This is a genomic window from Rhizobium sp. BK176 (assembly GCF_024808055.1).
The window spans coordinates 1-57,671 of record NZ_JANUBV010000027.1; the positions used below are offsets into that span (position 1 = coordinate 1).

46 protein-coding genes and 7 pseudogenes (1 of these 53 running past the window's edge) are annotated in these 57,671 nt (G+C 60.6%); 27 read left to right on the forward strand and 26 right to left on the reverse strand.

Going from position 1 to position 57,671, the window contains the following annotated elements; genetic code table 11:
* The 9 genes from FHT76_RS36370 to FHT76_RS41530 form a co-directional block, all read left to right on the forward strand.
* Positions 1–365, forward strand: a 365-nt coding sequence (locus tag FHT76_RS36370; protein WP_310503304.1) for a hypothetical protein, incomplete at its 5' end; no start/stop codon positions are given.
* A gap of 461 nt (positions 366–826) precedes the next feature.
* Positions 827–1,678, forward strand: a complete 852-nt coding sequence (locus tag FHT76_RS36375; protein ID WP_183758378.1) for an AraC family transcriptional regulator — start codon at positions 827–829, stop codon at positions 1,676–1,678.
* A gap of 153 nt (positions 1,679–1,831) precedes the next feature.
* Complete coding sequence (locus FHT76_RS36380; protein WP_259186464.1) at positions 1,832–3,238, forward strand: MFS transporter; 1,407 nt, start codon at positions 1,832–1,834, stop codon at positions 3,236–3,238.
* Between the two features lie 87 nt (positions 3,239–3,325).
* Positions 3,326–6,310 (forward strand): molybdopterin cofactor-binding domain-containing protein, encoded by a 2,985-nt coding sequence (locus FHT76_RS36385; protein WP_405049529.1) that lies wholly within the window; start codon positions 3,326–3,328, stop codon positions 6,308–6,310.
* Positions 6,307–7,140 carry a xanthine dehydrogenase family protein subunit M gene (locus FHT76_RS36390; protein ID WP_183758382.1) on the forward strand — a complete coding sequence of 278 codons (834 nt, stop codon included), beginning with the start codon at positions 6,307–6,309 and terminating at the stop codon, positions 7,138–7,140. Before FHT76_RS36385 ends, FHT76_RS36390 begins: the two co-directional genes overlap by 4 nt.
* On the forward strand, positions 7,128–7,655 hold the full coding sequence (locus FHT76_RS36395; RefSeq protein WP_183864701.1) for a (2Fe-2S)-binding protein: 528 nt from the start codon (positions 7,128–7,130) through the stop codon (positions 7,653–7,655). The genes FHT76_RS36390 and FHT76_RS36395 overlap by 13 nt, the downstream gene beginning before the upstream one ends.
* On the forward strand, positions 7,648–9,195 hold the full coding sequence (locus FHT76_RS36400) for an AMP-binding protein (protein ID WP_183758386.1): 1,548 nt from the start codon (positions 7,648–7,650) through the stop codon (positions 9,193–9,195). The genes FHT76_RS36395 and FHT76_RS36400 overlap by 8 nt, the downstream gene beginning before the upstream one ends.
* A complete protein-coding gene (locus tag FHT76_RS36405; protein ID WP_183758388.1) occupies positions 9,192–9,977 on the forward strand; it encodes an enoyl-CoA hydratase/isomerase family protein in 786 nt (261 codons plus the stop codon). Before FHT76_RS36400 ends, FHT76_RS36405 begins: the two co-directional genes overlap by 4 nt.
* Before the next feature lie 156 nt (positions 9,978–10,133).
* Entirely contained in the window at positions 10,134–10,832 is a 699-nt protein-coding gene (locus tag FHT76_RS41530) for an alpha/beta fold hydrolase (RefSeq protein WP_405049530.1), read from the forward strand.
* Positions 10,833–11,131: 299 nt separating this feature from the next.
* Here FHT76_RS41530 and FHT76_RS36410 read toward each other — a convergent pair whose 3' ends face one another.
* A complete protein-coding gene (locus FHT76_RS36410) occupies positions 11,132–11,686 on the reverse strand; it encodes an SOS response-associated peptidase family protein (RefSeq protein ID WP_310503305.1) in 555 nt (184 codons plus the stop codon).
* Between the two features lie 457 nt (positions 11,687–12,143).
* Positions 12,144–12,431 (reverse strand): Asp-tRNA(Asn)/Glu-tRNA(Gln) amidotransferase subunit GatC, encoded by a 288-nt coding sequence (gene gatC, locus FHT76_RS36415; protein ID WP_183758393.1) that lies wholly within the window; start codon positions 12,429–12,431, stop codon positions 12,144–12,146.
* A gap of 489 nt (positions 12,432–12,920) precedes the next feature.
* On the opposite strand from gatC, the gene FHT76_RS36420 reads away from it, so the two are divergent.
* The gene (locus FHT76_RS36420; RefSeq protein WP_259186468.1) at positions 12,921–13,094 is read left to right on the forward strand and encodes an SPW repeat protein; all 174 of its coding nucleotides are present in this window, start codon (positions 12,921–12,923) and stop codon (positions 13,092–13,094) included.
* A 313-nt stretch (positions 13,095–13,407) separates the two neighbouring features.
* On the opposite strand, the gene FHT76_RS36425 is transcribed toward FHT76_RS36420, so the two are convergent.
* Positions 13,408–14,349, reverse strand: a complete 942-nt coding sequence (locus tag FHT76_RS36425) for a polyphosphate kinase 2 family protein (RefSeq protein WP_246712782.1) — start codon at positions 14,347–14,349, stop codon at positions 13,408–13,410.
* Positions 14,350–14,832: 483 nt separating this feature from the next.
* On the reverse strand, positions 14,833–15,879 hold the full coding sequence (gene speB, locus FHT76_RS36430) for an agmatinase (RefSeq protein ID WP_183758401.1): 1,047 nt from the start codon (positions 15,877–15,879) through the stop codon (positions 14,833–14,835).
* Positions 15,880–16,085: 206 nt separating this feature from the next.
* Between speB (FHT76_RS36430) and speB (FHT76_RS36435) the strand changes: the two genes are divergently transcribed.
* On the forward strand, positions 16,086–17,057 hold the full coding sequence (speB, locus tag FHT76_RS36435) for an agmatinase (protein ID WP_183758403.1): 972 nt from the start codon (positions 16,086–16,088) through the stop codon (positions 17,055–17,057).
* 57 nt (positions 17,058–17,114) lie between these two features.
* Here the strand turns inward: speB (FHT76_RS36435) and FHT76_RS36440 are convergent, their stop codons facing one another.
* From FHT76_RS36440 to FHT76_RS36460, 5 genes and pseudogenes are all read right to left on the reverse strand, one after another.
* Positions 17,115–18,467: an LLM class flavin-dependent oxidoreductase gene (locus FHT76_RS36440; RefSeq protein WP_259186469.1), complete on the reverse strand. Its 1,353-nt coding sequence runs from the start codon at positions 18,465–18,467 to the stop codon at positions 17,115–17,117.
* A 93-nt stretch (positions 18,468–18,560) separates the two neighbouring features.
* Positions 18,561–18,701, reverse strand: a pseudogene (locus FHT76_RS36445) (LysR family transcriptional regulator); the annotation flags it as partial.
* Positions 18,702–19,122: 421 nt separating this feature from the next.
* Positions 19,123–20,148 (reverse strand): annotated as a pseudogene (locus tag FHT76_RS36450) (IS110 family transposase).
* 91 nt (positions 20,149–20,239) lie between these two features.
* Positions 20,240–20,335, reverse strand: a pseudogene (locus FHT76_RS36455) (LysR family transcriptional regulator); the annotation flags it as partial.
* Positions 20,336–20,341: 6 nt separating this feature from the next.
* The gene (locus FHT76_RS36460; RefSeq protein ID WP_183864728.1) at positions 20,342–21,076 is read right to left on the reverse strand and encodes a UTRA domain-containing protein; all 735 of its coding nucleotides are present in this window, start codon (positions 21,074–21,076) and stop codon (positions 20,342–20,344) included.
* A 224-nt stretch (positions 21,077–21,300) separates the two neighbouring features.
* On the opposite strand from FHT76_RS36460, the gene FHT76_RS36465 reads away from it, so the two are divergent.
* The 5 genes and pseudogenes from FHT76_RS36465 to zwf all read left to right on the forward strand — a co-directional run bounded on the left by FHT76_RS36465 (position 21,301) and on the right by zwf (position 26,116).
* Positions 21,301–22,128 carry a transporter substrate-binding domain-containing protein gene (locus FHT76_RS36465; RefSeq protein WP_183864705.1) on the forward strand — a complete coding sequence of 276 codons (828 nt, stop codon included), beginning with the start codon at positions 21,301–21,303 and terminating at the stop codon, positions 22,126–22,128.
* 89 nt (positions 22,129–22,217) lie between these two features.
* Positions 22,218–22,859: an amino acid ABC transporter permease gene (locus FHT76_RS36470; RefSeq protein WP_183758409.1), complete on the forward strand. Its 642-nt coding sequence runs from the start codon at positions 22,218–22,220 to the stop codon at positions 22,857–22,859.
* Positions 22,856–23,524 carry an amino acid ABC transporter permease gene (locus FHT76_RS36475; protein WP_183758411.1) on the forward strand — a complete coding sequence of 223 codons (669 nt, stop codon included), beginning with the start codon at positions 22,856–22,858 and terminating at the stop codon, positions 23,522–23,524. The genes FHT76_RS36470 and FHT76_RS36475 overlap by 4 nt, the downstream gene beginning before the upstream one ends.
* Positions 23,521–24,312, forward strand: a complete 792-nt coding sequence (locus FHT76_RS36480) for an amino acid ABC transporter ATP-binding protein (RefSeq protein ID WP_183758413.1) — start codon at positions 23,521–23,523, stop codon at positions 24,310–24,312. Before FHT76_RS36475 ends, FHT76_RS36480 begins: the two co-directional genes overlap by 4 nt.
* A gap of 335 nt (positions 24,313–24,647) precedes the next feature.
* Positions 24,648–26,116, forward strand: a pseudogene (gene zwf / locus FHT76_RS36485) (glucose-6-phosphate dehydrogenase).
* Between the two features lie 485 nt (positions 26,117–26,601).
* On the opposite strand, the gene FHT76_RS36490 reads toward zwf, so the two are convergent.
* The 10 genes and pseudogenes from FHT76_RS36490 to FHT76_RS36535 form a co-directional block, all read right to left on the reverse strand.
* Positions 26,602–27,810 (reverse strand): MFS transporter, encoded by a 1,209-nt coding sequence (locus tag FHT76_RS36490; protein WP_259186470.1) that lies wholly within the window; start codon positions 27,808–27,810, stop codon positions 26,602–26,604.
* 58 nt (positions 27,811–27,868) lie between these two features.
* Positions 27,869–28,154 (reverse strand): annotated as a pseudogene (locus FHT76_RS36495) (helix-turn-helix domain-containing protein); the annotation flags it as partial.
* A 712-nt stretch (positions 28,155–28,866) separates the two neighbouring features.
* Positions 28,867–29,091, reverse strand: a pseudogene (locus FHT76_RS36500) (glycosyl transferase); the annotation flags it as partial.
* Between the two features lie 43 nt (positions 29,092–29,134).
* Entirely contained in the window at positions 29,135–29,737 is a 603-nt protein-coding gene (locus FHT76_RS36505; RefSeq protein ID WP_259186471.1) for a hypothetical protein, read from the reverse strand.
* A 147-nt stretch (positions 29,738–29,884) separates the two neighbouring features.
* Entirely contained in the window at positions 29,885–30,004 is a 120-nt protein-coding gene (locus FHT76_RS36510; RefSeq protein WP_183758420.1) for an ABC transporter, read from the reverse strand.
* 347 nt (positions 30,005–30,351) lie between these two features.
* A complete protein-coding gene (locus FHT76_RS36515) occupies positions 30,352–31,422 on the reverse strand; it encodes an LLM class flavin-dependent oxidoreductase (protein WP_183758422.1) in 1,071 nt (356 codons plus the stop codon).
* 51 nt (positions 31,423–31,473) lie between these two features.
* Positions 31,474–32,628 carry an acyl-CoA dehydrogenase family protein gene (locus FHT76_RS36520; RefSeq protein ID WP_183758424.1) on the reverse strand — a complete coding sequence of 385 codons (1,155 nt, stop codon included), beginning with the start codon at positions 32,626–32,628 and terminating at the stop codon, positions 31,474–31,476.
* A gap of 20 nt (positions 32,629–32,648) precedes the next feature.
* Positions 32,649–33,686, reverse strand: coding sequence for an ABC transporter substrate-binding protein (locus FHT76_RS36525; RefSeq protein WP_259186472.1), 1,038 nt, complete (start codon positions 33,684–33,686; stop codon positions 32,649–32,651).
* Positions 33,687–33,697: 11 nt separating this feature from the next.
* Positions 33,698–34,876, reverse strand: a complete 1,179-nt coding sequence (locus FHT76_RS36530) for an LLM class flavin-dependent oxidoreductase (protein ID WP_259186473.1) — start codon at positions 34,874–34,876, stop codon at positions 33,698–33,700.
* 23 nt (positions 34,877–34,899) lie between these two features.
* Positions 34,900–36,507: an ABC transporter substrate-binding protein gene (locus FHT76_RS36535; RefSeq protein ID WP_259186474.1), complete on the reverse strand. Its 1,608-nt coding sequence runs from the start codon at positions 36,505–36,507 to the stop codon at positions 34,900–34,902.
* A gap of 274 nt (positions 36,508–36,781) precedes the next feature.
* Here FHT76_RS36535 and FHT76_RS36540 point away from each other — a divergent pair, with 274 nt between their 5' ends.
* From FHT76_RS36540 to FHT76_RS36575, 8 genes are all read left to right on the forward strand, one after another.
* Positions 36,782–37,771, forward strand: a complete 990-nt coding sequence (locus tag FHT76_RS36540) for an ABC transporter permease (protein ID WP_183758432.1) — start codon at positions 36,782–36,784, stop codon at positions 37,769–37,771.
* A complete protein-coding gene (locus FHT76_RS36545) occupies positions 37,768–38,772 on the forward strand; it encodes an ABC transporter permease (RefSeq protein WP_259186477.1) in 1,005 nt (334 codons plus the stop codon). Before FHT76_RS36540 ends, FHT76_RS36545 begins: the two co-directional genes overlap by 4 nt.
* The gene (locus FHT76_RS36550; RefSeq protein ID WP_259186478.1) at positions 38,772–39,764 is read left to right on the forward strand and encodes an ABC transporter ATP-binding protein; all 993 of its coding nucleotides are present in this window, start codon (positions 38,772–38,774) and stop codon (positions 39,762–39,764) included. Before FHT76_RS36545 ends, FHT76_RS36550 begins: the two co-directional genes overlap by 1 nt.
* Positions 39,745–40,680: an ABC transporter ATP-binding protein gene (locus FHT76_RS36555; protein WP_183758438.1), complete on the forward strand. Its 936-nt coding sequence runs from the start codon at positions 39,745–39,747 to the stop codon at positions 40,678–40,680. Before FHT76_RS36550 ends, FHT76_RS36555 begins: the two co-directional genes overlap by 20 nt.
* Positions 40,681–40,693: 13 nt before the next feature.
* Entirely contained in the window at positions 40,694–41,752 is a 1,059-nt protein-coding gene (locus FHT76_RS36560; RefSeq protein ID WP_183758440.1) for an aldo/keto reductase, read from the forward strand.
* A 69-nt stretch (positions 41,753–41,821) separates the two neighbouring features.
* Positions 41,822–43,069 carry an acyl-CoA dehydrogenase family protein gene (locus FHT76_RS36565; RefSeq protein WP_405049528.1) on the forward strand — a complete coding sequence of 416 codons (1,248 nt, stop codon included), beginning with the start codon at positions 41,822–41,824 and terminating at the stop codon, positions 43,067–43,069.
* A 33-nt stretch (positions 43,070–43,102) separates the two neighbouring features.
* Positions 43,103–44,065: an amidohydrolase family protein gene (locus tag FHT76_RS36570; RefSeq protein WP_259186486.1), complete on the forward strand. Its 963-nt coding sequence runs from the start codon at positions 43,103–43,105 to the stop codon at positions 44,063–44,065.
* A gap of 51 nt (positions 44,066–44,116) precedes the next feature.
* Positions 44,117–45,532, forward strand: coding sequence for an FAD/NAD(P)-binding protein (locus tag FHT76_RS36575; protein WP_259186488.1), 1,416 nt, complete (start codon positions 44,117–44,119; stop codon positions 45,530–45,532).
* A 71-nt stretch (positions 45,533–45,603) separates the two neighbouring features.
* Here the strand turns inward: FHT76_RS36575 and FHT76_RS36580 are convergent, their stop codons facing one another.
* Entirely contained in the window at positions 45,604–47,220 is a 1,617-nt protein-coding gene (locus FHT76_RS36580) for an ABC transporter substrate-binding protein (RefSeq protein ID WP_259186491.1), read from the reverse strand.
* Positions 47,221–47,506: 286 nt separating this feature from the next.
* On the opposite strand from FHT76_RS36580, the gene FHT76_RS36585 reads away from it, so the two are divergent.
* Positions 47,507–48,517, forward strand: coding sequence for a LysR substrate-binding domain-containing protein (locus FHT76_RS36585; protein WP_183758449.1), 1,011 nt, complete (start codon positions 47,507–47,509; stop codon positions 48,515–48,517).
* Between the two features lie 24 nt (positions 48,518–48,541).
* Here FHT76_RS36585 and FHT76_RS36590 read toward each other — a convergent pair.
* The 6 genes and pseudogenes from FHT76_RS36590 to FHT76_RS36615 all read right to left on the reverse strand — a co-directional run bounded on the left by FHT76_RS36590 (position 48,542) and on the right by FHT76_RS36615 (position 54,870).
* Positions 48,542–49,391, reverse strand: a pseudogene (locus tag FHT76_RS36590) (NADPH-dependent oxidoreductase).
* Between the two features lie 22 nt (positions 49,392–49,413).
* The gene (locus FHT76_RS36595; RefSeq protein ID WP_259186495.1) at positions 49,414–50,739 is read right to left on the reverse strand and encodes an LLM class flavin-dependent oxidoreductase; all 1,326 of its coding nucleotides are present in this window, start codon (positions 50,737–50,739) and stop codon (positions 49,414–49,416) included.
* Positions 50,736–51,956 carry an acyl-CoA dehydrogenase family protein gene (locus FHT76_RS36600; protein WP_183758452.1) on the reverse strand — a complete coding sequence of 407 codons (1,221 nt, stop codon included), beginning with the start codon at positions 51,954–51,956 and terminating at the stop codon, positions 50,736–50,738. Before FHT76_RS36600 ends, FHT76_RS36595 begins: the two co-directional genes overlap by 4 nt.
* Positions 51,957–51,969: 13 nt before the next feature.
* Positions 51,970–52,311 (reverse strand): DUF3088 domain-containing protein, encoded by a 342-nt coding sequence (locus FHT76_RS36605; RefSeq protein WP_259186497.1) that lies wholly within the window; start codon positions 52,309–52,311, stop codon positions 51,970–51,972.
* Positions 52,312–52,321: 10 nt separating this feature from the next.
* Positions 52,322–53,680, reverse strand: coding sequence for an LLM class flavin-dependent oxidoreductase (locus FHT76_RS36610; protein ID WP_259186498.1), 1,359 nt, complete (start codon positions 53,678–53,680; stop codon positions 52,322–52,324).
* A gap of 11 nt (positions 53,681–53,691) precedes the next feature.
* Positions 53,692–54,870, reverse strand: a complete 1,179-nt coding sequence (locus FHT76_RS36615; RefSeq protein ID WP_183864720.1) for an acyl-CoA dehydrogenase family protein — start codon at positions 54,868–54,870, stop codon at positions 53,692–53,694.
* Between the two features lie 351 nt (positions 54,871–55,221).
* On the opposite strand from FHT76_RS36615, the gene FHT76_RS36620 reads away from it, so the two are divergent.
* The gene (locus tag FHT76_RS36620) at positions 55,222–56,820 is read left to right on the forward strand and encodes an ABC transporter substrate-binding protein (protein ID WP_183758460.1); all 1,599 of its coding nucleotides are present in this window, start codon (positions 55,222–55,224) and stop codon (positions 56,818–56,820) included.
* A 17-nt stretch (positions 56,821–56,837) separates the two neighbouring features.
* Positions 56,838–57,671 carry the 5' portion of a rhodanese-like domain-containing protein gene (locus FHT76_RS36625; protein WP_259186508.1) on the forward strand. Its footprint extends 255 nt past the window's final position, so the window shows 834 of its 1,089 coding nt (coding positions 1–834); its start codon is at positions 56,838–56,840; the stop codon falls past the right edge of the window.

Below are 57,671 nucleotides of genomic sequence, written 5' to 3' on the forward strand. Positions count from 1 at the left end.
CGCCGCTTCGCCGCTCGCTCGCTACGGCGCGATTGAGAACGCGCTCACGAGCGGCTTCGCTACCGCCGACCTACACCATTCGGCGGGACACGACCGTGCTTCAGCAGATAGCCAACGATGCTGTAACGAAAGGGCCGACTTCTCTGGTGCCGCACCACGTAACTCTTCGACGTCCGATCGATATAGTCAATTCGCGCGTCCTGTCGGCGCATGACAAAAGGACGATCCTTGCTGCGTGGGCCTCGGATTACTACGCAGTGGAGTCCGAGCCAGCCCTGAGAAAAATACCGGGCACGCCCGCGCCGGTAACGATAGATGAGGTTCAGTCGGCTCTCCTGGAACTTGATCGACGATTCAGTTTCTAGCTGCAAGAGATTAATTCATACAGCGGCAACATGAGTTTCGATGCTGCCGCTCTATCGCGATCTCTCTCGAAAGCCTTGCGCTGGCACGCGTTGGACAGCGGTTCTCGGGTGCGCGGGGGAGGTGCGTCTAGCGGCTATATTTCCGACGGATGCACCGAGGCTGTGGTTGCCGCGGAAGCCGTGGTGGCGATCGGCAACAACTCCAGCCGCTCCTTCGCGACGAAGAATGCACGGTGTTACCCAGAGGATGCTGACACGCACTCTCCGCGAGGGATGCGCTGGTCACACCGGAACGTCGCTGCAGGACAGCCGGCTTGGAACGACGACCTTATCCGACGATGCCTCATGATGATATTCTCTCGTCGTTATTGTGCCCGCCAAGATTTGAACCCAGCGCAAATTTGTGTGTTGCCTTGATGATGTGTATAGTCCTCAGCAAGTTGCCGGCCTAGGAGGAAAGAATGTCGGACGCACTTCGGATCGCCTATGGCGATTTCGGCCGGGTTGCGCTTCTGGACATGGACCGTCCTCTGGTGCGCCATGCCCATCCTTACTGTCATGTGCTCATCAAGGTTGAAGGCGCTGACAGTTTCTTTGCCGTCGGCGACAAAATCGTACCACTGACGGAAACCCAAGCGGTCCTGGTCAATGGCTGGGAGCCGCATGCCTATGTTCACGATCCACTACGTCCGAAGACGTTGATCCTGGCACTCTATATCGAGCCCGAATGGCTGAAGATGTTTCGCAGCGGCTGGCAGGCGAGCGGCGCGCCGGGCTTTTTCGCGCAGCCCCAAGGCGAGATTTCGCCGCTCATCCGATCTATCGCCCGGGATCTGGCCGCGGAGATGATGATGCGGCCGGATGCGCGAGCAAGCCATGAGCAACTGCTGGCACGGTTGATGATTGCCGTCATCGAGCGGTTTAGCGCCTGGCGGGAACATAACGGCTCGATCCGCAGCCTCGCCGCGTCACCGCTCGTCGATTTCCGCATTCGGCGCGCCATGCAAGCAATGCGGGAAGACTACCAGCACGGCGAGAACATGAATGCGCTCGCCACCAAGGTCGGGCTGTCGCGTGCCCATTTCTTCCGCCTTTTCGAAGCGCAGGCACATGTCTCCCCCCGCGTCTATTTCAACGTCATCCGCGTGGAGGCCGCCGTCGATGCCAGCGTGAATTCCGACGACAGCTTTTCCCTGATCGGCGAGCATCTCGGCTTTTCCGCTCCCACGCACTTTAATCGCTTCTTCCGTGATCACCTCGGCGTGTCGCCTGGCGAGTTCCGCAAGGTCGCAAGAGCCTCGACCGGCGTGTGAAGCAAGGCGCTTACCGCGCCGCAGCATATTAAATGATACTGCAGGGTCATGCGTGAGACTGCCGCGTATCGCCAACCTCCCGAAAATTTAGAACCCTGAGAGCCTGAACTGCGCCTTGGGATGAGGTGCGTCCGGCCTAACGCCGGAAGCGCCATGGCTTGTGGTTCGGACAAGACCGTCTGCGAGCCGGGGACGTTTCCAAAGCCGGCGGGAGGAAGAGAATTGACCATCAGCGACACCACGGCGGGGATTTATCCGGCCGAACGCAAACAGATCGTTAGCGCCATCGTCTCATCCCTGCTGGGGTGGTCGCTGGATCTCTACGATCTCTTCATTCTTCTTTACGTCGCGCCCGTCGTCGGCGCACTGTTCTTTCCCTCGAGCCATCCGACATGGTCGCTCGCCGCGGTCTACGCATCCTTCGCGGTGACGCTGCTGATGCGACCGATCGGTTCGGCGATCTTCGGCCACTTTGCCGATGCGCGCGGCCGGAAGGGGGCCATGTTGGTCGCTATCGTTGGTGTCGGCATCAGCACTGCTGCCTTTGGCCTTCTGCCGACTATCAACCAGGTCGGCTGGATCGCCCCTGTCCTCTTCCTTCTCCTGCGTCTTGTGCAGGGCGTCTTCGTCGGGGGCGTCGTGGCCTCAACCCATACGATCGGCACGGAATCGGTTCCGGAAAACTGGCGCGGCGCCGTGTCCGGTCTTGTTGGCGGCGGCGGCGCAGGCATCGGTGCGCTGTTCGCCTCTATCGTCTTCCTGATCACCTCCACCATTTTCCCGGGCGACGCCTTTGCCGAGATGGGCTGGCGGGTGATGTTCTTCTCCGGCCTGATCAGCGCACTGCTCGGCTGGTTCATATTTAACAACCTGGAAGAATCGCCGTTCTGGAAGGAGTTACAAAGGAAAAAGGCTGCGAGTAAGACCGCAACTCAGGACACCGTCGTCGCCTCGCCCTTGAAGCGCCTTTTCTCGCCCCAGTATCGGAAGATTCTGCTCCTCAATCTGCTGATCACCACGGGCGGTGGCGCCGGCTACTACCTGACTTCCGGCTACATGCCGACCATGCTCAAAGTGGTCAACGAGATCCCCAACAGCACATCCTCACTGATCCTGATGGGCAGCAGCGTCGCCGCCTTCATCGCCGCGGTGGTGATCGGCATGCTGAGCGACCGCATCGGCCGCAAGCCGACCTTCCTGATTGTCGGCGTGCTTGCCGCCATCCTTTTGCCGGTCTGCTATCTCGGCATGGCATCGGCGACGACCATTCCTACCATTACGCTCTATGCCATGGCGATCGCCTTTATCGGCAATGCCGGGTACGCGCCGGTGCTGATCTTCCTGAATGAGCGGTTTCCAACGGAAATCCGCGCCAGCGGAACGGGCCTGTCCTGGAATATCGGCTTTGCCATCGGCGGTATCCTGCCGACCTTCGTCTCGCTGGTAAGCGCAACGCCGGCGGATATCCCGACCTCGCTGTCGATCTTCGCTGCCTGCGTCTTCGTGCTCTTCCTGATCGGCGCGATCGCCACGCCGGAAACCAAAGGCGCTTTGCGCTGACGCGACCGTTAGCGGCCGGGCCCGCCGGCCGCCCCTCTTTCACAGCCTGAAGGTATCACAGTGAACACCACATCGCAGACATTCGATATCAAGGAGGCACGGGCGATCGCGACAGAGACATGGGTCGGCAAGTCCATCCCCCGCGTCGAGGATGGTGCCATCCTAACCGGGCGTGGCCGCTATATCGATGACCTCGCGATCAAGTCGGGCACCTGTCACGCTGCCATTCTCCGCTCCCCTCACGGCCATGCCCGGATCGAGGCGATCGACACCGAAAAGGCAAGGGCTCTGCCGGGCGTCGTTGCCGTTCTCACCGCCGAAGACATCCAGCGTCGCGGCAGCTCGCTGGTCGTCGGCGTCAAGGCGCCGATCGAATGCTGGCCGATCGCCACCGACAAGGTGCGCTATTTCGGCGAGCCGGTAGCGATCGTCGTTGCCTCCAGCCGCTATGTCGCCGAGGATGCGCTTGATCTGATCGAGATCACCTATGCTTCGCTTGCTGCCGTTACCGACCCCGTCGAGGCACTCGGCGAAGGCGCTCCTATCCTGCATGAGGGCCTGAAGGGCAATCTCGCCAACGAACGCAGCTTCACCTATGGCGAACCGCAGGCCGCTTTCGAGGCTGCGGCGCACACGATCTCCATCGATATCCGCTACCCGCGCAGCGCCTGCACGCCGATCGAGACCTACGGTGTCGTTGCCGAATATGATCCGACCGACGACAGCTACGATATTCTTGCCAATTTCCAGGGGCCATTCAGCATCCATGCGGTGATGGCCCGCGGCCTCAACGTCCCTGGCAATCGCCTGCGGCTGCGCACCCCTGCTGATTCCGGGGGCAGTTTCGGCGTCAAGCAGGCGATCTTCCCCTACGTCGTGCTGATGGGGATCGCCGCCCGCGTCGCTGGCCGGCCGGTCAAATGGATCGAGGACCGACTCGAACATCTGATGGGCTCGGTCACCGCCACCAACCGAGTCACCCGGCTGGATGCGGCGGTCGAGGCCGATGGCCGCATCACAGCGCTGCATTGGGATCAGCTCGAAGATTGCGGAGCCCATCTGCGCGCGCCGGAACCGGCGACTCTCTACCGCATGCACGGCAACATGACCGGCGCCTATGCGATCCCCAATGTATCGATACGCAACCGCATCGTGCTCACCAATAAGATGCCGACCGGCCTCAACCGCGGCTTCGGCGGCCCGCAGGTCTATTTCGCGCTCGAAAGGCTGATGCAGCGAATTGCCGTAGAACTTTCGCTCGATCCGCTCGATGTCATGCGTGTCAACATGATCCCGGCTTCCGCCTTTCCTTACCGGACGGCGACCGGCGCCCTTTATGACAGCGGCAACTACCAGGCGGCCATGGACATCGCCACTCGCGAGGGCGGTCTGGACGAGCTTCTGGCGCTGCGCGACCAAGCCCGGGCCGAAGGACGCATCTTCGGCATCGGCTATGCCGCCGTCGTCGAGCCGAGCGTATCGAACATGGGCTATATCACTGCCGTTCTCAGCCCCGAGCAGCGCATCAAGGCCGGGCCGAAGAATGGCGCCCAGGCCACCGCGACGATCGGCATCGATGCGCTCGGATCGGTCTCCGTCCATGTCGCGTCCGTGCCGCAGGGACAGGGCCATCGCACGGTCCTGTCACAGGTTGTCGCCGACGTCCTTGGCCTGAAACCCGCCGATATCCGCGTCGTTTCGGAACTCGATACGGCGAAGGACGCCTGGTCGATCGCTTCGGGCAATTATTCCAGCCGCTTTGCCGCCGCCGTCGCTGGTGTGGCCGATATCGCCGCCCGGCGCGTGCGCGCGAAACTCGCGGCGATCGCGGCAAAGCAGCTGAAAGCGGATATGGTGGCGATCGTCTTCGAAGGTGGCCGCGTGCACGCAGGCGATCCGACGAAAAGCCTTCCCTTCGCCCGTGTTGCATCATCCAGCCATTGGTCCCCGGGTGACTTGCCGCAGGGGATCGACCAGACAATCCGCGAAACCGCCTTCTGGACGCCGCCGGAACTGACAGCGCCGGACGAGCAGGACCATGTCAATTCGTCCCTCTGTCACGGCTTCATCTTCGATATCTGTGCCGTTGAGATCGACCGCAAGACCGCGGCGCTGACAATCCGCAAATACGTCACCATGCACGATTGCGGCCGCATCCTGCATCCGGGCATGGTCGAGGGGCAGGTGACCGGCGGTTTTGCTCATGCGCTGGGCGCGGCGCTTCTTGAGGAGTCGAGCTATGGCGCCGATGGCAGTCTGCAATCTGGCACGCTTGCTGACTACCTGATCCCGACGATCATGGAGACGCCGGCGCTCACCATCCTGCATTACGAGAGCCCGTCCCCCTTCACGCCGCTCGGCGCCAAGGGGGTCGGCGAGGGCAATTGCATGTCGACGCCGGTCTGCATTGCTAATGCCGTCGCCGACGCACTCGGCATCCGCGATATCGAATTGCCGCTTGCGCCGGCAAGGCTCGCCGAACACGTCTTCGGCGAGGAACCGGCGCCGAAGACGCCCCCCAAGGCCAAGCCGAAGCCGAAGACCGCCAAGGCCGGCGAACGGGCTCTGTCGGGGGAAGGCGAGGCGATCGTCCAGGCGCCGCGCCAGCGCATCTGGGACATGCTCCTCAATCCTGACGAACTTATGTCGATCATTCCCGGCGCCCACGGTGTAAAGAGAGTCTCCGCCACCGAATTCAGCGCCGACGTGACGCTCGGGATCGGCCCTGTCAAGGGACGCTATTCCGCCGTCATCAAGTTGTCGGATCTCAACGAACCGGACTCGGTGACGCTCAGCGGCGGTACCAGCGGCGCGCTCGGCAATGGCGAGGGCACCGGCACCGTGATGCTGACGGAAGATCCGCCCGGCACGACGAAGATCCGATATCAGTACACGGCTGCCGTCGGCGGTAAGGTTGCCTCGATCGGCGGGCGCCTGCTGGACGGCGCTGCGCGGGTCGTCATCGGCCAGTTCTTCGAGGCGCTCGCCGCCAAGGCGGGCGGTAAGCGGCGCGGTTTCAATCCGATTGACACGATCCGACAGTTCGCAACGGCTATGGGGCTGATCCGATGAAACCGGCACCTTTCGACTATCTGCGCGCCGCCGACCTCGCCGAAGCTTTGGACATGCTGGACAAGGAGCAGGGCAATGTCCGTATCCTCGCCGGCGGCCAGTCACTGATCCCGATGATCAACATGCGGCTGGCGCGTCCGGCCGTGCTTGTCGACATCATGGCGGTTGATGCGCTACGCAAGATCGAGGACGACGGGAACAGCATGCGGGTCGGCGCCGCCGTGCGGCAGGCAAAGCTCGAACGCCATGCCGGCCTTCGTGACCGTCAGCCGTTGCTCGCCGCGGCGCTGAAATGGGTTGGGCATGCCCAGACCCGGGCCCGCGGCACCGTCTGCGGATCGGTCGCGCATGCCGACCCGTCCGCGGAACTGCTCACCTCACTGATTGCGCTCGAAGGCACGGTGCACCTGATGTCGCGCAAGGCAAAAAAGGAGCGCATCCTGCCGGCGGAGCAATTCGTCACCGGCATGATGGCGACAGCGAAGGCCGACAACGAAATGATTGTTGCTGTCACCTATCCGACAGCAAAGCCGGGGCATGGCTATTCATTTCGGGAGATTGGACGCCGGCATGGCGATTTCGCAATCACCGCCTGCGCCGCCATCGTCAATGAGCAGCAAGCCTTTCTGACCGTCGGCGGCGTGGCTGATGCCCCGACGCGGCGGGCGCTGCCGCTTCCGGGTACGGCCGATTTCGATGATGCGCTCAACCAGTTTGCCTGGGACCTCAATGCCCGGGATGATCTCCATGCCACGGCCCGCTACCGGCGGGATCTAGTGCGCCAGCTAGGCCGCCAGACTATCGAGGAGGCCGCGTCATGCCGCGCCTGACCGCCGACGGAAAACATCCTGTCACTTTTACCCTCAACGGCCGTACCGTGTCCGGCATGGCTGAGGCGCGCATGCTGCTCACTGATTTCCTGCGCGCCGAGCTTGGTATGACAGGCACGCATGTCGGTTGCGAACATGGCGTCTGTGGCGCTTGCACGATCCAGATAGATGGCGCTATGGCACGCGGCTGCCTGGCGCTTGCCGTGCAGACCGAAGGCTGCGACGTGCGCACTGTCGAGGGGCTTTCGCTCGACGGAAGCCGCCTCTCCATCATCCAGGAGGCGTTTCGCGAACATCACGGCCTGCAATGTGGCTTCTGCACCGCCGGCTTCCTGATGACGCTCGATGCCTTCCTGAAGGAAAAGCCGGAGGCGAGCGAGGCGGAGCTTCGGGAAGCTCTGTCCGGCAATCTGTGCCGGTGCACCGGCTATGCACCCATCATCAAAGCGACCCTCGCAGCCCAGCAGAAACTGCTGGCGGAGCGGGTGGCGGACACGGAGGAAACTAATGCTTGATCTTGGAACGACTTTTCTGGCGAGCCTAGAGCGGGAGCCGGGGGCGCTTGCGATCGTCGACGGGGACGTGCGGCTCAGCTATCGTGATCTTTATAAAAGCATATCGGCGCTTGTCGCCGCCTTCGACGATCTCGGTATGCAGCCAGGCGATCACCTGGTCAGCGTGTTGCGCAACCGCTGGCAGACGGCGACGCTGCACTGGGCCTGCCAGTTTTCCGGCGTGATCCTGACGCCGATCAATTGGCGCGCCAAGGCAGACGAGGTGAGCTATGCGGTTAGCGATTCCGAAGCCCGCGCAGTCGCTTTCGAGGAGTTTTCCGCCGAAGCCTGTCGCAGCGCCCACCTGCCTGACGGCATCCATCTGATTTCTCTTTCGCAGCCGGAAGCCGGCGAATTCTTTTTCGATGCGCTGCTCGATCGCGACGCGGCTCCGGCCCGGCCGCGTGTCGGGGCGGATGCCTGGTCGCTGATGCTCTATACGTCAGGCACGACCTCGCGGCCAAAGGGCGTTCCGCGGCGGCAGCGCGCCGAACGCGCGGCAGCGATCGCCCATGTAGCCCAAAACCTTTATGCCTATGGAGAGAAGACGCTTGGCGTGATGCCGCTCTATCATACGATGGGGGTCCGCTCGCTGCTTGCCTCCGCTATCACCAACGGCACCTTCGTCTGTATGCCGAAATTCGATGCCTCCGAGGCGTTGCAGATGATCGAGCGTGAGAAAATCGACAATCTCTATCTCGTTCCGACCCTCTATCACTCGGTCGTCAATCATCCAGATTTTACCGCTACCGACATTTCCTCTGTGCGCAAGCTCGGCTTTGCCGGAGCACCGATGACGGAAGGCCTCCTTAAAGTGCTCGACGCCGCCTTCAAGCCGGATCTCTTCGTCAATCACTACGGCTCGTCGGAAATCTACACCTGCACCATAAACCAGCGCGCCCAGATCAAGCCCGGTAGTGCCGGACGATCGGGCATCAACCAGATGATCCGCGTCGTCGCGCTCGACACCAATGATCCGGAGAACCGCGTGCCAGCCGGCCAGGAAGGCCAGATAATCGCGCTGATGGCCGGCGACGAGGCTTTCGAAGGCTATTGGCGGCGGCCGGATACGGATGTGAAATCCTTCAAGGATGGCTGGTATTTCAGTTCTGATACGGGCTATTTCGACGAGGACGGCGATCTCTTCGTCACAGGCCGCGTCGACGACATGATCATCAGCGGCGGCGAAAACGTCTCGCCGGTCGAGGTGGAAAGCTTGCTGTCGCTGCATCCGGGCGTCTCGGAAGTCGCGGTCGTCGGCCTGCCGGACGAAAAATGGGGCCGTGTTGTCACAGCCTTCATCAGCCGGACCAATGACGTGACCGACGCCGAACTGGACGCCTATTGCGCCATGTCAACTCTCGCCAATTTCAAGCGACCGCGCCGCTACGTCTTCGTGACGGAAATCCCGAAATCGCCCGTCGGCAAGCTTCTGCGCAGGAAGCTGGTAGAAGGCGAATACCAACTTGAATCAATGCAGAAGGAAAAGAGCCCAGCATGAGCAATCCCTTGTCCAATCTCGACGGCTTTCGTGTAGAGATCAATGCCGAGCAGCAGCGCGGCGACATCATCCTTTCCCGCCCACCATTCAACACCGTGTCAATGGCTCAGCGCGACCAGCTGAAAACCGCCTTTGAAGCGCTTGACGCGGACGACCGCGTGCGCGTTATCGTGCTGCGCGCCGAGGGCGAGCATTTCTCGTCCGGCGGCTATATCATGGGCTTCCTCGAAGCGACGCCTGAGCATGTCTCCAAGCTGGCCTGGAACATCGCCGCGCCGGCGCGCTGCGAAAAGCCGGTCATCGTTGCCAATCGCGGCTATTGCTTCGGCGTCGGTTTCGAAATCTCGCTCGCCTGCGATTTCCGCATCGTCTCGGAAACGGCGGAGTTTGCGCTTCCCGAGCAGAAGCTCGGCCAGATTCCCGGCTCGGGCGGCTCGGCCCGTCTCCAACAGATCGTCGGCATCACACGCACCAAGGACATTGTTATGCGGTCCAAGCGTATCAAGGCCACGCAGGCTTACGACTGGGGTATTGCCACAGAACTCGTCGCCGATGGAGAGCTCGAGGCTGCAACCGACGCACTGGTAAAGGAACTTACGGCCTTCTCGCCATTGGCGCAGCGCACTGCAAAAAAGCTCTTGAATGACAGCGAGGACACGTCGCTTTCTGCGGCAATCGAGCTGGAAGGCCATTGCTACAGCCGCCTGCGTTCTTCTGAAGACTTTGCCGAGGGCGTTAAGGCTTTCCATGAGAAACGCAAACCTGCCTTCAAGGGCCTCTGAACTCTAAGATTGAGCGGAACCAATCGGTGCCGGCCATAACCGCGCGCCGATTGCCGTTGGGGTAACGGATCCATGAGCATTGGCAAGTTTGAGGCGAGCAGCATGATGCTCCGCCTCGAGATGGGCCTTCACATTGAAGTGACGCGCTGGGGACCCATGCCGCCTCAACCGCAGATCGTATTACTCCATGAGGGACTAGGAAGCGTCTCGACATGGCGGAGATTTCCTGAGCAACTCGCTCTTGAAACCGGCCTCGGTGTCGTCGCCTATTCTCGCGAAGGATATGGTAGATCATCACCGCTTCAAGGTCCAAATGACGTTGATTATCTGGCAGTGGAGGCGCGTCGGCTTCCCGGAGTTCTTGATGCGATAGGCATCCGTCAAGCATACCTTCTTGGCCATAGTGATGGTGCCACGATAGCTCTACTTGCCGCAGCTCTGCATGGGGATAGGATTCGGGCAGTCTTAGCGGAAGCACCGCATCTTTATGTCGAGCCGGAGACGCAAAAGGCAGTACGTGACGTCGGTCTAGCGTGGGAAGAAGGCGCGCTCAAGAGGGCCCTTTCGTGCCACCATCATAGGCCCGAGCCGATCTTTCGTCGGTGGCATGACCTCTGGACAAGCGAGGGATTTGCCCAAAGGTTCGATATCAGATGGTGTCTGTCGAAAATCCGATGTCCGGTCCTTGCGGTCCAGGGAACTGAAGATGCTTTCGCATCGCCAAGGCAGCTTGCCGACATCCAGCGGATTGTTGCCTTGGGAAGGACGTTCTGGCTTGAAGGGTGTGGGCATGAGCCACATCGCTCCTTTCCTGACGCAATCATTCGGATGGCCACAGATATGCAACGTATTTGAAGCTCGCCCGGTGTTGGGTTCCACGTCGGCGAGGCGTGCCCGGTGAAGGTGAGGCGCCGAAATTTTTACTGAGTTAACACCTGTTCGAAAAGGTTATAGGTTCGAGTCTAGTCCAGACCTTCATGGATCAGGCGTCGATGTTCGGTCGCTTCGATCTGTTCGCTGACGCATCCTCTACGAGGGCGCCTACTGCGGCAGAACGTTCTTCCCATATCAGGATGAGTTAAGCGGGCAATGCATAAAACAGCATCCGGGGGACGGTAACATGAATGGGTTCTGCCCACCGCTGGAATTCGGAGTTAGAGCTTGCCAATTGGACCGTTCCCGCGGGCGGTCTCCACTTTCAGCGAGCCTCCCGGCAGCGGGCGCAACAACTCTTCCTCAGGCTTGTCAAGGTCGATCCACGCTTTCCAATCCCTCGGTCGAAGGACAACGAGCTGACGATTATGAAAAGGCTCCACGTCCGATCCCGGCTCCGTTGTCAACATCGCGAACGCCGAGGGCTGGCCTTTCCTGCTGGGTCGCCATATCGCAGCGATCGCCATGAACGTCGCGTCAACGAACGTCAACCGATGTTTGATCTTTTGATCTTTTTTCTTGGTAGGCTCGAAGAAGGCGCTGGCTGGTACAAGGCAGCGATGGCAATCGCTGAAATGTCTTCCTTGCGATCGAACGTTGAATACCGGGCCGCGCTTGCCGATGGGCGGAAAGCCGAACTTCATCTGCGCTAGCTCAACAATATTGTCGCCCGCAGGTCGGATGACCGGGGCCATGTCGCCGACCTTGATGTGGTCAGCCGGCGGCATGTCCAGTTCCGTTTGGTTTGTCGGCATGCCAAGCGCGAGATCCTGCATGACCTTGCAGTATTCGGCGTAGCTGGCGCGCTGTTCATACTCGTTGCACATTGGCAAGGCCTAAGTGTTCGGGAACCGTTCAGAACATCGCCATGGAACGGGGCCATCGACTGCGCTGATGCTTAAGCTTTCAAGCTTGGATGCTACTGACCCTTACCTTTAACGCCAGCGGCAATTGGAGTATTTATGAGTAGGAAGCTTAGCTCCACGGTTCGCAGTCAGCAAGTCATATGTCATCTGGCTGCTGAAGGGGGCTTACCTCACCGGCTATTGCGGTGCAAAACGGGAGGGCCTTCGCGATGACACATCATTCGATCACAAACGAGATCGGCAAGTTTTCGAGGCATCGGATGTGGGCCGGAAATCTCAAGCCCCTCACACGCGCAACGCAAAGGGGCGCATCGTGCGGCGGCAATCGCAGGCCGTGAATTTCTTCAAGGCCCGAGGCTGTCTCTGCTTAATCGAGAACCTTGGGGACAAGGAAGTAGTTGCGTTCACTGAGAGGTGCATTCGCCACGATCTCTTCGGCATGATTGCCTTCGGTCACCACATCCTGGCGCATTTTCATGGCTGTTGGCACAACCGAGGTCATCGGAGGGATTCGTTCGACATCAACCTCCAAAAGCTGCTCGACGAAGGTCAGAATTTCGTTCAGCTCGCCACTCATTATTTCAGCCTCGTCTTCGCTGAAAGCGAGACGGGCAAGGTGGGCAATACGTCTAATGGTCGCGATATCTATCGACATAGGTTGCGTCCGATTTGATGGCTTCCGTCGCCTTTTGCCGATCTGAGCCTTCTGCCGCTAACACTGACTGCTTAAAAGAAATCTGGCAAGTCCATCTCGAGGGCCCGCTGCGGTCGGTTCGCTTTACGCATCAGCGCCTGACGGGCCGTACTAATGGCGCCGTATTGAAGGCTGCACTGAGATTTGCGAAACTTCTCCAAGGCAGCACTTGAGCCGGGCTTCTCAAATACCAGATCGTCTGCCGTCAGTCGCTGGCACAGGGCTGGCAATGCTGGAAGCGCCGTCTTTCGGCGCTCCTTGACCGAGGCCGCGCGGGCCGACCATTTTCCGCCTTTCCGACGGCGCATTTATATCAGGCGGCCCCTCAAGATATTTGGACCGGAAATTCAATTCCCATCGAAAAAGTGCATTCATCTGATGGCTCGTGCCAGCTTTCGCTCTTCATAACTGTTCCGGCGGCCGCTTTTAGGCTTGGAGGCGCGGTAGGCTGTGTGTTTGAGCCGTGTCCTTTCCTGGCTGACCGTATCGCCCTGGATGCTTCAATTTGCGGCGAACATGAACGCGATGTGGACCCATGTGGTCCCGGTCGGTTCCCGGACTTCCCCAAGACCTCGTGGGCCATGTCTGCATCAACGCCAGGCAATCCGCTCCGGCGGTCTCTAAGCGGGGGCTGAAATGTTGTCCACCGACGGGGTGCATAGCCGTTGCCGAGCTTCTTCTGAAGGAGGCTACGCATGACTGTGTGTCATGAGTTACATTCGTCCTTCCAGTCAATCTCATACTCTTCAAGATAACTGTGCACCGCAGCACCAACCGTGGGGTAAAAACACTGCCTCCCTGACGACGGCGTTCATTGCATTGTAGGCGCCGTGATCGTCGCCTCCGCTATCACCACGACGCGGGGCTTTCGCGCGAACGCGTTCCAGCGCGCTACACTCGGAGGGACGTTGCCTTGAGCGGATTGCGGACCTTGGCTCTACTCGTCCTCCTCATCGAGAAGCTGTCTTCTAATCTGCATCAGCTCATTTTTTCGTGCTTTGCTAACCTCCGGCATCCGAAGATCTAGCCTCTCGAAAGCTGCCGAGATCACCTCCGATACTGCTAATCGCGCGAACCATTTGTTGTCGGCGGGAATGACGAACCAAGGAGCCCACTCGGTGCTGGTATTCTCCAGCATATCCTCGAATGCCGTTTGGTAGCTGTCCCAGTATTTTCGCTCTGCATAATCCGCCGGTGAAAACTTCCAGTTCTTTTCTGGCTCCTCTATCCGCGCCAGGAAGCGTTTTTTCTGCTCGTTCTTGGACACATTAAGAAAGAACTTCAAAACGATTGTGCCGTTTTGCCGGAGGTATTTTTCGAAATTATTTATCTCCTTGAAGCGCTTCTGAAAGATATCTGCTTTGTGAGCGCTCGGCGGGAGCTTCTGCTTTTCAAGCAGTTCCGGATGAACTCTGACAACCAAAACGTCCTCGTAATATGATCGGTTGAAGATACCGATCATGCCGCGACCAGGCACCGCTTTTGATGCACGCCAAAGGTAGCCATAATCCAGATCTTCCGCTGACGGCGCCTTGAAGCTGGTAACCTGGCAGCCCTGCGGATTGATTCCGGACATCACATGGCGAATCGCGCCATCCTTACCTGCCGCATCCATAGCCTGAAAGATGATCAACAGAGCGTAGTTATCCTGAGCATAGAGGATTTCCTGCATCGCGGACAGTCGCTCGACGTTTGCCGCCACCTTCTCGAGCGCCCCCTCTTTGTCATCATAGCCGCCGGTGAAATCCGGATCGAAATCCTTCTTTAGCGAAACGGCCTTTCCAGGCTCCACTGCTATGTCCCGGAAGCGAAAGCGTACACGGCCACTGTCGCCGACGGGGATCTCACGTTTCTTATCGAAGTCCAGATCAAGTTTCATCTCATGCTCCTCCATGACATGTCCTGTTTGGGATAAGCGCGGCCTTGTGTCTCCTGACTATGAATCCTTGTATGCCGACCCCGTGATGGGACGTCCAAATATGATCGCTGCTCCCTGCCTAGAGCTGTATCAACCCAATCCACAGCGGTAACAATAAAAATACCGCAATATAGCCCATGCCGCGCGAATGGCGTGAGATGAGTAAGCACCCCGGAGCCCCCGACACGAACCAGCTGAAACATCCGATTCTGTCGTCTGCGCGATCCCCGTACCCCTCGGCTGGTCGGCAGCCAGGGCGGCGCTGTCTTTCGGTCGCTCCGTCGCGGAGGGCTACAATGTCGTTGGATACGAGGCTTTTGGGTTCGAGGGTGCTGGCGGTGGCATGGCGGCTTTAGAGTAAGAGTGCGGGCCGTGTTTCCGTGACGGGTTGAGGGCTGGAGAAAGGTCTCCGGCGTCCGTCAGTGAAGCCTGAAGCCGACGCACCTAGCCCGATGATGCTGCTGGGCTGAATACCAGTAGACTAAAAATCTCGAAAAGAACCTGGGCGGCAGCGTGCGCCGTATTCGTCGTGCTGTCGTATTGCGGCGCTACCTCCACGACATCGGCGCCAACGAGATTCAGGCCCTTTAGTCCGCGCAATAGCTCCAAGGCCTCGCGGCTGGTGAGGCCACCGATTTCGGGCGTTCCTGTGCCAGGGGCAAAGGCAGGGTCGAGGCTATCGATATCGAAGGAGAGGTAGGCAGGGCCGTCACCGACGACTTGGCGGGCTTTCTCCACGATCGCCGGAATGCCCATCGCTGAGATTTTCTCGGCATGAATGACAGTCATGCCGGACTCGTAGGAGAACTCCCAGAGGTATTCGGCGGACCCACGGATGCCGATCTGAATAGTTCTAGTAGGATCGAGGACGCCATCTAGCACTGCGTTGCGCATCGGGCCACCATGGTGGAACTTCGTTTGGTCGAACGGACCCCCGGTGTCACAATGGGCGTCGATATGGATGAGGCCGACTGGTTCACTAGCGCCGACGGCCTTGAGGATCGGATGAGTGATCGAATGGTCGCCGCCGACGGAAACCGGAATGACACCTGACGCGATGACCTTGCCGATCATTGCCTCGATATCTTGATGGCATTGTTCCAGCCGGTAGCGGCTCTGGAATGGCACGTCGCCAATATCGGCGATGCGCAAGTCGTAAGCTGGGGCGCATTCCAGGACGTGATTATAAGGGCCGATACGCTCGACGGCGCGAACGGCCCTGGGCCCGAATCGCGAGCCAGGGCGGTTTGTGACCCCGAGGTCCATCGGCATGCCGATCGCGACCACCTGCAGGTCCCCAAAGTCGGGGGCAGCGAAATCTACCTCCCTGTAGGGAAGTGTTGCGAAGGTCGAGATCCCCGAATAAGGAGCCGCCCGTGTGCCGCCCTTGAAGATCTTATCCGCTACCCTTAGAAAGCGCGGATCGAAGAACTCGGTACTATCGGCAAACTTCCGGCGCAGATCTTCGAGATGCTTTTTCAACTCAACCATCGTTTGTCCCCTTCTTGCGCGTCCTGCTTCATAGGTTTGAAGCGCGTCGCGACCGATGACAACTTCTTTTGCTGTCGTCGGGGTTGAATCCACATCCGCTATCTCGACGTGCCGGGATTCCTGATCGCGCATTGGAAGAATTTGGGCTTGCGTGAGAAGCGGCGGGCTCGCAGATTGCGGCATCATCATGAGCAAAGGATTGGACGATGACCGGCAGTTTCTTTCAACCAGTTTCCGCTGCCGAGGTTCCGCGCTTTGCCGGGCATTCAACTTTCATGCGTCTGCCCGCCGTGCAGACGGCGACTGGACTTGATATCGCGCTTGTCGGCATTCCCTGGGACGGCGGAACGACGAATAGGGCGGGCGCTAGGCATGGGCCGCGGGAGGTTCGCAATCAGTCGAGCCTGATGCGGCGTGTACACCATGTTTCGGGCACCGAGCCATTCAGCATCGCGAATATTGCTGACGTCGGCGATCTTTCCGTCAACCCGATCGATCTTGTCGACGGCCTCGATCGTATAAAAAAGGGAATGGATACGATTGTCGCTGCCGGTGCCATTCCGCTGTCGGTCGGAGGCGACCATTTGACAACTCTGCCCGTACTCCGCGCCATTGTCAAAGATAGGCCGATCGGACTGGTTCATTTCGACGCACATTCAGATACCAACGATCGCTATTTTGGTGATAATCCCTACACGCACGGAACGCCATTCCGTCGAGCGATCGAAGAGGGCCTACTCGACCCGAAACGGATCGTCCAAATTGGAATTCGCGGCTCGATTTACGATCCGGGCGAGCACGACTGGGCGAGAGAGCAGGGCATCCGGATCATCTATATGGAAGAGTTTGTTGACCGCGGAGCGAAGGACGTGATGCGGGAGGCGCGAGATATTGCAGGGGGGCTGCCGACCTACGTTAGCTTTGACATCGACAGCATTGATCCATCGATGGCACCCGGAACCGGAACGCCGGAAGCAGGCGGCTTCACGACCCGCGAGGCGCAGCAAATGATCCGTCTGCTTTCAGATGTACAGATCGTGGGCGCCGACGTCGTGGAAGTCTCGCCGCCATTTGACCTTGCCGGCATGACGGCGCTTGCGGGCGCCACAATGATGTTCGAACTTCTCTGTGTAATTGCCAGACAGGTCGCGGATCGGCGCAACGGCGCAAGCGCCTGATCGCATGGCCTTCGTCAAGGGTGGATGAAGGCCTCGCCTGATAGCGGTCGTCTGCTCTTAGCGAGCGGCTCGTGCCTTCGCAAAGCGGTTTTCCGGCATGGAAAGTCCGAGGTTTTCCCGCAGCGTTTTGCCCTCATATTCTTCGCGGAAGAGGCCGCGGCTCCGCAATATCGGCAGCACAAGCTTGACGAAATCGTCGAGGCTCGACGGCAGTGTCGGGAACATTAAAATGAAGCCATCCGCTGCACGGGTCTCGAACCACTCTTCCATGAAGTCGGCAATCTGTGCCGGTGTGCCAGTAATGCCGTTGCCGGTATGCTTCTCAGCGTAGTGACGCACCAACTCGCCAACCGTCCGGCCACTCTTCACGAATTCGGTAAGCTCTTCGAACAGCGCGCGCGATCCCTTGGGTTCCGTTGGCAATCGATCCAACGGGAACGGCCTGTCAAACGGGACACCGCGCAAGTCGGCCTCCAGGAACTCGGAAAGCATCAAGCGACCGACCTCGGGGTGCATCTTGTCGATGAGGTAGTTGACCTTGGCCTGGGCCTCGGCTTCCGTTTCGCCGACATTCAGGACAACGCCCGGCATAATCTTTAGATCATCAGGATTGCGTCCGTAGGCCGGCATACGTTGCTTGACGTTTGTGTAGAATGCACGGTTTCGCTCAATGTTCGAGGCGAGGCTAAAGACGATCTCGGCTGTACGCGCTGCCATGTCCATGCCAGCTTCCGAGCCGCCGGCCTGCGCAATGACCGGCCGGCCTTGTGGCGATCGGGCGATGTTCAGCGGTCCGCGGACCTGGAAGTGCTTGCCCTTGTGATTGAGCGTGTGGTGCTTTGTCTTGTCGTAGTAGACGCCGCTCTCGCGATCGAGCAGCAACGCTCCTTCCTCGAAGCTGTCCCAGAGACCCAAGACGACGTCCACGAACTCGTTGCCACGCTCATAACGCAGTGCATGTGGGTCAAGCCCCTCGCGGTTGAAATTGTAGCCCGTCTCGTCGTGGTCTGAAGTGACGACATTCCAGCACGCTCGCCCGTGGCTCAGATGGTCGATTGAGGCAAACAGTCGGGCGACGTTGTAGGGCTCGTAATAGCTGGTTGATACCGTGGCGACGAGGCCAAGCTTCTCTGTTGTCACCGACAGGGCGGACAGCAGCGACAAAGGCTCGAAACGGTTCATCTTGGTCGGAATGCGCGAGAGAGCATCGGGGTCGCCGACAGCAGCGGCAGGCGAGTCTGCCATGAACATGAAATCGAGCTTTGCTGCTTCCGACCGTCTGGCGACATCGAGCAGATGACTGAAATCGTTGGCGCCGTGAACATCGCTTGCCGGATGCAGCCATGAGGCCGGATGGAAGCCGAACGTGTAGACGAAGGTGCCCAGTTTCATCCTGTCAGAACGCGCCATGCCATTCTCCCGCGAGCTCATCTGTGATTGCTCAAGGTAACTCTACGCGACCTTTTTCATCAATATCGCAAGGCCTACTTCCGCTTTAGTTTTTTAAAGGGTCGTAGGTGCGGAGATTTGCGCCTGCCGCCGCGATATCGCAATAAGCCAATCGCGAAACTCCGAACCGTAAGGCTTTTGCAGTGCGCAACAGTCCCACGCGAGGAAGTAGCACTCGAGCAACGGCATCCTGAGATATCTCGCGGTGATAGGGACGGCCCCACTGCGTCACCTCCACTGTCTGTCCGCTCCGCTCCACAAGGGTGATGCCAAGAAAGCCCTCTACTTTGCGTATCTGCTGGTGATGGCGCCCGGAGCACGTTCAGTTCCATATGTGGACGGCTCCCACTTGCAAGTGATTTTTTGCAGATTTTTTGATCGGATCGCTTGCTTCCATATGTGCGGCCTTTGTGTGTGGTCGCACATGACCACTGGCCAAGATGGCTTCCGCAACGCATGTTCCTAACACGGCAACGGCCTTGATTGGCCATTGGAACTGACGGATTGTCACGCGTCTTGGATCGATCGATCGCACCATCTGCTCATCTCTTGCAAGTTCACTGCATCAGCTCAACACGGTCGCGATCTTTTCCCACGCACCGTGATGGCCAATCTCCTAAATTGCCTGCGTTTGTCGCTCTGTTCGCCGATACGTCTCGCCGCTTACCATGAGCTTCCAGGCGACACGGGCAATCTTGTTGGCCAGCGCCACCGCAACCAGCTTCGGTTTTTTCCGTTGGAGGAGTTCGATGAGCCATCGGGAAGCATGTTTGCTTCGACCTGCTCTGACGTGCTGAAGAAGAGCGGTCGCGCCGACCACCAATATGCTTCGTAGCATTTCATCGCCAGCACGTGTAATCACCCCCAATCTGACCTTGCCTGCGGTCGAATGGTCTTTGGGCGTGAGTCCTATCCAAGCGGCAAAATCGCGACCCGACTTGAACGTTCGGGGATCTGGGGTCTTCATCATCAAAAGCGATGCGCCGACCGACCCAACACCCGGAATTTCGGCCAGGCGCCTGCTGCATTCATCGGAGCGATGCAACGCGGTCAGTTTTTCCTCGACGACTTTCGTTTCGGCAAGCAAGTCTCGATACTCAACGCCATGCATGGCAAAAAGCTCGCGGGCCAATTCAGGCAGGGATTGTTCGGCCGCGATCCGCTCCAGCAACGGTTCGATGCGGCACATGCCGGTGGCTGCGACGATGCCGAACTCCATGGCAAACCCGCGTATGGCATTGGCGGGCTGCGTTCGATTACGAATGAGTCTCTCTCGCAAACCGACCAGCATCAAAGCCGCCTGCTGGTCGGCGGTCTTCACCGGCACGAAGCGCATGGTGGGTCGGCTCATCGCCTCACACAAAGCCTCCGCGTCCGCCGCGTCGTTCTTGCCGCGTTTGACATAGGGCTTCGCCAGTTGAGGCGCTATCAATTTTACATCGTGGCCGAAGGAACCTAACAACCTCGCCCAATGATGAGAGCCACCGCAAGCTTCGAGTGCGACGGTGGTCGGTGGTGCCTTCTCGAAGAATTACACCATCTCCCTACGCGAAAGCTTCTTGCGAAGGACTGGTCGCTCGACTGCATTCACCCCATGCAATTGGAAAACGCTCTTTGACGTATCAATGCCAATTCTGATAATCTTTTCCGCGGACGGTCTCCCTCGATTGAGCTTTCAACGAACTCATTCTGGCACATTGCGATGCCGTTGGGAGCCGTCCACCCCAACACGGCACGGCAGCCCCCATCACGCTCCCGCAGCGCCCGACCGCTTCGAATGCTTGCAGACCTTTTAGCGGAATTCCACGGAATATCTGTTTTTCGCTCAATGTACCCTACCCAGTGGGGCTGTCGACATGACGAGGGTTTTTGGCTGGATGAAAGATTCCGGCAAATTGAAAGCGATCGCCGGGATGCGTGATTTCGACGTACGTCACCAGGCGATCATTCTGCCAGGTCTGACGAATGAGGTTCAAGCAGGGTTCGCCGCGATCGATTTCAAGAATGCGCGCCGTCGCAGCATCGGCCGGGACCGCCCGTATCACATGCTTTGCCTTAGACCATGGCACTTGGGAGAGGAGCCATTCTGCCGGAGGCGCAGCAGCAAAACTCTCGATTCTGGCGAGCGGCACCGTATCCAGCAGAATGATGCGACGCTCGACTGCCGTGGGCTTCCCATCAACGATATGCAGACATTGGATTCTGAGAACCTCGGCTCCCGATGTGCTGTCCAACTGTGCAGCCTCGACCGAGTCCAGGGTCTCGATCCTTCGCGCTAGGATCTTGTAGCGGTGCTCATAGCCTGCCAAGCTCGCCTCGGTCCCGATATCTTGGATATCCATGACCGTACGGTCGATCTGCGGCGAGGCGACGAATGATCCTGTTTTTCGCTTGCGGACGACAAGTCCACGGTCGACGAGCGCGGCCAGCGCTTTGCTCACCGTCATCCGCGAACAGCCGTAGTCATCGACAAGATCATGCTCTCTTGGGATCCGATGGCCCGGACGCCAATCCCCAGCCAGGATCTTCGCCTCGATATCGTTGAATATCCTAAGATAAATTGGCTCCAACACGCGACCTCATCACGCCGCCGGCAAACGATGCAAACGCCAAATTCGCGCCCACAAGCCGCCGGTCGGCATAAAAATTGCGTTCGTCGACTTTGACGTTGACACTCTAGGCTAGCGCATATCTATTTGTATAGTCAAAAGTGGATCAAAGAAGTCCGCATACGGAACTGAAATCGGGAACTCGAACGCATCCTGGGGGTGCGGAAACTGGAGAGATAGCAATCATGATCGCACGTTCACTGCTAAAGGGCCTCGTCGGCGCTGCCTTTTTGGTTGGGGCGACCCTGTCGGCGCAAGCCGCCGATACGCTCGCTGCCGTCAAGGCAGCCGGCACGCTGAAGGTCGGCACTGAAACCGCCTTTGCGCCGTTTGATTTTATCGATGCCGGCGAACATGCCGGCCTGAACGTTGATCTTTTTACCGAGATCGGCAAGGAGCTGGGTGTCAAGATTGAGTGGGTCGCGCTTCCTTGGGATGGCGTTTTCCCGGCCCTCGAAGCGGGCAAGTTCGACGTCGTGGCCGGTCCCGCAACGATCACTAAAAAGCGCATGGAGCGTTACCGCTTCACGCCGCCGATTGCCGAAGCGACCATCGCGATTCTGAAGAAGGCAGGCGACACGACCATCAGCAAGCCGGATGATATTGCCGGTAAGACGATTGGCGTCGGAAAGGCCACCTCGCAGCTCGATCAGCTGAAGGAATTCTCGGCAACGCTGTCTTCCAAGGTGGATGTTCGCGAATATCCGGCTTTCACTGAATCCTATGCGGATCTCGCAGCCGGCCGTATTGCCGGTGTCGCCAATTCGCTCCCGAACATCGCCTTCGTCGCCAAGCAGCGCGAGGGAACGTTTGAAGTCGTGTTGCCGCCTTTTGGTAAGAAGTCCTACTTCGGCTTCATTGGCCTCAAGGATGCTGATCATGCGACGCTGATGGACGCTATCGATGGGGCACTGCTGAAGATCAAGGCTGATGGTCGTATGGCAGAGCTGCAGAAGAAGTGGTTTGGTGCGACGTTCGATACGCCCGATGCAGTAAAAGACCCAGCATTCTAATAGCGGGCCGATCGTTGATTGCGTCGCACGAGCGCGCAATCAACGACGCCATCGTGCCTTCATGACAGCCAGGCGGGCAAAAGCCGGACATGTCCATCAAACTCTTTGAACTGCTTCTCTACGCGTCGATCTATACAGTGCTGATAAGCGTCGTCTCCATCTTGATTGGCTTCGCCATAGCGATCGTTCTTTCCGGCATGCTGCTGTCGAAGAAGGCCCTGTTCGTCGTTCCTGCACAAATCTTCATCAGCTTCTTCCGCGGTGTGCCGCTGCTTGTGCAATTGCTGCTGATCTACAACATGTTGCCTGCGATCGGACTGAACGTGCCGAGCATCGTTGCTGCGATCGTAGGTCTGTCGCTTTGCACGGCGGCCTACCAGGCGGAAAACATGCGCGGCGGATTCGCCAGCGTCCCGATCGGTCTCGTGGAATCCGCTGAAATGGTGGGACTGACGCCGGGTCAGATCTTCCGGCGCATCAAGGCACCTATCGCACTGAGGCTGACCTTTCCGGCGCTCGTCAACGAGGCAATCCTCATCCTCAAGGCGTCGTCGCTCGTTTCCGTCGTTGGCGTCATCGAACTGACCCGCATGGCGCAGGATCTCGCCGGCAGCACCTTCCTGCCGCTGCAGATATTTGCGGCCGCGGGCCTTATTTATCTCGTCATCAACTGGATCGTGGCGCTTGCTGGTGATCTTATCGAGCGCTCTCTTCCGGGAGTGCCGCGATGACGTTCGACATTAACGTCATCCTTGACCAGTTGCCGGCGATCACAAGTGGCGCCGGCGTCACGATTCTGATCTGGATCGTCGGGACGATCGCTGCCACAATCGTCGGATTTTTCGTCGCTGTCGGTCGGCAGTTCGGTGGCGCGATGCTCAACAAGGCGCTTGGCCTGATCATTGCCGTACTGCGCGGTACCCCGTTCCTTATCCAGATCTTCCTCGTCTATTATGGCGGTCCGTTCATTGGCCTGTCACTCGATCCTCTGCCAGCGGGTCTGATTGGCATCTCGATTTACGGCGCCGCCTACTACAGCGAGATCTTTCGATCAGGTTTCCTTGCCGTTCCCAAAGGTCATATCGAGGCGGGCCAGTGCGTGGGCTTAACCCAGGGGCAGATCATCCGGCGCATCCTGTTGCCCGAGATGACCATGCTCGTGCTGCCTCCGTCGTTAAACATGGCAGTCCTTCTGATGAAAGAAACGGCCGTTCTTTCGATTATCACCGTTCCAGAGCTGACGGCGACGCTGAGTGCGATTGGCGCACAGCAGTATGCCTTCGTCGAAGCTCTATCGGCGCTCGCACTCTTCTATTGGGTGCTCGTTGAGATCACCGGTCGACTTGGCCGTCTCGTAGAAACGAAACTCACCAGATTCAGGTTTTTCAACGCATGAGCCTCCCCGCGATCGCAGTCAAAAATCTCGTCAAGAAGTTTGGGGATACGACAGTCCTCCAGAATGTCGACCTCCAGATCCCGCACGGCCAGGTCTCCTGCCTGATCGGCCCCTCAGGCTCTGGCAAGAGCACGCTCCTTCGCTGCATGGCCTTTCTTGAAGAAGCAACGTCTGGAACCATCACAATCAATGGCGAGGTTCTCGGTTTCACCGAAAGTGCCACGGGGATACGGGAGCGCGTTCCACCTGCTGCCAACCGTGCAATTCGCGCTCAGATCGGCATGGTCTTTCAGCAGTTCAATCTCTGGCCACACATGACAGCGCTAGGAAACGTGAGCGAGGCGCTGAAGACCGTTCACAAGATGAGCCGTAAGGATGCTGAGGAGCGCGCCATGGCGCAGCTTGTGAAGGTCGGGCTTGAAAGCCGGGCGGGTCACTATCCATCGCAGCTTTCCGGTGGACAGCAACAGCGGGTGGCGATCGCCCGGGCGCTCGCCCTCAAGCCGAAGATCATGCTTTTCGACGAGCCGACGTCATCCCTGGACCCAGAGTTGACCGGCGAAGTGCTGAACGTCATGCGCGATCTCGCCGCCGAAGGCATGACAATGGTCGTCGTGTCGCACGAAATCGGCTTTGCGGCCACCGTCGGGCAACAGATCGCATTCCTCGACCATGGAAGAATCGTCTTTACGGGCCCTCCACAAGAGGTCTTCAGAAAGCCCAGAAATGCACGTCTTGAGCAGTTCCTCGACACCTATCTCGATCGTGGAGCGTCCATGTTGCTGTGAGGAGAGCGGTACCATCCGCCGCCATGGGAGAGGTCCTCATGCCGTGACAGGTTCTAGATCGACGACGGCCAAAAGTGGGCTGGTAAGAAAACGACGAAATCGGGTTTTACAGCTTCTGCGCGAGATCGGCGTCCTGTGCCGAGGCGGTGAATACTGGCTCGGGGCGGCCGCACTCGGCCCTTGATTGACATTGAAATCCATGTCCTTATCCAACCTCAGATCGGACGAGGATTTGCCGTGATGGCTTCGGGACGAGGCCAGCTGCTTCGCGACAGCAAGGCGTTGGTGCCGTCGCGGTCTCGTACCACGCGCTGGGTGCAATTGAAGATACTGGGATGGATATTTTGCGCAAGAATTCCACACGGGTCGGCCCCGGCTATCCGCAAGTTGTCGTGCTCGTCGGTGCGACGGGTGATCTCTCCCGGCGTAAATTGCTGCCCGGGTTGTTCCACCTTATCAAAGCTGGCTTCATCCCGGGCTGCCGGATCGTCGGCGTGTCGCTTGACGATATCGATGTCGATGGATTTCGAACCATTGCCCGCGAGTCGCTGGATAAGTTCTTGACCCGCAAGTTTACACAGGCCGAATGGGAGACTTTCGCAGCATCACTTGATTACGCACCGATCGGCGCTGGTGCCGGTGCGCTGAGGGAAGCGGTAAATAGGGCCGAGGAGGCAATGGGGCCGGAAACGCGGCGCGTGCATTACCTGTCGGTGCCGCCGAAAGCAGCGCTCCCGGCCGTGCAGCTTCTCGCCGAGGCTGGGCTGGTGGAGCGTTCCCGTATCATCATGGAAAAGCCGTTCGGAACGGACCTTGCCAGCGCTGTGGAACTAAACACCAAGCTGCACGAGGTGTTCGACGAGAAGCAGATCTTCCGTATTGACCACTTCCTCGGAAAGGAGCCGGCGCAAAACATCCTGGCCTTCCGCTTTGCCAACGGCCTGTTCGAGCCGATCTGGAACCGCAATTTCATCGACCATGTGCAGATCGATGTGCCGGAGACGTTAGGTCTTTCCACCCGCGCGGCATTCTACGAGACCACTGGCGCCTATCGCGACATGGTGGTGACCCACCTCTTTCAGATTCTAGCCTTCATGGCGATGGAGCCGCCTACAGCCCTCGAACCTGCGCCGATCTCCGAGGAGAAGAACAAGGTATTCCGCTCCATGCTGCCGATCGAGCCGCGCGACGTGGTGCGCGGCCAATATATTGGCTATCGCAACGAGCCGGGGGTCGATCCCGAGAGCGACACCGATACGTTCATCGCTCTCAAATGCGCAATCGACAATTGGCGCTGGGCCGGGGTGCCGTTCTTTTTGCGTACTGGCAAGCGTCTGGCTGAAGGGCAGCGCATCATCTCGATTGCCTTCCGCGAGCCCCCAAATCGATGTTCCCCGCAGGTTCCGGCGTCGGCGCGCAGGGGCCGGATCACCTCACCTTCGACCTCGCCGACGCCTCTAAGGTCTCTCTTTCCTTCTACGGCAAGCGACCCGGACCTGGTTTCCGGCTCGACAAGCTCTCCCTGCAATTCGCCATGAGTGAAACAGGCCTGATCGGCGAAGTTCTGGAGGCATACGAGCGCCTGATCCTCGACGCTATGCGCGGCGACCACACGTTGTTTAATACCGCCGAGGGTATCGAACGGCTCTGGGAGGTCTCGCAGCCGCTACTGGACAATCCGCCGCCGGTGCGCCTTTACGATCAGGGCGGCTGGGGGCCGAAATCGATCCACCAGCTTATCGCACCGCATGCCTGGCGGCTGCCTTTCGAGCGGGCCTGGCGGGATTCGTCAAAGGTCGACTGATGCGCCTAGCCGCTATCAATAGCAATGCGAAACGCCGAATTGACAAGTCTCAGTCAGCCCTCAACCAATCCGCCCGTAACCTCATCGCAATGTCGCTTGGCGCGAAGACTTCATCTTCGCTCGCGATCGTAGCTCGCCGGGACCACAGCGGAGGCCAAACTTGAGCCTACCCTTCCGGGACCGCTTGAACCCGAGTTCAAGGACAAGCATCCAATACTCTTTCATTCCTGCTGCCCCACAACCGGCCTCGCAAACTTCGACGACACGACCAATGGGAGCCTTACAGACGGCCGGTCTTACCTCGGCTCTCATGTTCGATTCGGCCCAGCTATACCGCCTGGGCCGAGGATGATCGCCGGCGGCGCCCATATCCAGAACGCCACTCGGACCGGCCTGCAACGCCCACCCAGCGCCTATCGATGCACAGGGTGGTGACACAGCATCTTCAGTCCGATTGCTTTTGCATCCCAACCCAGACGCAAAGATCAGCTGCGAGGCTGAACCATCGCCAGGGCCACCGTCGATGCAGCTAGGACAGCGGTAAGGGTCAAGGGCCCAATAGCACCGTAGTGGTCGACAATGTAGCCGCCGAAAACCGCGCCGATGCTGATGGCGACCTGAAACGAGACGACCATCAGGCTCCCGGCCGCCTCCAAAGCGTCGGGTGCCCCGCGGGAAAGGTTGGTCGGTAGAACTACCGGCGCCATGCCGAAGGCGAAGCCCCAAAGCGCAACAAGGGTGTACGCAACACTGATATGAGCGCCCCACAACACCAAAGCGCATGCAGCAAACGCCATCAGCGCTGCCGTGACAGCAAGGGCCAGGCCGATACTGGCGTCTGCCATTCGGCCACCGGCGACATTGCCGATCACGGAGGCGACGCCGAATCCTAGCAGTGCCAGGGCGATCGATCGGGTTTCAAGGAGCGTCACTTGTTCAAGGAAGGGGCGCACGTAAACCGAGCCGGCAAAATGGCCGGTCATCAGCAAGAGGATAGCAAGCATTCCCAGTTGAATGCCACGCCGCCGTGTCAGCCGGAAAACATCGGCGAGACTGTTGCTCGTACTTGCAGGCAATGTTGGCAAAGTAAGTACCTGCAGCAGCATTGCAAGCGCGGCAAGCCCCGCTGTCATGGCCATGGCGCTGCGCCATCCCAGCCAGTCGCTGATCAAAGCACCTAGCGATGGTGCAGCGATTGTGGCGAGCGAGACGCCGAGAGTGACGATAGCCATGCCCCGGCCCGTCGCATTGGGGCCAACCAGCCTCGCCACGACGGCAACTGAAAGCGCCCAGAAACCGCTAAGCGCTACGCCCAACCCGGCACGGCCCAACAACAATAGCCAAAAGTCGGTCGCTAACGCTGCAAGGATATTGGATCCGATCGCCAATGCACTGAGACCGACCAGCACCGTCTTGCGGTTCAATCTGCCGATGAGAACATTGCTTAACAGGGCGGTGACAGCACCGACAGAAGCGGTAGCGGTGACGACCTGTCCGGCTGTCCCCTCGGTAATCCCGAGATCGTGCGCCATCGGCGTCAACAGGCCGGCCGGCAGGAACTCGGCCGATACGAGTGCAAAGCTAGTGGCCGCCATCGAAAGAACGGCAGCCCAGGTCGCCGCGTTCCACGTGGATGGCTCGGGGAAATCGACGCCAATTGCTGCCCCATCAAGCTGCGATGTTGTGTCCGTCATACATGTATCTCCTTAGTTAGGAGATGTCATAGACGACCTTCTCAGGATTATCTGTATCCTAAAATCCGAAATTCATGCTCGTTCGTCCGGAATTTGTGCGGTGCGCAACGCCGGGTGGGACTTTAGTGATACGTTTGAAGGCGGAACGAAGGATGCCTCGGACTCATGGTCTGACCGGGACGCAACCTCGGCAACCGACATCCCGCCTTGCCCAACCACTCGCGGGGAAGCTGCATACGTAACCCGGCGAGATAATGTGCCGCTCCTTCTCCCAAGATAGCGCTGAAGTGCTCGGCAAAGATCGAGCGCGTTTGCCCTGCCACGCCGGTGAGGCTTTCGATAGTGGCCAGTGGGATCAAGGTCTCTGAAGTTGCTGCTGAGAAAACGTGGATTATGGGAGTGGGGATCACGATTCTCGGTGCATTGTGCTACGCGGGTACTGCAGTCCTAAAAGCTATTCACGTTCTCATGTTGTTCGGTTGCAGCAAGGCGGTCAAGTATCGCCTTCCGCTGCGAGGGAACAAGATTTTGCTAGGCCATTGATAGGGGAAGCATTCTGCTGCCTTGTCAGAGATCGACCTTGGTCTGAGGGCCTCCGCGACCGAGTGCGACCTAAGTCCATTCCATCGGGGGACCTTCGAATGATGCAAGGTCACGAAACGTTCCTTATGCTCAAATCATCCTCCTTCCCGTAGGATGGGGTGTAGCCCGGATACTTGCGGACGGACCCCCGCAATATCCGGGCGCCTCGTTGGTGAGTAACCAACAGGTCGCGGTCTGATAGGACTTTGGACCTATGATATTGGGACTTTGGTCCGACTGGTTTTGATAGCTTAATGAGGTAACCTCTTGTTCGTCCCGATCGCTGATCTGCGGCAGGACAAGAAGGGAAGCTTCAGCCTCAATTCCCCAAATCGGCTTCCCTTCTCCCTTTAAGTTGGCGCAGACTTTGCCGGGCATTTGGGGTTCGACTATTCGGCCCACTTTCTTTCTACCTCTCTCTATAGCCGCGAGTCGCGGGCGCCGCGCGTGGGGAAATGCCTCTCTAAGGGCCTAGAGCGCTTCGAAACCAATACCGAGAACATGACGGAAATGCACGACACGGGGCACGAGATCGCGCGCGAAGCGCAAGAGGTCCCGGGTGATCGCCTGTGCATGACCATTAGACAACAAGAAGTGGTCGTAGTCGTCCGTGTGAAATAGCAACTTATCTTCACCAAGGCGAAAGCTCATCAGCGCGGACGCAGCATGTCGCGGTACCGGATGCCCGACCCGGGCCAGCGTGGTTCGCTTCGCGCAAATTCCCACTCCCCCACATTCGGTCTTACGACGCGCTTGAAGCGGTGTTCATCTCGCGGAGGTCAGTGATGAACTGCTGGGGTCTCAGCCAGATGCCGGGTATTTTGTAGCCCATGTGGCGGGCAATTTCTCCAGTCCAGGCGTTGCAGTTATTGAAAGTCGCTTCCCAGGTCTTGGACGAGGCCTGCTGCTTTCGGATGAAGGCCACGGCGTCGTTATATTCCTGCTGGGTCAAGAGCACTCGCCAGCTTGCGGAGCGGTATTGTTCTTCGAGATCGCCGTCTGTCCACCCAGTTGTGGCCGGTACCGGCACGAAATGGCCAAGCACGTAGTCGCTCGGATCATGAGAAGCCGGGGCAAGACCGGCGACCTCCGGATTGATCGGGTCTCCGTTCTCGTCCAGCTTGCCAAAGACCACATAGGTGTGGCCGTAGCTACGCGCAAAGCGCGATCGAAATTCGATATAATAATGGTTCGCTGCGATTTCCTTGGCTGGCGTGGTCGTTGCTGGCGAATTCCTGCTGGTCGACGTGAAACGCGGTTGTTGTGGCTTGTCTTTGGTTTGGCAGGACGCCAGTGCGCATGCCATCAGAACCACAAGCGACAGACGGCCTTTTCCAAGGTGCATCAAATACGCTCCATTTACTGGCCCTGTCCCGCGGGCCTGATATAGCGATGAGCCACTCTTGCACGCCGTGGATTTGTAAACGGGGATTAAGCCTGGCGGGTTGAAAGGGAAAGGCCACATTGGCCTTTCCCGAATTTGAAGGCCAACTTACTTGTAAACAGCCTCTGCTGGCGGCGGGGCCTTACCTTTTCCTTTACCGATATCCGCGCAGGCACTCAGATTTGCAACGGCAAGCACTGCAATGGCAATCACTAGAATTCTGCTCATCAAGACGTCCCTCATTGGGTCAGGTTATTGAAGGCAACGAATCAGAGCTTAATAACTAACCGGGCTTTGGCTAGGCGCAGAAAGACACAGTTTGTAGCCTTCCTACATTAGCAGTTACCAAAATCGCGTACGCCATCGATGACGAGTGCCCGAGCGCCCAGGTGGGCGACGACGGAGAATGACGATGTCGTGCGCACTTAATCACGCGAAACCGCATGGCCGACCATCACGGTTCGTGGGTACCGCTACGTCTTCGAAAGAGAGCGTCCAAGACAGGCCCGCGGCGTGTTAGGGTCTTGTCTCCAGCCGTCGCAAATACCACCGCGAGTTTGATCGTCACTTACGCTTCAGCCGCGCAGAAGCGGCAGCAACTGATTTCCCTGCCGTCTGATCTCCGTGAGGTAAGGCGTGTCGGAGAGCACGAAATGGCTAATGCCGAGATCCTGGTATTTGCGCAACGACTTGGCGACGTCAGCTGCCGAGCCGACCAGCCAGGTCGTGCCGGCGCCGCCGCCGCCATATTTGCCGGGCGCCGTATAGAGGTTGTCGTCGAGGACGTCGCCTGACCGATGCAGGTCGAACAGCCGCTGCTGGCCGACCGCGACTGCCCTGCGGTGATCGCTCCAGCCGGCGCCATTACTGTTCGCCATCTCCGCAACCTTGGCCTCGGCGTCGGTCCACGCCTGCTCGGTCGTGTCGCGCACCAGTGTCGTGATCCGTAGCCCGAATTCAAGCGGCGGCAGATCCCGGTCGAGTTCGCGGCTCAGCGCCTTCAGGCGGGCGATGCGCTCGCGAACACCGTCGAGCGGCTCGCCCCAGAACAGCTGGACATCCGCCTCGGTGGCAGCGACCCTTTCGGCCGCCTCGGAGGCTCCGCCGAAATAGAGCTTCGGGTGGCGACGATTTCCGCGAGGCTCGATGCGTGGCACGACGGTCGATTCGGCGACGCCGAAGTGCTCGCCGTCATAGCTGACGTTCTCCTCGGTCCAGAGCCTGCGGACCAGCCGCATGAATTCCTTGGTGCGGGCGTAGCGTTCTGACTGATCTCCCTCCTGGTCGCCATAAGCGGCGAGATTGTCGAGACCTGAGACGATATTGACGCGCACGCGGCCGCCGGTGAGATGGTCGAGCGTTGCGGCGGCGGAGGCGAAGTTCGCCGGTCGCCAGTAGCCGGGGCGGATCGCTATCAGCGGCTCGAACGTCGTCGTGCTCGCCGCAAGTGCTGCGGCAACGGTGAAGGTATCTGGTCTGCCCCAGCCGGTTCCGATGAGCGCGCCCTTCCATCCGTGCTGTTCAAGTGCTCGGGCGTGCTCCGTCAGCGTGGAAAGGCTGTTGTGATTGTCAACGACGGTATCGCCACGGTGTCCCGGCCTCGTGTCATTAGGGATGTACCAAAGGAATTCGCTGTCTTTGCTCATGGTTAGCCTGCATTTGTGAATCCGACCCGTGAACTCGTGGCCACGTCCCCGCTATCGTGATGCGAGGCGAGCAAGCGCATTACGGGCGGCGATGGTGCGGATCATGTGGCTCTGCGGGGCATGGGAGCGCGCCGTGATGGCATCGCGATGGTGGCGCTCCAGCTGGAAGTCGCGATTGAGGCCGGGATTGCCGGCAAGCTCAAGCGCGAGGCTGGTGATCGCGACCGCGTTGTCGATGACCACATGGCGGACATGCATGCCATCCATTCCCACAGCCCTGCCGGCATCAACGTCTTCGCCGAGAGAGCGGAGCAAGCGGGCATTGGTGGCGAGCCGGACTTCGATTTCTCCAAGGCCATCCTGAATGCGGGGAACGGTCGAGAGCGGAGCGCCCAGGCTTGCCGGTGAATGGTGGGCGGCGAAGGTTAGCACGCGGTCGCGCGCCGAAAGCGCAACGCCGTGGTAAACTGCTGATATCAGCGAGAAGAAGAAGGCAGTTGCATGTTCCTCGCGGCGCAGCGGCTCGGAAGCCGGCTGGGCTTCGATGATGTCTTCGAGTGGAACGGCGACATTGTCGAGGATGATGTCGTCGCTAGCGGTTGCATGCATGCCGGCGGCGTTCCATGCCTTTTCGATACGCAGGCCGGGGCTGTCCGTGGGAACGAGGAAGGACGCCAGACGCGGTTCGTCCTCGTCGGTCAGCGCCAGCAGCGCGACCCATTTGAGCACCGGGATGCCGGTCACGTAGCTCTTGTGGCCGCTGATGCGCCAGACGTTGCCGTCGCGGCGCGCGACGGTTTCCGGCAGTGCGCCGTGGGCGGGCGAGCCGATACGAGGCTCCGCCTGGGCGGCATTGATCAGGGCGGGACCCGAACGGTTGGCTGTGAGTACCCGCTCCGAAAGGTGGGCCGGCCACTTTGCGAAGCGGCGCAGGACATAGTGGCTGTTGTAGTGCATGGCAAGCACGAGCGCGGTCGAGGGTTCGCCGCGCGCGATTTCGCTGATCACGGCTTGCGCCTCCGCAAGCCCGCCGCCGTGCCCACCATGCTCGGGAGCGGTTACCAGACCAAGCAGGCCGGCTTCGAAGAGACGCGTGAAGTTCTCGAACGGGAATTCCCCCGTCGCGTCATGGTGAGCGGCACGTTCGGCGAAATCGACGGCGAGACGCCGTGCCTTGTCGACCGGGTCGATGTTTTCCTGAAGCATGGTGGCATTGGTCTCCCTGTTCAGGCCACGGCGCGCCTGAAGAAGGCGTCGATGTGGCGGCGATCCACCCAATCGGCAATGTCGAAATCGGCGGCGAGGAAACCGAAATCGCGCAGGAAATCCTTGTAGTGGCCGATCGCCTCCACCAGTTCGGGCTGCAGCCCAAGGCCCAGGTGCTTGTGGATGTCGGGGCCATTGGCGGCGAGAACCTGTTCTTCCGTGGCGCCCGCCTCGCGGGCGACGAAGCGCCTCGTTTCCTCGGGATGCGCTTCGGCCCATGCGCTAGCCTTGAAGATCGATTCCAGCAGGCGGCTGACGAGATCCGGCCGCTCGTCGGCTAGCAGTTCGTCCACCGTCAGGACGCGCGGCGAGCCAGAATTGATGCGGATCTTCGGATCGGGATGAAAGCCGAACTCTGCCACCTCAACGGCACCGATGAGGTTGGCGACATTGATACCGGCCGTACCCTTCACATAGATGGCGTCGATGTCACCGCGAATGAGAGCCGCGACCTCCTCGCCATAGGCCTGCCGACGCTTCAGACCGAAGAGGGACGGGCCTTCCTGCGTCGAGAGCACCGAGTCTGACAGCGCGATGTCGATGATCTCGACTTCGTCGAGCGCCAGGCCTTCCAGCGACAGCGCCGAAAGCAGCCCCTTCAATGCGGTGGCGCGCATGAAATCGACGATGCCTTCCGGTCGGCGGGCGATGCCGAAGCGGCGCCCTTTCAGATCCTTCGTGGTCTTTATGCCGGTTTCCGGTAGGGTGATGATCGCCTGGAACTCGTCGGTCCAGGTGATGCCGATGAGGCGCGTCTTGCGCCCCTCCGAGCGTGCCCGGATTGGTGGAACGTTGCCGCCGTGACGGAACGACCAGTCGAGCGTGTGGTTGAAATGGCTCTGGCGGATATTGCGGTCGGGTGAATCGATGATCGATTTCAGCGTCACGCCGTCCTTGCGGAAGTTTTCCTCGAGATAGCCGAGCTGCGCAGCAAGGCCGACGGGCGTCGGCACCGGGCAGCGCGTGTACCAGATTTCGGAAATAGCATTACTTGTCATGGCGTTTCTCCTCAGTGGCGCAGGCCGGCTTGCTTCATCAGGGGCAGGACGTGCGAGCCGAAGAATTCGAGGTCGTCACGGAAGTCGAAGAAGCTGAGCTGCAGACCGTCGACGCCGGCTTCCTTCAGCTTGACGAACTGATCGACCACCTGCTCGGGCGAGCCGATCACGCGGATATTGCCGCCGATGGCGCGGTAGGGATCCTGCGGATCGCGTCCCTTCCAGGCATGGGCATCCGAGTTCAGCGACTGGAAGCCCTGAGGCGAACGCTGGTCGGCGTGGGCAACAATGCGGTCCGCGAGCTCCCAGGCCTCCTTCTCCGTCGGACGGCAGATCACCATGGGATTGAGCAGCGTACGGACCGTGCGACCGACGCTGATTGCCGAATCCTTGACCCGCTTCGTATGCGCCGGCAGCGATTCCAGTGCGCTGTCGATGTCGGCGCCGGTCGGGCTGGTGATGAAGACGATATCCGAATAGCGACCGGCAAAGGCAATTCCGGCATCCGAACCGGTGGCGTTGACGAGGATCGGACGGCCGAAATTCGGCTTCGGCGTGACGAAGCCGCCGCCGAGCTTCCAGCTGCTTTCGCCCTCGAAGGAGAAGTTCTCGCTGTCGCTCCACAGGCGCTGGACGACTTCGAGGAATTCGGCCGCCAGCTCGTAGCGCTTGTCGTGCTCGATGCGCGGCCAGCCGAACATCTCGTGCTCGACCGCCCGGTGCCCGGTGACGACGTTGATACCCCAGCGCCCGCCTGTGATATGGTCGAGCGTCGCCCCGAATTTTGCCAGATGCAGCGGATGCCAAGGGCCGTAGAGCACATGCATGGTCGAGATCAGCATGATCTTCCTGGTGAGACCTGCGAGCGCTGCCGTCGAGACGAAGCTGTCCAGCGCATTGCCGTCGAAGACGCCGCCATAGCCGCCCTTCGGCAGCCATTGCGACAGCGCAAAAACGAGGTCGAAGCCGAGTTCTTCCGCCTTCAGCGTCAAAGCCTTGTTGTAGTCGAAGCGCCAGTCGGTCGATCGCTCGAGCGTCGATTGCGTCCAGCCACCCGCCTGGATCGGCAGGAAGAGACCGAGGAGAACCGGCTGCTTGAGTGCCTGCGAGAGCGGGCTTTCCGGAAAATCGGTCGGGGCAGAAAATTTCGGCAGGCCGACGATCGAGCCGGGACGATGTTGAATGGACACGGTTGTTCTCCCGTTGATCTGGCTCAAGACGCTGCGACGTAGGCAAAGGCAAGGCTGCCCGCGATGCCTTCGCCGCCGATCGTGTGGTCGGAGATGCGCTTGTTGTAGATCGTCAGTTCCGGCTGGCTGACGATGTCGATTGCCGGCACGTCCTCGACGAGGATCTGCTGGATCTGGCGCCACTGCTCGACGCGCTTTGCCGGGTCGACCTCGATCGCGGCGGCCTCGAGCAGTTCATCGACCTTGGGGTTGCTGTAGGCAGCGCCGTTGGAGAAAGGGACGCCCGGCTTGAAGTTCTTGCTCCAGTAGAGGCGCTGGACGCCGACCGTTGGATCGAAGAGATTGCTCATGCCTTCGAATGCGAAGTCGAAATCGCGGTCCGTGTAGATCCGCTTCGTGTAGGTCGCGAAATCCTGGCTGCGGACCTTCGCATCAATGCCGACCTTGGCAAGCGCCTGGCGGATATATTCCGAACCCCGCGGATAGGTTTCGCCACTCGGCACGAAGTCGAGATTGATGCGGGCGCGGATGCCGTCGGCGCCGCGCGGGTAACCGGCTTCGTCGAGAAGCTTCTCGGCGGCGGCGAGATCGATCGGGTATGTCTTGAGATCCGGCACAAACCACTTCGCAAGGTTCGGATTGATCGGGCCGGGGATGGCTGCGCCATAGCCATAGTTGATGGTGTTGAGAATGACGTTGCGATCAATGACGTGCGCAAAGGCGCGACGTACCCTCACGTCCTTGAAGAACGGGCGCTCGAGGTTGAATTCGATGCGGCTGACGCCGTTCTGGTATTGGTAGCCCTTGGTCTCGAAGGCCAGCCCTTCGGCGCTCTGTAGCCGTTCGAGATCGCTGAGCGGTACGGGTGTCGAGGGTGCGAGATCGATTTCGCCGGTCTCGATCGCAATCGAGCGAGCGGCGGCATCCGGGATGAAGCGGATGATCAGTTGGTCGAGATAGGGGCGAGGCTGATCCCAGTAATTGGGGTTGCGCTCATAGACGATGTGGCTGCCGCGCACCCATTCCTTGAACTTGAAAGGACCGGTTCCGATTGGCGCGAGATTGGCCGGATTTTCCGCGACCTTGGTGCCTTCATAGATATGGCGTGGCACGATCGGTGTTTCCGAGGCGGCAAGCGCGGTGATCAGATAGGGCGCGGGCTTGGAAAGCTTCAGGACGGCCGTCTGCGCGTCGGGCGTTTCAATATCGACCAGATTGAGGAAGGTGTTGCGGCCACGCGGGTGCACTTCCTTCAGGGTCTTGATTGAGAAGGCAACGTCGGCGGAAGTGAAGGGGTGCCCGTCATGCCATTTCACGCCGTCGCGCAGCTTGAAGGTATAGGTCAGTCCGTCAGGGCTGACAGTCCACTCCCTGGCCAGCAGCGGCTTCGGATTGAGATCGAAGTCGTAGGTGAGAAGGCCTTCCGTGGTCTTCGGTGAGACATAGACCGCGTTATAAGCCGTATGGGCGATCGTCGTCAGGACGGGCGGCTCGGCGGCCAGCAGAAGCGTTGCCGTGCCGCCGCGCGTTGCCGTCGCCGCAAAGGCGGGAAGCCGCGCTGTGGCGGTGACGCCGAGTGCGACCGAGGCCAGAAGAAAGCTGCGGCGCGTGGGTGCGGGAAATAGTAACATCTTGTTCAACCCTCATGATCCAGGGGCCGTCACGGCCCGCTTCTGTGTTATTCCGCGGATCGAGCCTGCCTTAGAGATTTTTGCCCCGTGACTGCTTTGAAGTGGGACAAAAACCTACTCAGTGTCGATATGCGGTATCATATTTCTAAAAGAACGCTAAAGCACGTATTCGTTGGAATTATTTACCAATATGGATTTGACAAAACCCACAGAATTAGTCAACTACTAAGCGACGAGACGAGGTGAATTCTTTTCAGATCGCGAGGTGGGGCACATGTCGGCTTACAGGCGGATAGGTCGAACGATCAGCAGGACGATCATTCAGGCCGTGCCCACAATGCTCGGGATTGTCATCCTCAATTTCTTCCTGCTGAAGCTGGCACCCGGCGATGCGGCCGATGTGATGGCGGCGGAATCCGGCTCGGCCACGGTCGAGACGATGGCAGCACTGCGCGAGCGCTTCGGGCTCGATAACCCGATCCTCGTTCAGCTTGCCAACTATCTGAACAACCTCGCGCATTTCAGCCTTGGCTTTTCGCCGCGCTATGGCATGCCGGTCGCCGATCTGATCGGCCAGCGGCTACCCGGCACGCTCGTGCTCATGGTGGCGGCATTGGCGATTGCAATTGCCGTTGGACTGCTGCTCGGTTCGCTGATGGCCGCCTTTTCCGGGCGCCTTCCTGATCGTATCATTTCCGTCGTCTCGTTGCTCTTCTATTCGATCCCCGGCTTCTGGATTGGCCTGATGCTGATCCTGCTCTTCTCGGTCAAGCTTGGATGGCTGCCGAGCGGCGGAGACAGCACGATTGGCTCGCGGCTGACAGGGCTCCCGGCACTGCTCGACAGGGCGCGCTACATGGTGCTGCCAGCAACATCTCTCGCGCTTTTCTATCTGGCGATCTATGCCCGCCTGACGCGCGCCTCGATGCTGGAAGTCAAATCGCAGGATTTTGTGCGCACCGCGCGCGCCAAGGGTGTCTCACCCTTCGTGCTGACGACGCGACACATCCTTCGCAACGCCCTGATCCCGATCACCACCATGGCAGGCATGCACTTTGGCGGGATGCTGGGCGGCGCGGTCGTGGTCGAAACCGTCTATAGCTGGCCCGGCCTCGGGCGCCTTGCCTTCGAAGCCGTCATGGCCCGCGATTTCAGCGTGCTGCTCGGCATTCTCCTCCTGTCTTCCTTCCTCGTGATCGTCGCCAATGCCGCCGTCGACTTGTTGCAGGCGTGGATCGATCCCCGAATTGGAGCTAGCCGATGAACAGTCAAAAACTTGGAACACTGGCCGGCCAGGCGATCGACTTCGCGCCGCAGACAAAGGTCGAGCGCGATCAAGCAGCACCGGAAGCGCCCAAGCAGCCGCGCTGGACACATATCCACGCCCCAGACGTCCGCGCTTCGGTTTCGGGTACGGCCTGGCGCGGCATGCGCCGGGAGTTGAAAGTCTTCCTCGGCAACTACAATGCACTGTTTGGTACAGGCATTCTGCTGCTCGTTGCCCTGTCGGCCTTGTTGGCGCCGCTTGTCTTTCCCGGTGACCCGCTCGAGATGGTGGCGCGACCCTTCCTGTGGCCCGGGCAGAACCCTGCCTATCCGCTTGGTACGGATTCCATGGGCCGCAATGTGCTTGCCGGTATCGTTCACGGCGCCCGGATATCGCTGACCGTCGGGCTCGCGGCCACCGCGCTCGGCTTGACGGTGGGGATCGCCATCGGCGCCGTCGCCGGCTATTTCGGTGGTCTGATCGACGACGTGCTGGTCAAGTTCATCGAGATCTTCCAGACCATTCCTAGCTTCGTGCTGCTCGTCGTTCTCGTGGCGATCGCCCAGCCGACGACAGGGACCGTGACCATCGCCATTGCGATCGTCTCCTGGCCAACGGTGGCGCGGCTGACGCGCGCGGAATTCCGAGCCATTCGCGAGAAGGATTATGTTCAGGCTGCCCGTAGCCTCGGCTTTGGTCATGCTCGCATCATCTTCCGCGAGATCTTTCCCAATGCGCTGCCGCCGCTGATCGTCACGTCGTCGGTGATGGTGGCAAGCGCCATCCTGATGGAATCGGCGCTCTCCTTCATGGGGCTTGGCGATCCCAACCGCGTTTCCTGGGGTTCGATGATCGGCGCCGGGCGCGATGTCATCCGCACCGCCTGGTACCTGACGGCGCTGCCCGGTCTTGCGATGGTCTTCACCGTGCTCTCGCTCAACCTGATTGGCGATGGTCTGAACGATGCGCTGAACCCGCGCTTTTCGGAGGATCGCTGATGGCAAAGCTTCTCGAAGTTAACGACTTCTCGGTGCGCTTTGGGGCGGCCGAACCTGTGAAGGGAGTCAGCTTTTCCGCCAATCCTGGCGAGATGCTCGCCATCGTCGGGGAATCTGGCTCGGGCAAGTCGCTGACGGCGCTCGGCCTGATGGGCCTTTTGCCGCGGCACGCGAAGGCTGGCGGGCAGATCCGCTTCGACGGCCGTGATCTTGTCGGCCTCCAGGAACGGGACCTGCGCCGCATCCGTGGCCGCGACATTGCCATGATCTTTCAGGAGCCGATGACATCGCTCAATCCGGTGCTGACAATCGGCGATCAGATCATCGAAGTGTTGCGCATTCATGAGGATCTCAGCCGGCGTCAGGCTCGCGAGCGCGCCGTTGCACTGTTGGATCTCGTCAGCATCCCCGACGCCCGCCGCCGCATAGACGAATACCCGCACCAGCTTTCCGGCGGCATGCGCCAGCGCGTGATGATCGCCATTGCGGTCGCCTGCAATCCGAAACTGCTGATCGCCGATGAAGCGACGACCGCACTTGACGTGACGATCCAGGCGCAGGTGCTGCAGCTGCTCGATAGCCTTCGCGTGCGGCTGAACATGGCGGTCATCCTGATTACCCATGATCTCGGCATCGTTGCGCAATGGGCCGACCGCGTCGTCGTCATGTATGCCGGGCGCAAGATCGAGGAGGGGCTTCCGGGCGAGGTGTTCGACGAGCCGTATCACCCCTATACAAACGGCCTCCTGTCGGCATCGCCGCGCCTGAAGGCCGATTACCACTATCGCGACGGGCCGCTCTCGGAAATCCCGGGTTCGATCGTTTCGGCGGCGGGCGAGAAAGGCTGTTCGTTCCGCCCACGCCGTCCGGTGGCGCGGCCCTCCTGCGCGTCCGTCGTACCGCAACTCATCGCACTGCCCGCTGGCCGACAGGTGGCGTGCCCGTATGTTCCAGCCATTGCGGAGAAGGCTCATGTCGCTTCTGTCCGTTGATCGGCTTTCGACCCATTATCCCGGAGCCGCTGGCACCGTGCGCGCCGTCGATGGTGTTTCCCTGGAGATTGCAGAGGGCGAGACGGTGGCGCTGGTCGGCGAATCCGGCTGTGGCAAGTCCACGCTCGGCAAATCGCTGGTGCGGCTTGTCGATCCCTTGTCTGGCAGCGTTACTTTCAAGGGTAGGGACGTCACCGCCATGGCGGGGCGCGAACTGCAGTCCGTCCGGCGCAGCATCCAGATGATCTTCCAGGATCCGTTCGCGTCCCTCAACCCGAGACAGACGATCCGCACGATCCTGACCGCACCGCTTGCGGTTCATGGCATCGGCGAGCGCAAGCAGCGCGAGACGATCGCCTCGCAGATGGTTGCTCATGTCGGCCTGCCGGCGGATTCGCTCGATCGCTATCCGCATGAGTTCTCCGGCGGCCAGCGCCAGCGTATCGGCATCGCCCGTGCGCTCATCCTGCAGCCGGAACTCGTCATTTGCGACGAACCGGTTTCGGCGCTTGACCTCTCGATCCAGGCGCAGATCCTCAATCTGCTGGTCGAGATGAAGACGGAGCTCTCGCTTTCCTATCTCTTCATCTCTCACGATCTCTCCGTCGTTCGCTATTTCGCCGATCGCGTGCTCGTCATGTATCTCGGCCGCATCGTCGAGAGCGCTGCGACGAGCGAGCTGTGGAAAGGCGCCAAACATCCCTACACGCAAGCGCTGCTCGCCGCCGTGCCCGATCCGTCGCGGCGCAAGCAGGCCGCGCCCATCACCGGCGATCTGCCAAGCCCGCACAATCCACCGGCCGGCTGCCGCTTCCATACGCGCTGTCCGCTCGCCACCGATATTTGTCGATCCGAAGATCCAGCATTCCGCCAGTTCGGCAGCGGCCACGCCGCCGCCTGCCACCATGCTCAGTAAGAAGGAGAATACAATGGTCGATTATCGCTATCTCGGGCGCAGTGCGCTCAAGGTGTCACCGCTCAGCCTGGGAACCATGATGTTCGGTGGCCCGACGCCTGACGATGTCGCGTTCCGCATCATCGACAAGGCGCGCGAGCAGGGGATCAACTTCATCGATACCGCCGATGTTTATCACGACGGCAAGTCGGAAGAGGTTGTCGGCAAGGGTATCAAGGCGCATCGCGATCACTGGGTTCTGGCGACGAAGTTCGTCAATTCGCACAAGAAGGGCCCGAACCTCGGCGGTCATTCCCGCAAGTGGGTGATCGAGACTGTCGAGAATTCGCTGCGCCGTCTCAACACCGACTATATCGACATCCTCTATTTCCACCGCGCCGTCTTCGATGCGCCGCTGGAAGAGCCGGTGCGCGCGATCGCCGACCTGATCCGCGCCGGCAAGCTGCGCTATTTCGGCGTCTCCAACTTCCGCGGCTGGCGCATCGCCGAAGTCGCGCAGCTCGCCGATGAACTCGGTATCGATCGTCCGGTGGCAAGCCAGCCGCTTTACAACATCGTCAACCGCACCGCCGAAGCCGAGCAGCTGCCGGCCGCCCATCACTATGGTCTCGGCGTCGTTTCCTACTCGCCGCTCGCCCGTGGCGTTCTGACCGGCAAGTACGAGCCGGGCAAGGAGCCGGCTGCCGACACGCGGGCCGGTCGCGGCGACAAGCGCATCCTCGAGACGGAATGGCGTCCTGAATCGATTGCCATCGCCACCGAGATCGCTGCGCACGCGACCCGCAAGGGGATATCGCCGACCGAGTTCGCGCTCGCCTGGGTGCTGAACAACAAGCTGATCTCGGCGGCCATCGCCGGTCCGCGCACGGAAGAGCATTGGGACAGCTATATCCGCGCGCTGGACGTCAAGCTCGACGCCGAGGACGAGGCGCTGGTCGACCGGCTGGTCACGACGGGTCATCCCTCGACGCCAGGCTTCAACGATCCGAGCCATCCGGTCGAAGGTCGTGTGCCGCGTAGCGCTGCAGCCGGTTCCGACAATGTCGTGCCGCTGACACGCGCTGTCGCCTGATCATGACTTTGGGGATCCGCCGATATGGCGGGTCCCTTCTTTTCTTTTTCCGGCCGAGAAGGTTCCCGCATGCCGAATACCGCTCCTTCAGCACTGTCCCCCACTCCGACACCTCAGGAGGCGATGAACGATCTCTCGACGCTCTTGGCAAGAATTCCTGATCTGACGGCCGAAATCGCGAAGGAGGCGGCAAGACGCGATCTGGAAAGGGAGCTTCCATTCGAGGCCTTCCGCCTATTCAAGGAGACCGGTCTGGGGGCGCTGCGCATTCCCGTGGCGCTCGGTGGTCCGGGGGGATCCGTTGCCGATTACATCGAAACGATCATGGCGATCGGAGCGGCAGATTCGAATGTCGCTCACGCGCTGCGCAGCCATTTCAATTTTACCGAAAGCCTGATCCTCAGCCCGAATACTGCCATCGACCGCACACAGCTCAGCCGCGTTCTCTCGGGCAAGCTTTTCGGCGGGGCTCATACGGAGCAAGGCACCAAGCGGCCGGGCGAGGTGACGACACGTTTGACGAGATCGGGGGATAGCTACCGGCTCGACGGGCGCAAATGGTATGCAACCGGCACTGCATTTTCGGACTTCGCATCATTCAGTGCGAAGAACGATGACGGTGAGTTCGTGAGCGTTTTGCTTCCGGTCAATCGTCCAGGCATCACCATTCTCGACGACTGGGATGGCATGGGCCAGCGGCTGACCGCGAGCGGTGGCGTTTTGCTCGAAGACGTCGAGGTGTTGCCGCATGAAATCTCCACGCGCGGCCTTAACACGCTGGTCGGCCGCCACACCTCCACCTTGCGGCAGCTTCACCTTGCGGCATCAATGGCGGGCGCTGTGCGTGGCGCGCTTGCCGAAGGGACGGAATATGTGCGCCGGCAGGCCCGCTCGGCAGCCCATAGCGCGGCCGAGACAGCCAGTGCGGATCCCTTCGTGCAGAAGATTCTCGGTGAGGTCGCTGCCGGCTCCTTTGCCGTCGACACGCTGATCCGCGAAAGCGCGCGTGCGCTCGACAAGACGGCCGCCGCGTTCGCCGCAGGCGATCAGCAGACGCTTGAAGCCGCGCTGATCGAGAGCGCGTTGACGACGGCGCGCACACAGATCGTCGCCTCGCAAATTGCGCTCACGGCGGCCACCAACGTCTTCGAACTCGGCGGCGGCTCCGCGACGTCGCGCCATCTCAATCTCGACCGGCACTGGCGCAACATCCGCACGGTGCTCAATCACAATCCGCTGCTGCACAAGGCGAGGGTGGTCGGTGACTTCTACATCAACGGAACGACGACACACCTCGAGGAAGGCAAGGTCTTCTAATCCCTGCCGCGCAGCGATCGCCACGGAGCCACCATGAGCAAGCTCGACATCGTCGATTTCCATACACATTTCCTGCCCGAAGGCTGGGAGGTTTACCGCGCGCCCGGTCGCCCGCTCGACTCGCTGTGGGCGCGGATCGGCACGAAAATCGCGGACATCGATGCGCTTATCGCGGATAGCGATGCGGCCGGTATCTCGCGCCGCGTGATCGGGGTCGCGCTGTCGATGGTCGCCGCACCTGATGCCGATCTTGGTGCGGTCAGCCGCAAGCTGAACGACGATCTCGCCGCGACCGTTGCGCGCCATCCTTATCGGCTTTTCGCGCTGGCGACCGTGGACACCTTCGGCGGAGAAGCGGCGGCGATCGAGGCGCGGCGCGCCATCGTCGAACTCAATTTGTCCGGCCTGTTTCTCGACAGCGCGAGAGGTGACAGATTAATCGACGCGCCAGAAGCCCGGCCGGTCCTGAGGGTTGCTGCGGAGCTTGGCGTTCCCGTCTTCCTGCATCCGATCAACCCCGAGCCGCTTTCAACGCAGCTGTCAGGCCTCGGCAGGCTCGGGACCCGCTTGAGCCGCGGCACGATCAACGCCGCCGCTGCGATTTCGTTGGTGACATCGGGTGTTTTCGAGGAATTGCCGGAGCTTCGGGTCGTTATCACCGCGCTCGGCATTTCGGCACTTGCGCTGACCGGTCCCTTCGGGGAACTGCCATCCATTTTCGCGGAGGCGCCAGCGGGCAAGCGGCGTCACCTCTATATCGACATCATGCCGTCGGAAGCACGCTTCATCCGCTTCGTGGCCAGTCTCGTCGGCGCCGACCATGTTCTGACCGGCAGCGACTGGCCGATCCTCGAACATGATCCGACGCAGGACGGGCTCGCCACGGCCTTTGCGGCGGCAGGGTTGAGCGCGCATGAAGCCGAGCTGATTGCCAGCCGAAATGCCCTAGAACTGCTGAATGGGCGCCATCGCAGTCGCGACAGGCTGATCGCATAAGGGCGTCCCGACATATCACGCCCCACCGACGCCGGTGGGAGAGGAGGTCTATTGCGCATTGATCGTATTCCGCATCACTCCGTTGCCATTGTCGGTGGGGGCTTCGCTGGGGCGGTGATGGCGCTCAAGCTGCTCGACCAGACCGAAGTTCCGCTGGCGATCACCATCATAGAGCGGCGCGAGGAGCTTGGGCGGGGTGTTGCTTACAGCACACCCGATCCGGCACATCTGGTGAACGGTCCCGCTGAAATCTTCTCGCTCTATCCCGAGGATCCCGGCCATCTCGCGCGCTGGCTCGTCGAGAATGGCCCCGCCTACGGCTGGACGCCTCCCGCCGAGGTGCGCACAAGCAGCCCGCCGCGTTACCTCTATGGGACCTATGTCCGTGACGAGCTCGCGCGTGCGGTCGCGAACGCGCGGCTCGGTTCGACGTTGCGGCATATCCGGTCGTCGGCATCCACGCTGTTGGCAACGCCGAGCCGGATCCGCATTACCACGGCTGACGGTACCTCTGTGGAGGCGGATGAAGCCGTGCTGGCCCTTGGCGTTTTTCAACCGCGCCTGTCGGCCGCCGAGGCTGAACTCGCCGGTCACCCACGTTTTGCAGCCAATCCGTGGGACGCACTGGCGCTCGACCGTCTGAAAGGCTGCGAGGAAATTCTCCTGATTGGTTCGAGCCTGTCGATGGTCGATGCCGTGGCCAGCATGGAGGCACGAGGTTACCGCAGTCGCTACCGCGTGATATCGCGCCGTGGCCAGTTCGTGGAGGGTCGCAGGACTGTCGACGCAGCGCGCGACTTTCTTGCCGATGGCCCGTTGCCATCAACGGCGCGCGAACTGCTGTCACGCGTCAAGGCGGAACGACGGGCGATCTCGGCTGAGGGTGCCGACTGGCAAGGGCTGCCCTTGGCGATCCGCCCTCATATTCTCTCGCTGTGGCAAGCGGCCAGCGATCGCGAGCGGCTGCGGTTCACCCGGCATCTCAGGGCCTTCTGGGACGTCACCGCGCATCGCTCGGCACCGGAAAGCCACGCGATTATCGAGCGGGTGATTTCGGAAGGCCGGCTGGAGCATGGCCGCGCCCGTATCCTCGGATTTGCGGTCGAGGGTAGCGAGATCATCGCCAGCCTGAAGACAGCGACAGGCGTCGAGACTGTGCCGTTCGATGGCGTGATCGATTGTCGTGGCCATCAGTTGCATGATTGGCGTCGGGTATCCGACCCCTTCGTGAGGAGCCTGCTGGCAAGCGGCGAGGTTCGCCCTCATAGCACCGGCTATGGCATCGATGCGACGACGGCGGGCGATCTCATCAACGAGGAGGGGCTCGTGCACCGCAATCTCAGCGCCATCGGACATCCGTTGCGGGGCGTTGCATGGGAGTCGAGTTCGATCACCGAGCAGCGCGCCCAGGCGATTGCGCTTGCCGATCGCATCCTCACGAAATTCACGCCCATCCGAGTGGCGTGATCTCATCTCCAAAAGCAAAAGGGGCGCATCGTCGATGCGCCCCTTTCTCGTGCTAGTCCTGCCGCCGCACCTCAGCCTTCGCCGTCCTTGATGTAGACATCAGCAAAGTTGGACTGCACACCCTCGGCCCCGATGGTGTGGTTTTTGACCCGCTTGTTGAACACCGTGACGTTCTCCAGTGAAATCAGGTTCACTACTGGCACTTCGTCGGCAACGATCTTCTGGAAGGCGAAGAATTGCTGCTTGCGTTTTGCATCGTCGACCTCGACGGATGCGGCTTCGAGCAGCTTGTCCACCTCCGGGTTATTGTAGTGGCTGGCGTTCGAGAAGGGCAGGCCGAGCTTGAAGTTCTTCGACCAGTAGATGCGCTGCACGCCGAGCGTCGGATCGAACTGGTTGCCCAGATATTCGGCGGTCACGTCGAAGGCGCGGTCGGTGTAGACCTTCTTGATGTAGGTGGAGAAGTCGTAGGAATCGATCGTTGCGTTGATGCCGATACGCGTCAGGTTCTGCTTCAGATATTCGGCGACCCGCTTGAAGCCTTCATTGTAGGAGTTGTGGGTCAGTCGCAGGTTGAAGCGGACGCCGTCCGCGCCGCGCTTGTAGCCGGCCTCGTCGAGCAGCTGTTCAGCGGCTTTCAGATCGAAAGCATAAGGCTTGATCGAGGTGTCGAGATAGCGCGGCAGGAAGGTGCTGATCGGGGTCGGCGAAACATGGCCGTAGCCGTACCAGACGGTGTTCAGGATAACGTCGAGGTCGATGGCGTGGGCGATGGCGCGGCGAACGCTGACATTCTTCAGATACTCGTTGTCGAGATTGAAGATCAGCTGCGTCTGGTCGCCCTTGGTCTCGTAGCCGCGTGAATCGACGGCAATGTTCGGCAATGCCTTCACACGTTCGAGATCGCTCAGCGGGATGGGATTGTCGCCGCCGATATCGAATTCGCCGGTTTCGAAGCCGGCGGCGCGGGCGGCCCCATCGGGTACGAAGCGTACGATAACCTGGTCGAGATAGGGTTTGCCGGCGTCCCAGTAATCGGGATTGCGCTCGAGGATGATATGCGATCCGCGCACCCACTCCTTGAAGACGAATGGTCCCGTGCCGATCGGGGCACTGCCATTCGGATTGGTGGGCACGTCGGCAATCTTGACGCCGTCATAGACGTGCTTGGGCACGATCGGGGACTCGGCCCCGTAGAGAGCGCTCAGCAGGTAGGGGGCGGGTTTGGAAAGCCGGATCACGGCGGTCAGCGGATCGGGCGTTTCGACCTTGGTGACATTGGCGAAGGTGCCGCGGCCACGCGGGTGGACTTGCTTTAGAAGCTCGATGGAATAGGCAACGTCGTCCGATGTGAAGGGCTTGCCGTCATGCCACTTGACGTTTGGACGGAGGTTGAAAGTGTAGTTCAACCCGTCGTCGCTGACTGACCACTCGGTGGCAAGCTGCGGCTTTGGTGTCAGATCGAAGTCGTAGGTCAAGAGACCTTCGGTGATCTTGGGGCTCACCTTCTGCGTGCCGCCAGCCGTATGGGCGAGGGTGAGGATCGTCGGCGGTTCCGGCTCCACGATGAAGTTCAAGGTGCCACCCTTTGTCGGTGCGGAAGTCTCGGCGAACGCCTTGAGCGGCAGGAATGCGGTAAGGCCGGTCGCGGCGAGAAGTTTGTTGAGCTGGCGTCTGCTGATGTCCATGGATACCCCCTGAATTGCGATGGACGCCTCTATCGAAGCGTCGTTGCAGGCATCATCGGGCAGGGCCGTGCAAAACAGGAAGAATGTTTTTCTGCCTGTCCGGAAAAGGAAAACTTCGCGGCAGAGCGTCAAGGAGAAGGTTGAATTACTGTAGTCCACTAAAAATATAGAGAATAGTTTTTGCATCTCCGATTGAGGCTCGCCGCGCAAGAAAATGTCCCGTCGGCAGGGCGGGAAGGAATGCCGGTTCTCGTCTTGAAGGGCAGGTTTGTGGTGCAATCCTCTCATGAGCACGTTTGCCGACTCCCGCAGAAAAGCAATTCAGCCGACGCTTGCGCGGCTGCCGCCGCTGACATCGTTGCGGGCCTTCGTCGCGACGGCCCGACACCTGAATTTCGTTCGCGCCGCCGAAGAGCTGCATGTGACCTCGGCAGCGGTGGGCCAACAGATACGCCTGCTGGAGGATTACCTTGGTCAGCCGCTTTTCAACCGTGTGCGTGGCCAGTTGCATCTGACGCCGGCCGGGTTGGCATTGGTGCCCGGACTGACCGGGGCCTTCGATGCTGTTCTGGCCGCCATGGCTCAGTTCGTGCAGAGCGATCATGAACAGCCGATCCGCGTTTCGGTCGCCCCGTCCTTTGCCAGCAAGTGGCTCATCCCGCGCCTCGATGCGCTACGGCGGGCTGCTCCCGGGCTGCAGGTTCTGGTCGATGCGTCGACCCAGTTGACGAACCTCGATGCCGGCGACGCCGATTGCGTGATCCGCTACGGTCGCGGTCCATATCCGGGGCTCGTTGTCGATCATCTCTTTTCCGAGGCCATACTGCCGGTCTGCAGCCCGGAGTTTGCGGATACGCATGGGCTGTGGGGCAAGCCGGAGGCCATCGAAGACGTGCCGCTGCTGCACGAGGATGGCGCAGAGCATGATCAATCCTGCCCGGATTGGGGTGGGTGGTTGCGCGCAGCCGGGCTCTCCTACCTGCCGTCGCAGGGTGGGTTCCGCCTGAACCAGTCCTCTCTTGTCCTCGATGCAGCGCTGGCAGGGCAGGGGCTGGGGCTCGGCAAGATCAGGCTGGCGGAAGCAGAGATCCGCTCCGGGCGGCTGGTCTGCCCCTTTGGCGTGCCGCAGCCCGTCAGTTCGTCCTATTTCTTCGCCACCACGGCGCATACGGCGCGATTGATGCGCGTCGATCTGTTTCGCGAGTGGCTGCTCGCGGAAGCGCGCGCCCTGCAGACGATGGATGAGATCATCGCGCGCCGTATCCGACCTGCGGCAGACATGATGGCCGCCGAATAAGTTGTTCTTCCAGGCCCTGCCGCTCTACTTGAGCAGCCGGAAGCCCAGCCTGCGCGCCGCCGCCGCAAGTACGTGCCGCCCCTTCAAGGCCTCGACCGTGCCGATGCGGTTCCGGACCTGATTGGTCCAGTCGATCGCCGGCATCGCCTGCTCCGTCTGGAAGCTCCTCAGTGCCTTTTTGTAGCCCGCAAGATCCCGCGTCCGGGCGCGATCCGAATATTGCTCGCGATGCAGGACCGTCGACTGAGGTAGGCGCGGCTTCACGCCGGCGGGTTGTGCCGGATCGGGAAACCCCACAGTAAGGCCGAAGACCGGGAAGACACCATCCGGCAAGGCGAGTTCCCGGGCGACCCTTTCCGGATCGTTGCGGATCGCGTCGATGTAGCAGGTCCCGAGCCCAGCGATTCAAAGGCAACGACCACATTCTGCGCCGCAAGTGCCGCATCGATCACGCCAAGCAAAAAGCTCTCGATGTAGTCGAGACCTTCTCCCGCCGAGCCGCCGTCCGCAGCGATCGCGCGGGGCCGGGCAAGATCGGCGAGCCAGACGAGCAGGAGAGGTGCCTGGGCGATCTGGCGCTGGTTGCCTGCAACGGCGTTCAGGCGGCTACGGCGCTCGGGGTCCTCGACGGCGACGACGCTCCATGCCTGCAGGTTGGAGGAGCTGGGAGCCGACTGCGCGGCAGCAACGGCAATTTCGACCGTGGTGTGTGGAATCGGATCCGGCAGATAGCTGCGCACGCTGCGGTGGGAGAGCAGGGCGTCGACCGTTCATTCCAGTCGCTGCCGAGGTGCTGCACCTGGCGATAGCGTTCGGCTGATAGCGCCGCCAGCCGGTCGGAGCCGGTTGGCTTTGCTGCAAGGGAAGGTGTCATGGGACTGTCCTTTTCCGGGTCGCTATTCTGCCGCACTGGCGTAGGGGTTGTGTGGCCGCGTGAGACCAAGGTGATCACGCAATGTGCGGCCGGCGTATTCGTGCCTGAACAGACCGCGGCGACGCAGGATCGGAACCACCTCATCAACGAAGACTTCAAGCCCGTGCGGCAGCACATCGGGCATGAGGTTCAAACCATCGGCCGCACCGGCGCTGAACCATGTCTCTATATCGTCGGCGATCGCGGCAGGCGTGCCGACAATCGTGCGATGCCCGGTGCCGCCGTTGAGCGCGCGGATCAGGCCCCGAACGGTCAATCCCTGCCGCCGCGCGAGCGCCAGCGTGGCGTGGAAGAACGTGTGCCCGCCGTCGGCCGGCAGCGGAATGTCCTCAGGCAAGGGCTTGTCGAGTTCGAGCTTCTTCTGATTGACCTGCAGGACACCGGCCAGTCGGGCAAGGCTGTATTCAAGCGGAATGAGGTCGCGCAGTTCTTCCTGTCTGCGCCTTGCTTCCGCTTCCGTGCTGCCGATGATGGTGGCGAGGCCCGCGAGCACGAGGATGCTGTTTTCCGAGCGACCGAAACGAACGGCGCGACGGCGCAGATCCCTGGCGTAATCCAGCGACTCTTCGAAGGATTGCGAGGCGGAGAATACCGCTTCGGCATGTGCGGCGGCGAGTTCACGCCCGTCGTCTGATCCGCCCGCCTGCACGAGAACCGGGTGCCCCTGTGGTGGGCGCGGAATATTGTGCGGCCCATGCACGGAGAAGTGCTTGCCGCTGTGAGCGATGGGGTGGACACGACCGGGATCGACGAAACGTCCGGTCGCGACGTCACCGACAAAGGCCTCTTCCTCCCAGCTGTCCCATAGCGCCTTGACCACGGAGGCAAACTCGCTGGCCCGCTCATAGCGGCTGGCATGGGCTACCGGCTTTTCAAGGCCGAAGTTCCTGCTTTGCGCCAGATCCGCGCTGGTGACGATGTTCCAGCCGGCGCGTCCGCCGCTGGCATGATCGAGCGTCGCGAAGCGCCGGGCGATGTTGTAGGGTTCGTTGTAAGTGGTGGAGGCCGTGCCGATCAGCCCGATCCGTTCCGTGCTGGCCGCGACAATTGCAAGCACGATGGTCGGTTCCAGCGAGGTGAGCGGGCGAAAGTCGATGCGGTCCGATATGGCCGCCTGGTCGGCCAGGAAGACGGCATCGAATGTGCCCCGTTCCGCGATGTCAGCGACCTTGATGTAGTGGTTGATGTCGAAGGAGGCGCGCGGGTCGCTGCCTTCCATGCGCCAGGCCGCTGGGGAGAACCCCGAGTGCAGGATGTTGATGTTGAGATGAAGCTGCCGTCGGCTCATTGGAATATCCCCGGCTCGGGATAGTCGCCGGTCAGGAACCAGGAGCCGACATTGCGGGTCTTATATTCTGCCGGATTGTGAAGAGTGTGGATACGGACGTTGCGCCAGAAGCGATCGAAGCCGTACGGCCGGACGGCGGAACGAGCACCCATCACCTCAAATATTTCGCTGGTGACCTCGAGCGCGACCTTGCCCGCGAGCACATTAGCGGAAGCAACCGCAATCGCGGTGGCGCCGCGCTCCTCGGCCGTCAGCGCCGGGCCTTTGGCATAGGCTGTATCGATGGCGACCGCGGCTCTGTCAGCCAGTGCGGTAGTGGCCTGCACCTTGGTCCAGAGTTCACCGTACTGTCGCTTGATCCACGGGTCGTCCGAATGGCGTTCGACACCGGAGTAGATCCACGGCCGAGATTTCGTGATCGTATAATCCCGTGCTGCGATCAGGGCGCCTTGCGCGCTGCCGATGAAGACGTTGAGGAGAACGCTCTGCTGTTGCTGCGGAATGAGAAGGGCAGCCGGATCCCTGGGGCGTTCCGACAAGATCTCCTCATCCTTCACGGTGACATCCTTGTAGAAGACACGGCCGCTGCCGGTCTGCCGTTGTCCGATGCCATCCCAATCGTCGGCGATCGTTATGCCGTCGCGATTGGCGGGAATATAGGCGAAGCTGCGCGCGTTCGTTTCCTCGTCTTCCCATGCGACCATCAGATAATCGGCGACGTGCGAGCCGGAGGCGAACGGCCGATAGCCGTTCAGGAGGACGCCACCTTCTATCCTCTTGCCGAAGAGGCTTTTGGAGAAGCTGTTCGTGGTGTTGCCCCAGAACCACCGACCCTTGGCCGATTGCCGCAGGATCGCGGCCGATCGTTCGTCACTACCCCCCGTCAGGGCATTCTGGATGGGGCTGAAGTGGTAGCCGAAAAGGTGGCCAAGCGACCCGTCGACCTTGGCGAACTCACGCACGATGCGCAGAGCGGTCGAATAGGGCTGTCCCTCACCACCGAATTCCGTGGGAATGAGCAGATTGACGAGACCGCTGTCCTTGAGAAGCCGGACCTGCTCTGTCGGCCGCCCGCCCTGTTGATCCCGCTCGACGGCATCGACAGCGAAGATGTTCCTGAGCTCGACCGCCTTGGCGAGATAGGGATCGGTCTGGTCCGGCTCGAAGAGGACGGGAGGCAGCAGGGCTGGTTCGAAGCCTGAGGGCTTTACGGTCATCGTCTTATCTCCGTCAGTCGTGAAGTCGCGGAAAGCCATGCCGCTCTGAAAGCAATTCGAGAATGCGGCTGGTCTTGGAAACGAAGCGCTTGCCTTTCCAGTCCGCAGCATCGGGCGGCGGGTTGGATGCGAGGACCAGCACCGGCAAGGACTGGTTTTCCTCGCCAACCGCCTCGATCACCTGTGTGCGCGGGCGAGGGAAGGGAACTCTGTGCACCTCGATGCGGGCAGCAAGCTCGGGAAAGCTCGAAAGTACCCCCTCGATCGCATTGCAATGGGGGCAGACGAACGTCTGCCCAGGGTGCTTCGGGTCCGAGAAACCGGGGGCGATGAGAAAAAGCGTATCGCGGCTCATGTCTTTTCCCCTACTCGGCCGCGACTGCGCCGTGATTGACGGTATGGCTGTTTTCGGGGCGCTTCAGGCCAAGGTTTTCGCGCAGTGTCGTACCCTCATACTCGTGGCGGAAGAGACCGCGCCGTCGCAGTTCCGGCACCACAAGCTCGATGAAATCAGAGAGCCCGCCCGGCATGATCGGCGCCATGATGTTGAAGCCGTCAGCTCCATAGTTTTCGAAGCGCTCTTCCAGCGTATCGGCAATCTCCGTCGGCGTGCCCACGACCTGCCAGTGGCCGCGCGCACCGGCGATGCGAAGGTAGAGCTGGCGGATCGTCAGGCTCTCGCGCCGGGCAAGATCCAGAACCAGTGCCTGCCGGCTCTTGCCGGCATTTGTCGCAGGCGGATTTTCGGGCACCGGTCCATCGAGCGGATAATCCCGGAGGTCGAGGCCCGAGAGCTGGGAAATCAGATTCAATCCGACCTCCGGCTGGATGAGTTCCTGAAGGGATTCGAACTTCTCCTGCGCCTCCGATTGTGTGCGGCCGACGACCGGGAAAATGCCGGGCAGGATCTTCAGGTCGTCGTGCGAGCGACCGTATTTCGCTAACCGTCCCTTGACGTCGGCGTAGAAGCTCGTTGCTTCCTCCAGGGTGATCTGGGCGGCAAAGACGGCTTCCGCCGTGCGGGCGGCAAGCTCCTTGCCGGGCTCGGAGGCGCCGGCCTGGACGACAACCGGTCGCCCCTGTGGCGAGCGCGGAATGTTGAGCGGGCCGCGGACCTTGAAATGCTTTCCACTGTGATCGAGCCGATGCAGCTTGGCCGGGTCGAAATAGCGGCCGCTTTCGCGATCCCGCAGGAAAGCATCGTCTTCCCAGCTGTCCCATAGGCCGAGCACGACGTCGGCGAATTCCTCCGCCCGTTCGTAGCGGTCAGAATGGAGGATCTGCGTCTCATGGCCGAAATTGAAGGCGGCGTCGGGGTCGGCGGAGGTCACCAGGTTCCAGCCGGCTCGACCGCCGCTCAGCCGGTCGAGCGAGCCGAACTGCCGGGCGAGATTATAGGGGTCGGAGTAGCTGGTGGAGGCGGTGGCGATCAGCCCGATATTGCGGGTGACGGAAGACAGCGCGGAGAGCAGGGTGATGGGCTCGAAGGGATAAACACCGCTATGAGCCTTGCGGCTTGCGGCCTCGACATCCTTGATGCGCGCGGCGACGCCATCCGCGAAAAAGATCGTGTCGAACTTCGCCGCTTCGGCGAGCTTGGCCAATTCCAGGTAGTTCTCGAACTCGGTACCGACGGAAGCCTTTGGATGACGCCATGCGGCGACGTGATGCCCGGTGAAGAGCAGAAATGCGCCGAGCTTGATCTTGTCCTTGCGTTTCGCCATTGCGGTTCCTTTCAGCGATAGATGGCCGGCACGGGAAATTCGCCTGTCAGCAGCCAGGTGCCGACGGTGCGTTTCTTGTACTCGGCGGGATTGTGGAGTGTGTGGGTCCTGACATTGCGCCAGAAGCGGTCGAAGCCATTGGCATTGGTCGCCGAGCGGGCGCCCATGACCTCGAAGACCTCGCTGGAGACGGCAAGCCCGACCTCGCCGGCATAGACGTTCGCCGTCGCGATATCGATCGCGGCCGCGCCACGGCCCGCGGCGGTCAGCGAAGGCCCTGCGGCGTAGGCAGCATCGAGGCTGCGCGCGGCCTTGTCGGCCAGCTCCGTTGCCGCAAGAGTGCGGATATAGAGGTCGCCGTATTGGCGCTTGATCCAGGGGTCGTCGGTGTGCCGCTCGACGCCGGAATAGACCCATGGCCGCGAACTCGTCGTCGTATAGCTGCGGCCCTCCTCCAGTATGCCCTGTGCGCTGCCGACGAAGACGTTGAGCAGGACGCTTTGCTGAAGGAGCGATGTGAGCGAGGAATAGGGTGTCAACGGCACCTCGGGCGAGCTGATCAGCTCGTCGTCTTGAACCTCAAGATCCACGAAGCGGACCGTGCCGCTGCCGGTCTGCCGCTGGCCGATGCCGTCCCAGTCGTTCACAATGACAATGCCGTCGCGGTCGGCGGGAACGGCGGCGGTCAGTCGGGCGCCATCGCCATTCTCCCAGGAAACCTGGATGTAATCGGCGACATGCGTGCCCGAGGAGAACGGGCGACTGCCGTTGATGATCCAGCCGGTCGCCGTCCGTTCGCCGCTCGATGTTTTCGATAACGCGTTTCCGGAATTGCTCCAGATCCAGTTGCCGGCCGCCGAGCCAGTCAGCCATTTCTCTTTCTGCGCGGCCGAGCCGCGAAACAGGATGAGGTTGAGCGGCAGGTGGTGATAGCCGAAGAGATGGGCGAGCGATCCGTCGGTTTTCGCAAACTCCCTGACGATGCGCAGGATCGTTGGCCATGAGGCGCCCTGGCCGCCGTACTTCCTGGCGATCTGCGCCGAAGGCAGGCCGCTTTCTTTCAGGAGCCTGATCTGGTCGACTGGCCTGCCGCCCTGTTTGTCTCTCTCGACGGCATCGAGATGAAACGCCTGGCGCAGTTCGCTCGCCTTTGCCAGAAGCGTGTCGTCAGCATCTGTTACGAACGGCATTTTGCCTCCCGGAAATGACGGTAGGACGGGCGTGTGCCCGCCTATTTCCCGTCAACGGTTGGCTGGCCGGCCGTTCAAGTCCAGAAATATCTGTTTGATTTCACGGAAAGAAATTCTTTTACCGGTGCGCTCGATTTCTGCGTTTCGTCGCGGTGCTCATCGGCGAAAACACCATCCTGTCAAATCGCGGAAATTGAGCAGCTTTTCCTCTGTGTTACGCCGACGTCGAACAATCGTCCGGAGGCAATTATTCTTTCCCGGACGAGAAGAAACTTTCACTTCGGCTTTCGAGGCGCAGCACTGAAGCTTCCCCTCAGCGGACCACAATCCAACCCGAGAGGAGCTCTTCGCGTGTCCATCAACCGTCGCAGTTTCAACCAGCTGATGTTGCTTGCAAGCGCTAGCACCTTGCTCCCGTCGATCTCATTTGGACAAGGCGCTGCACCGGCGACGGGCGGCACCTTGAACTGGCTCTACCGGGTGGATCCCGGCAATGCTCTCTTTGCCATCAACACATCGTCGGGCACCGGCCAGGCGATCGGCCCGAAGATCGTTGAGGGCCTGCTCACCTTCGACCTCGACGTCAAGCCGCAGCCGCTGCTGGCGACGGAGTGGTCTGTTTCCGACGACAATCTTCGCTACACGTTCAAGCTGCGTAAGGGCGTGAAGTGGCACGACGGCAAGGACTTCACCTCCGATGACGTCGCCTTCTCGATCTTCCGGCTGAAGGAGGCGCATCCGCGCGGTCGCATCACCTATCAGAACGTGGTGGCGGTGGAGACGCCGGATCCGCTGACCGCGGTTATCGTGTTGTCGAAGCCGGCTCCGTTCCTGCTCTCGGCGCAGTCGAGCTCGGAGTCGCCGATCGTGCCGAAGCACATCTTCGAGAAGCTGGCGCCTGGTGACGGGCAGACGCTGCAAACAGCGATAGGGACAGGTCCCTTCAAGCTGACGGAATGGGTTGCGGGCAGCCACCTGATCTTCGAACGCAATCCGGACTATTGGGACGCGGGCAAGCCCTATCTCGACCGCATCATCCTACGCGTCGTCACCGATCCGGCCGCCCGGTCCGCGGCCCTGGAGACCGGTGAAGCCGACATCGGCGACAATCCGGTGCCGCTTGCCGATCTCGAGCGGCTGAAGCAGGTCCCCAATCTCATCGTCGACACGACCACCTACGCCTATTCCGGCCCGCAGCAGCAATTGTTCTTCAACTACGACAATCGGCTGTTTGCCAAGCGCGAGGTCCGGCTTGCCATCGCCCAGGCGATCAACCTGCAGGAGATCGTCGACGTCGCGCTCTATGGTTATGCGCAGGTGTCGCCCAGCCCTGTCAGCACGGCCTTGCCGCAGTGGTACGATAAGAGCGTCGTGGCCCATCCCTACGATACGGCCGCAGCCGAAAAGCTGCTCGATGAAGCGGGCTATCCGCGCAAGGCGGATGGCAAGCGCTTTGATCTCAGGTTGACCTATAATTCCTACCTGCCGCAAGGCTACGCCGATGTGCTGAAAAACCAGCTGGAAAAGATCGGCGTTGGAATCGAGATCAAGAAATACGACCTGCCGACCTTCCTGAAGACCGTCTACACCGACCGGGCTTTCGACTTGGTAGTGGAGTCGCTCTCCAACACCTTCGATCCGTCGCTCGGCATTCAGCGCGCCTACTGGAGCAAGAATTTCAAGATCGGCCTGCCGTTCTCGAATGCAAGCCACTACGCGAACGCCAAGGCGGATGCGCTGCTCGAGGCGGCCGCCATCGAGCCTGATGAGAAGAAGCGCTGGGAGGTCTGGAGCAAGTTCCAGCATCTGATCCATGACGAGGTGGCGTCCGTCGACCTCGTCGCCGCCGGCGCCCAGATCGTCGCCAACAGGAGGGTGAAGAACTACGTGACGGGATCGCAGGGGCTGAACTGGAGCTTCGGCGACCTGTGGCTCGATCCGAACGCTTGATATCAGGAGCAGAAAACATGACGGGATATTCGATAGACAAGGCCAGATTGACTGATTGGCTGGGCGATGGGCTGGAACTGGCGGTGCTTGATATCCGGCCAACCGAAGAGGTCGGCTACGCATCGCCGCTGTTTGCGACAAACCTGCCTGCCGAACGCCTGGACGCCGAACTCGACCGCTTCGTGCCGCGTCGTGTGGTCCGCACGGTTCTGGTCGATGGTGGCGATGGCACGGCCGAAGCGGCTGTCACCCGATTGCGGCAAACCGGCTGGACGAACATCCATGTTCTGGAAGGCGGCATTCCCGCCTGGGTGGAGGAAGGCGAGGACAAGCTTCCGACCTTCGATATTCCGGGCGTTGCCTTCGTCACGAAGGTTCGCGACGAGAGAGGGACGCCCGTGGTCTCTGCCGTCGAGCTGAAGGCATTGCGCGATCAGGGTCAGGACGTCATCGTCCTCGACACACGCACGCTCGGCGAATATGAAAAGGCGCATGTGCCGGGCGCCGTCGGCGTGCCCGGGGCCGAACTACTGCTGCATTTCAAGGACCTCGTCCCCTCGACGGAGACGAAGGTCGTGGTTTCCTGCGCCGGCCTGCCGCGCGCTATTCTCGGGGCCCAGACCCTGATCGATGCCGGCGTCGAAAATGCCGTTGCCTATCTCGATGACGGGACGCGCGGCTGGACCGACGCGGGCCTCGATCTGGAGACAGGGCGTACCGCAACCTACCACGAGGCGACAGAAACAGCGCGCCGGTTTGCAAGCGAGTATGGAAAGAGCCTTTCGGCGAAGGACGGTCTGACGTTCCTCGATCGGCAGACGGTCGAGACGTGGAAGGCCGATCCGGTGCGC

What these genes read in the sequence shown, in the direction of transcription:
- FHT76_RS36465 (WP_183864705.1), top strand. Translation starts at nt 21,301, where the DNA reads ATGATCGCACGTTCACTGCTAAAGGGCCTCGTCGGCGCTGCCTTTTTG.
- gatC (WP_183758393.1), bottom strand. Translation starts at nt 12,431, where the DNA reads ATGTCGATAGATATCGCGACCATTAGACGTATTGCCCACCTTGCCCGT.
- FHT76_RS36585 (WP_183758449.1), top strand. Translation starts at nt 47,507, where the DNA reads ATGAGCACGTTTGCCGACTCCCGCAGAAAAGCAATTCAGCCGACGCTT.
- FHT76_RS36480 (WP_183758413.1), top strand. Translation starts at nt 23,521, where the DNA reads ATGAGCCTCCCCGCGATCGCAGTCAAAAATCTCGTCAAGAAGTTTGGG.
- FHT76_RS36540 (WP_183758432.1), top strand. Translation starts at nt 36,782, where the DNA reads ATGTCGGCTTACAGGCGGATAGGTCGAACGATCAGCAGGACGATCATT.
- FHT76_RS36545 (WP_259186477.1), top strand. Translation starts at nt 37,768, where the DNA reads ATGAACAGTCAAAAACTTGGAACACTGGCCGGCCAGGCGATCGACTTC.
- FHT76_RS36555 (WP_183758438.1), top strand. Translation starts at nt 39,745, where the DNA reads ATGTCGCTTCTGTCCGTTGATCGGCTTTCGACCCATTATCCCGGAGCC.
- FHT76_RS36400 (WP_183758386.1), top strand. Translation starts at nt 7,648, where the DNA reads ATGCTTGATCTTGGAACGACTTTTCTGGCGAGCCTAGAGCGGGAGCCG.
- FHT76_RS36405 (WP_183758388.1), top strand. Translation starts at nt 9,192, where the DNA reads ATGAGCAATCCCTTGTCCAATCTCGACGGCTTTCGTGTAGAGATCAAT.
- FHT76_RS36440 (WP_259186469.1), bottom strand. Translation starts at nt 18,467, where the DNA reads ATGGCGCGTTCTGACAGGATGAAACTGGGCACCTTCGTCTACACGTTC.
- speB (WP_183758403.1), top strand. Translation starts at nt 16,086, where the DNA reads ATGACCGGCAGTTTCTTTCAACCAGTTTCCGCTGCCGAGGTTCCGCGC.
- FHT76_RS36515 (WP_183758422.1), bottom strand. Translation starts at nt 31,422, where the DNA reads ATGAGCAAAGACAGCGAATTCCTTTGGTACATCCCTAATGACACGAGG.
- FHT76_RS36520 (WP_183758424.1), bottom strand. Translation starts at nt 32,628, where the DNA reads ATGCTTCAGGAAAACATCGACCCGGTCGACAAGGCACGGCGTCTCGCC.
- speB (WP_183758401.1), bottom strand. Translation starts at nt 15,879, where the DNA reads ATGGTTGAGTTGAAAAAGCATCTCGAAGATCTGCGCCGGAAGTTTGCC.
- FHT76_RS36525 (WP_259186472.1), bottom strand. Translation starts at nt 33,686, where the DNA reads ATGACAAGTAATGCTATTTCCGAAATCTGGTACACGCGCTGCCCGGTG.
- FHT76_RS36490 (WP_259186470.1), bottom strand. Translation starts at nt 27,810, where the DNA reads ATGACGGACACAACATCGCAGCTTGATGGGGCAGCAATTGGCGTCGAT.
- FHT76_RS41530 (WP_405049530.1), top strand. Translation starts at nt 10,134, where the DNA reads ATGCCGCCTCAACCGCAGATCGTATTACTCCATGAGGGACTAGGAAGC.
- FHT76_RS36570 (WP_259186486.1), top strand. Translation starts at nt 43,103, where the DNA reads ATGAGCAAGCTCGACATCGTCGATTTCCATACACATTTCCTGCCCGAA.
- FHT76_RS36475 (WP_183758411.1), top strand. Translation starts at nt 22,856, where the DNA reads ATGACGTTCGACATTAACGTCATCCTTGACCAGTTGCCGGCGATCACA.
- FHT76_RS36380 (WP_259186464.1), top strand. Translation starts at nt 1,832, where the DNA reads ATGGCTTGTGGTTCGGACAAGACCGTCTGCGAGCCGGGGACGTTTCCA.
- FHT76_RS36410 (WP_310503305.1), bottom strand. Translation starts at nt 11,686, where the DNA reads ATGCAGGATCTCGCGCTTGGCATGCCGACAAACCAAACGGAACTGGAC.
- FHT76_RS36560 (WP_183758440.1), top strand. Translation starts at nt 40,694, where the DNA reads ATGGTCGATTATCGCTATCTCGGGCGCAGTGCGCTCAAGGTGTCACCG.
- FHT76_RS36510 (WP_183758420.1), bottom strand. Translation starts at nt 30,004, where the DNA reads ATGAGCAGAATTCTAGTGATTGCCATTGCAGTGCTTGCCGTTGCAAAT.
- FHT76_RS36375 (WP_183758378.1), top strand. Translation starts at nt 827, where the DNA reads ATGTCGGACGCACTTCGGATCGCCTATGGCGATTTCGGCCGGGTTGCG.
- FHT76_RS36605 (WP_259186497.1), bottom strand. Translation starts at nt 52,311, where the DNA reads ATGAGCCGCGATACGCTTTTTCTCATCGCCCCCGGTTTCTCGGACCCG.
- FHT76_RS36550 (WP_259186478.1), top strand. Translation starts at nt 38,772, where the DNA reads ATGGCAAAGCTTCTCGAAGTTAACGACTTCTCGGTGCGCTTTGGGGCG.
- FHT76_RS36425 (WP_246712782.1), bottom strand. Translation starts at nt 14,349, where the DNA reads ATGAAACTTGATCTGGACTTCGATAAGAAACGTGAGATCCCCGTCGGC.
- FHT76_RS36610 (WP_259186498.1), bottom strand. Translation starts at nt 53,680, where the DNA reads ATGGCGAAACGCAAGGACAAGATCAAGCTCGGCGCATTTCTGCTCTTC.
- FHT76_RS36470 (WP_183758409.1), top strand. Translation starts at nt 22,218, where the DNA reads ATGTCCATCAAACTCTTTGAACTGCTTCTCTACGCGTCGATCTATACA.
- FHT76_RS36565 (WP_405049528.1), top strand. Translation starts at nt 41,822, where the DNA reads ATGCCGAATACCGCTCCTTCAGCACTGTCCCCCACTCCGACACCTCAG.
- FHT76_RS36535 (WP_259186474.1), bottom strand. Translation starts at nt 36,507, where the DNA reads ATGTTACTATTTCCCGCACCCACGCGCCGCAGCTTTCTTCTGGCCTCG.
- FHT76_RS36600 (WP_183758452.1), bottom strand. Translation starts at nt 51,956, where the DNA reads ATGACCGTAAAGCCCTCAGGCTTCGAACCAGCCCTGCTGCCTCCCGTC.
- FHT76_RS36395 (WP_183864701.1), top strand. Translation starts at nt 7,128, where the DNA reads ATGCCGCGCCTGACCGCCGACGGAAAACATCCTGTCACTTTTACCCTC.
- FHT76_RS36505 (WP_259186471.1), bottom strand. Translation starts at nt 29,737, where the DNA reads ATGCACCTTGGAAAAGGCCGTCTGTCGCTTGTGGTTCTGATGGCATGC.
- FHT76_RS36390 (WP_183758382.1), top strand. Translation starts at nt 6,307, where the DNA reads ATGAAACCGGCACCTTTCGACTATCTGCGCGCCGCCGACCTCGCCGAA.
- FHT76_RS36595 (WP_259186495.1), bottom strand. Translation starts at nt 50,739, where the DNA reads ATGAGCCGACGGCAGCTTCATCTCAACATCAACATCCTGCACTCGGGG.
- FHT76_RS36615 (WP_183864720.1), bottom strand. Translation starts at nt 54,870, where the DNA reads ATGCCGTTCGTAACAGATGCTGACGACACGCTTCTGGCAAAGGCGAGC.
- FHT76_RS36580 (WP_259186491.1), bottom strand. Translation starts at nt 47,220, where the DNA reads ATGGACATCAGCAGACGCCAGCTCAACAAACTTCTCGCCGCGACCGGC.